This is a genomic window from Duganella paludis, from assembly GCF_054461335.1.
Genome location: NZ_CM136922.1, coordinates 5,221,123 through 5,277,735, shown reverse-complemented (window position 1 = coordinate 5,277,735; position 56,613 = coordinate 5,221,123). Strand labels below are relative to the sequence as shown.

51 protein-coding genes (2 of these 51 cut by a window edge) are annotated in these 56,613 nt (G+C 64.8%); 22 read left to right on the top strand and 29 right to left on the bottom strand.

The features are described from left to right. Positions 1-914, top strand: the 3' portion of a protein-coding gene (locus ACXZ1M_RS23360) for an MBL fold metallo-hydrolase (RefSeq protein ID WP_459049994.1). 148 nt of this gene lie to the left of the window's left edge; only the last 914 of its 1,062 coding nucleotides appear in the window; the start codon falls outside the window, past its left edge; it ends in the stop codon at positions 912-914. A 77-nt stretch (positions 915-991) separates the two neighbouring features. Here the strand turns inward: ACXZ1M_RS23360 and ACXZ1M_RS23355 are convergent, their stop codons facing one another. The 4 genes from ACXZ1M_RS23355 to hemC are packed head-to-tail and all read right to left on the bottom strand — an operon-like array spanning position 992 to position 5,172. After that, entirely contained in the window at positions 992-2,188 is a 1,197-nt protein-coding gene (locus tag ACXZ1M_RS23355) for a heme biosynthesis HemY N-terminal domain-containing protein (RefSeq protein WP_459049993.1), read from the bottom strand. A gap of 2 nt (positions 2,189-2,190) precedes the next feature. Beyond that, positions 2,191-3,363, bottom strand: coding sequence for a uroporphyrinogen-III C-methyltransferase (locus ACXZ1M_RS23350; protein ID WP_459049992.1), 1,173 nt, complete (start codon positions 3,361-3,363; stop codon positions 2,191-2,193). After that, on the bottom strand, positions 3,360-4,151 hold the full coding sequence (locus ACXZ1M_RS23345) for a uroporphyrinogen-III synthase (RefSeq protein ID WP_459049991.1): 792 nt from the start codon (positions 4,149-4,151) through the stop codon (positions 3,360-3,362). Before ACXZ1M_RS23345 ends, ACXZ1M_RS23350 begins: the two co-directional genes overlap by 4 nt. A gap of 7 nt (positions 4,152-4,158) precedes the next feature. Continuing rightward, on the bottom strand, positions 4,159-5,172 hold the full coding sequence (gene hemC / locus ACXZ1M_RS23340; RefSeq protein ID WP_459054068.1) for a hydroxymethylbilane synthase: 1,014 nt from the start codon (positions 5,170-5,172) through the stop codon (positions 4,159-4,161). Between the two features lie 162 nt (positions 5,173-5,334). Between hemC and ppc the strand changes: the two genes are divergently transcribed. After that, complete coding sequence (ppc, locus tag ACXZ1M_RS23335) at positions 5,335-8,166, top strand: phosphoenolpyruvate carboxylase (RefSeq protein ID WP_459049990.1); 2,832 nt, start codon at positions 5,335-5,337, stop codon at positions 8,164-8,166. 121 nt (positions 8,167-8,287) lie between these two features. Continuing rightward, positions 8,288-9,325 (top strand): sensor histidine kinase, encoded by a 1,038-nt coding sequence (locus ACXZ1M_RS23330; RefSeq protein ID WP_459049989.1) that lies wholly within the window; start codon positions 8,288-8,290, stop codon positions 9,323-9,325. Positions 9,326-9,330: 5 nt separating this feature from the next. Here ACXZ1M_RS23330 and ACXZ1M_RS23325 read toward each other — a convergent pair whose 3' ends face one another. After that, positions 9,331-9,711, bottom strand: a complete 381-nt coding sequence (locus ACXZ1M_RS23325; RefSeq protein WP_459049988.1) for a GFA family protein — start codon at positions 9,709-9,711, stop codon at positions 9,331-9,333. A 114-nt stretch (positions 9,712-9,825) separates the two neighbouring features. On the opposite strand from ACXZ1M_RS23325, the gene ACXZ1M_RS23320 reads away from it, so the two are divergent. Beyond that, complete coding sequence (locus tag ACXZ1M_RS23320; RefSeq protein WP_459049987.1) at positions 9,826-10,515, top strand: DUF899 family protein; 690 nt, start codon at positions 9,826-9,828, stop codon at positions 10,513-10,515. Positions 10,516-10,575: 60 nt separating this feature from the next. Here the strand turns inward: ACXZ1M_RS23320 and rpoD are convergent, their stop codons facing one another. Continuing rightward, entirely contained in the window at positions 10,576-13,041 is a 2,466-nt protein-coding gene (gene rpoD, locus ACXZ1M_RS23315) for an RNA polymerase sigma factor RpoD (protein ID WP_459049986.1), read from the bottom strand. A gap of 415 nt (positions 13,042-13,456) precedes the next feature. Between rpoD and ACXZ1M_RS23310 the strand changes: the two genes are divergently transcribed. The 4 genes from ACXZ1M_RS23310 to ACXZ1M_RS23295 all read left to right on the top strand — a co-directional run bounded on the left by ACXZ1M_RS23310 (position 13,457) and on the right by ACXZ1M_RS23295 (position 16,641). Further along, positions 13,457-13,927, top strand: coding sequence for a ProQ/FINO family protein (locus tag ACXZ1M_RS23310; protein WP_459049985.1), 471 nt, complete (start codon positions 13,457-13,459; stop codon positions 13,925-13,927). A 79-nt stretch (positions 13,928-14,006) separates the two neighbouring features. Then, positions 14,007-14,591, top strand: a complete 585-nt coding sequence (locus ACXZ1M_RS23305; protein ID WP_459054067.1) for a 3'-5' exonuclease — start codon at positions 14,007-14,009, stop codon at positions 14,589-14,591. Positions 14,592-14,629: 38 nt separating this feature from the next. Next, the gene (locus ACXZ1M_RS23300) at positions 14,630-15,367 is read left to right on the top strand and encodes a c-type cytochrome (RefSeq protein ID WP_459049984.1); all 738 of its coding nucleotides are present in this window, start codon (positions 14,630-14,632) and stop codon (positions 15,365-15,367) included. Beyond that, complete coding sequence (locus tag ACXZ1M_RS23295) at positions 15,364-16,641, top strand: cytochrome c (RefSeq protein WP_459049983.1); 1,278 nt, start codon at positions 15,364-15,366, stop codon at positions 16,639-16,641. The genes ACXZ1M_RS23300 and ACXZ1M_RS23295 overlap by 4 nt, the downstream gene beginning before the upstream one ends. A gap of 1 nt (position 16,642) precedes the next feature. On the opposite strand, the gene ACXZ1M_RS23290 is transcribed toward ACXZ1M_RS23295, so the two are convergent. Beyond that, a complete protein-coding gene (locus ACXZ1M_RS23290; RefSeq protein ID WP_459049982.1) occupies positions 16,643-17,761 on the bottom strand; it encodes a type IV pilus twitching motility protein PilT in 1,119 nt (372 codons plus the stop codon). 65 nt (positions 17,762-17,826) lie between these two features. Further along, complete coding sequence (locus ACXZ1M_RS23285) at positions 17,827-18,471, bottom strand: SAM-dependent methyltransferase (RefSeq protein WP_459049981.1); 645 nt, start codon at positions 18,469-18,471, stop codon at positions 17,827-17,829. Between the two features lie 139 nt (positions 18,472-18,610). Here ACXZ1M_RS23285 and ACXZ1M_RS23280 point away from each other — a divergent pair, with 139 nt between their 5' ends. Then, the gene (locus ACXZ1M_RS23280; protein WP_459049980.1) at positions 18,611-19,384 is read left to right on the top strand and encodes a head GIN domain-containing protein; all 774 of its coding nucleotides are present in this window, start codon (positions 18,611-18,613) and stop codon (positions 19,382-19,384) included. A gap of 96 nt (positions 19,385-19,480) precedes the next feature. Then, positions 19,481-20,926, top strand: coding sequence for an NAD-dependent succinate-semialdehyde dehydrogenase (locus ACXZ1M_RS23275; RefSeq protein WP_459049979.1), 1,446 nt, complete (start codon positions 19,481-19,483; stop codon positions 20,924-20,926). A gap of 7 nt (positions 20,927-20,933) precedes the next feature. On the opposite strand, the gene ACXZ1M_RS23270 is transcribed toward ACXZ1M_RS23275, so the two are convergent. After that, positions 20,934-21,224, bottom strand: a complete 291-nt coding sequence (locus tag ACXZ1M_RS23270) for a hypothetical protein (protein ID WP_459049978.1) — start codon at positions 21,222-21,224, stop codon at positions 20,934-20,936. Next, on the bottom strand, positions 21,179-21,916 hold the full coding sequence (locus ACXZ1M_RS23265) for an Rpn family recombination-promoting nuclease/putative transposase (protein WP_459049977.1): 738 nt from the start codon (positions 21,914-21,916) through the stop codon (positions 21,179-21,181). Before ACXZ1M_RS23265 ends, ACXZ1M_RS23270 begins: the two co-directional genes overlap by 46 nt. A 98-nt stretch (positions 21,917-22,014) precedes the next feature. On the opposite strand from ACXZ1M_RS23265, the gene ACXZ1M_RS23260 reads away from it, so the two are divergent. Beyond that, a complete protein-coding gene (locus tag ACXZ1M_RS23260; protein ID WP_459049976.1) occupies positions 22,015-23,304 on the top strand; it encodes a Xaa-Pro dipeptidase in 1,290 nt (429 codons plus the stop codon). A gap of 33 nt (positions 23,305-23,337) precedes the next feature. Here ACXZ1M_RS23260 and ACXZ1M_RS23255 read toward each other — a convergent pair whose 3' ends face one another. Beyond that, entirely contained in the window at positions 23,338-23,880 is a 543-nt protein-coding gene (locus ACXZ1M_RS23255) for a YaeQ family protein (protein ID WP_459049975.1), read from the bottom strand. Between the two features lie 17 nt (positions 23,881-23,897). Next, positions 23,898-24,767 carry a formyltetrahydrofolate deformylase gene (gene purU / locus ACXZ1M_RS23250; protein ID WP_459049974.1) on the bottom strand — a complete coding sequence of 290 codons (870 nt, stop codon included), beginning with the start codon at positions 24,765-24,767 and terminating at the stop codon, positions 23,898-23,900. A 121-nt stretch (positions 24,768-24,888) separates the two neighbouring features. On the opposite strand from purU, the gene ACXZ1M_RS23245 reads away from it, so the two are divergent. The 3 genes from ACXZ1M_RS23245 to ACXZ1M_RS23235 all read left to right on the top strand — a co-directional run bounded on the left by ACXZ1M_RS23245 (position 24,889) and on the right by ACXZ1M_RS23235 (position 26,864). Continuing rightward, complete coding sequence (locus tag ACXZ1M_RS23245; protein ID WP_459049973.1) at positions 24,889-25,908, top strand: NADP-dependent oxidoreductase; 1,020 nt, start codon at positions 24,889-24,891, stop codon at positions 25,906-25,908. A gap of 67 nt (positions 25,909-25,975) precedes the next feature. Then, a complete protein-coding gene (locus ACXZ1M_RS23240) occupies positions 25,976-26,425 on the top strand; it encodes a phasin family protein (protein WP_459049972.1) in 450 nt (149 codons plus the stop codon). Positions 26,426-26,522: 97 nt separating this feature from the next. Next, a complete protein-coding gene (locus ACXZ1M_RS23235) occupies positions 26,523-26,864 on the top strand; it encodes a KGG domain-containing protein (RefSeq protein WP_459049971.1) in 342 nt (113 codons plus the stop codon). A 13-nt stretch (positions 26,865-26,877) separates the two neighbouring features. On the opposite strand, the gene ACXZ1M_RS23230 is transcribed toward ACXZ1M_RS23235, so the two are convergent. The 4 genes from ACXZ1M_RS23230 to modA are packed head-to-tail and all read right to left on the bottom strand — an operon-like array spanning position 26,878 to position 29,791. Further along, positions 26,878-27,669 carry a TOBE domain-containing protein gene (locus tag ACXZ1M_RS23230; RefSeq protein ID WP_459054066.1) on the bottom strand — a complete coding sequence of 264 codons (792 nt, stop codon included), beginning with the start codon at positions 27,667-27,669 and terminating at the stop codon, positions 26,878-26,880. Positions 27,670-27,671: 2 nt separating this feature from the next. Beyond that, the gene (locus ACXZ1M_RS23225; protein WP_459049970.1) at positions 27,672-28,355 is read right to left on the bottom strand and encodes a sulfate/molybdate ABC transporter ATP-binding protein; all 684 of its coding nucleotides are present in this window, start codon (positions 28,353-28,355) and stop codon (positions 27,672-27,674) included. A gap of 2 nt (positions 28,356-28,357) precedes the next feature. Beyond that, positions 28,358-29,044, bottom strand: coding sequence for a molybdate ABC transporter permease subunit (gene modB, locus ACXZ1M_RS23220; protein ID WP_459049969.1), 687 nt, complete (start codon positions 29,042-29,044; stop codon positions 28,358-28,360). A 3-nt stretch (positions 29,045-29,047) separates the two neighbouring features. Continuing rightward, positions 29,048-29,791, bottom strand: coding sequence for a molybdate ABC transporter substrate-binding protein (modA, locus tag ACXZ1M_RS23215; protein WP_459049968.1), 744 nt, complete (start codon positions 29,789-29,791; stop codon positions 29,048-29,050). 110 nt (positions 29,792-29,901) lie between these two features. On the opposite strand from modA, the gene ACXZ1M_RS23210 reads away from it, so the two are divergent. Then, complete coding sequence (locus ACXZ1M_RS23210; RefSeq protein WP_459049967.1) at positions 29,902-30,411, top strand: YgjP-like metallopeptidase domain-containing protein; 510 nt, start codon at positions 29,902-29,904, stop codon at positions 30,409-30,411. Position 30,412: 1 nt separating this feature from the next. Here the strand turns inward: ACXZ1M_RS23210 and ACXZ1M_RS23205 are convergent, their stop codons facing one another. Next, on the bottom strand, positions 30,413-31,015 hold the full coding sequence (locus ACXZ1M_RS23205) for an FxDxF family PEP-CTERM protein (RefSeq protein ID WP_459049966.1): 603 nt from the start codon (positions 31,013-31,015) through the stop codon (positions 30,413-30,415). Between the two features lie 358 nt (positions 31,016-31,373). Between ACXZ1M_RS23205 and ACXZ1M_RS23200 the strand changes: the two genes are divergently transcribed. The 6 genes from ACXZ1M_RS23200 to ACXZ1M_RS23175 are packed head-to-tail and all read left to right on the top strand — an operon-like array spanning position 31,374 to position 38,425. After that, positions 31,374-32,495 (top strand): SIS domain-containing protein, encoded by a 1,122-nt coding sequence (locus ACXZ1M_RS23200; protein WP_459049965.1) that lies wholly within the window; start codon positions 31,374-31,376, stop codon positions 32,493-32,495. Continuing rightward, on the top strand, positions 32,482-33,483 hold the full coding sequence (locus ACXZ1M_RS23195; RefSeq protein ID WP_459049964.1) for an ROK family protein: 1,002 nt from the start codon (positions 32,482-32,484) through the stop codon (positions 33,481-33,483). The genes ACXZ1M_RS23200 and ACXZ1M_RS23195 overlap by 14 nt, the downstream gene beginning before the upstream one ends. Then, positions 33,480-34,778 carry a D-tagatose-bisphosphate aldolase, class II, non-catalytic subunit gene (locus ACXZ1M_RS23190; RefSeq protein ID WP_459049963.1) on the top strand — a complete coding sequence of 433 codons (1,299 nt, stop codon included), beginning with the start codon at positions 33,480-33,482 and terminating at the stop codon, positions 34,776-34,778. The genes ACXZ1M_RS23195 and ACXZ1M_RS23190 overlap by 4 nt, the downstream gene beginning before the upstream one ends. After that, on the top strand, positions 34,772-35,572 hold the full coding sequence (gene agaR / locus ACXZ1M_RS23185) for a transcriptional repressor AgaR (RefSeq protein WP_459049962.1): 801 nt from the start codon (positions 34,772-34,774) through the stop codon (positions 35,570-35,572). Before ACXZ1M_RS23190 ends, agaR begins: the two co-directional genes overlap by 7 nt. After that, positions 35,569-36,702, top strand: a complete 1,134-nt coding sequence (nagA, locus tag ACXZ1M_RS23180; protein ID WP_459049961.1) for an N-acetylglucosamine-6-phosphate deacetylase — start codon at positions 35,569-35,571, stop codon at positions 36,700-36,702. Before agaR ends, nagA begins: the two co-directional genes overlap by 4 nt. Then, on the top strand, positions 36,683-38,425 hold the full coding sequence (locus ACXZ1M_RS23175; protein WP_459049960.1) for an MFS transporter: 1,743 nt from the start codon (positions 36,683-36,685) through the stop codon (positions 38,423-38,425). Before nagA ends, ACXZ1M_RS23175 begins: the two co-directional genes overlap by 20 nt. Here the strand turns inward: ACXZ1M_RS23175 and ACXZ1M_RS23170 are convergent. The 5 genes from ACXZ1M_RS23170 to ACXZ1M_RS23150 all read right to left on the bottom strand — a co-directional run bounded on the left by ACXZ1M_RS23170 (position 38,416) and on the right by ACXZ1M_RS23150 (position 48,025). Continuing rightward, positions 38,416-39,624 (bottom strand): MFS transporter, encoded by a 1,209-nt coding sequence (locus ACXZ1M_RS23170; protein WP_459049959.1) that lies wholly within the window; start codon positions 39,622-39,624, stop codon positions 38,416-38,418. The genes ACXZ1M_RS23175 and ACXZ1M_RS23170 overlap by 10 nt on opposite strands. A 64-nt stretch (positions 39,625-39,688) precedes the next feature. Continuing rightward, positions 39,689-42,097, bottom strand: coding sequence for a TonB-dependent receptor (locus tag ACXZ1M_RS23165; RefSeq protein ID WP_459049958.1), 2,409 nt, complete (start codon positions 42,095-42,097; stop codon positions 39,689-39,691). Positions 42,098-42,352: 255 nt separating this feature from the next. Continuing rightward, a complete protein-coding gene (locus ACXZ1M_RS23160) occupies positions 42,353-43,408 on the bottom strand; it encodes a LacI family DNA-binding transcriptional regulator (protein ID WP_459049957.1) in 1,056 nt (351 codons plus the stop codon). 39 nt (positions 43,409-43,447) lie between these two features. Beyond that, positions 43,448-45,868 (bottom strand): polysaccharide lyase 8 family protein, encoded by a 2,421-nt coding sequence (locus ACXZ1M_RS23155; RefSeq protein ID WP_459049956.1) that lies wholly within the window; start codon positions 45,866-45,868, stop codon positions 43,448-43,450. Positions 45,869-45,880: 12 nt separating this feature from the next. After that, positions 45,881-48,025, bottom strand: coding sequence for a glycoside hydrolase family 88 protein (locus tag ACXZ1M_RS23150; RefSeq protein ID WP_459049955.1), 2,145 nt, complete (start codon positions 48,023-48,025; stop codon positions 45,881-45,883). 160 nt (positions 48,026-48,185) lie between these two features. On the opposite strand from ACXZ1M_RS23150, the gene ACXZ1M_RS23145 reads away from it, so the two are divergent. Further along, positions 48,186-49,328, top strand: coding sequence for a glycoside hydrolase family 88 protein (locus ACXZ1M_RS23145; protein WP_459049954.1), 1,143 nt, complete (start codon positions 48,186-48,188; stop codon positions 49,326-49,328). Here ACXZ1M_RS23145 and ACXZ1M_RS23140 read toward each other — a convergent pair whose 3' ends face one another. The 7 genes from ACXZ1M_RS23140 to ACXZ1M_RS23110 all read right to left on the bottom strand — a co-directional run. Continuing rightward, positions 49,329-49,880, bottom strand: coding sequence for an LOG family protein (locus ACXZ1M_RS23140; protein WP_459049953.1), 552 nt, complete (start codon positions 49,878-49,880; stop codon positions 49,329-49,331). Beyond that, the gene (locus tag ACXZ1M_RS23135) at positions 49,861-50,661 is read right to left on the bottom strand and encodes a hypothetical protein (RefSeq protein ID WP_459049952.1); all 801 of its coding nucleotides are present in this window, start codon (positions 50,659-50,661) and stop codon (positions 49,861-49,863) included. The genes ACXZ1M_RS23140 and ACXZ1M_RS23135 overlap by 20 nt, the downstream gene beginning before the upstream one ends. A 12-nt stretch (positions 50,662-50,673) precedes the next feature. Then, positions 50,674-51,339, bottom strand: a complete 666-nt coding sequence (locus ACXZ1M_RS23130) for a TetR/AcrR family transcriptional regulator (protein ID WP_373991390.1) — start codon at positions 51,337-51,339, stop codon at positions 50,674-50,676. Between the two features lie 109 nt (positions 51,340-51,448). Further along, a complete protein-coding gene (locus ACXZ1M_RS23125; protein ID WP_459049951.1) occupies positions 51,449-51,790 on the bottom strand; it encodes a phasin family protein in 342 nt (113 codons plus the stop codon). Positions 51,791-51,853: 63 nt separating this feature from the next. After that, positions 51,854-52,615 carry a substrate-binding periplasmic protein gene (locus ACXZ1M_RS23120; protein WP_459049950.1) on the bottom strand — a complete coding sequence of 254 codons (762 nt, stop codon included), beginning with the start codon at positions 52,613-52,615 and terminating at the stop codon, positions 51,854-51,856. Positions 52,616-52,650: 35 nt separating this feature from the next. Continuing rightward, the gene (locus ACXZ1M_RS23115; protein ID WP_459049949.1) at positions 52,651-56,301 is read right to left on the bottom strand and encodes an EAL domain-containing protein; all 3,651 of its coding nucleotides are present in this window, start codon (positions 56,299-56,301) and stop codon (positions 52,651-52,653) included. 1 nt (position 56,302) lies between these two features. Continuing rightward, positions 56,303-56,613, bottom strand: the 3' end of a protein-coding gene (locus ACXZ1M_RS23110) for a PAS domain-containing sensor histidine kinase (RefSeq protein WP_459049948.1). It continues 1,210 nt past the right edge of the window; 311 of the gene's 1,521 nt are visible here — the last part of the coding sequence; its start codon lies off the right edge, out of view; the stop codon is at positions 56,303-56,305.

Genomic DNA, 56,613 nt, shown 5'->3' with positions numbered 1-56,613 from the left:
CCACGCTCGACACCCATGTGCACGCGGACCATGTGACAGGCGCCTGGCGTTTGCACCAGCGTTGCGGCAGCGCCATCGCGCTGTCGGCAGTGGCCGGCGCCAGCGGCGTCGACACGCCCTTGCATCACGGCGACCGGGTGCGCTTCGGCGCGCGCCACCTGGACGTGCGCGCCACGCCGGGCCACACCAGCGGCTGCCTGACCTATGTGCTGGACGACGAAAGCATGGCTTTCACTGGCGACAGCCTGCTGATTCGCGGCTGCGGCCGCACCGACTTCCAGCAAGGCAGTCCGCAGCAGTTGTTCGCCTCAGTGCACGAGCAGATCCTCAGCTTGCCGCCGGCCTGCCTGCTCTACCCTGCGCACGACTATCGCGGCATCACGGTCACCAGCGTGGCCGAAGAGCGGCGCTACAACCCGCGCCTGGGCGGCGACGTCGATGTGGGTGACTTTACGGGCCACATGAACAACCTCAACCTGCCGCATCCGAAACTGATCGCCTTGGCGGTGCCGGCCAACCTGCGCTGCGGCCAGCCGGAAGGCGACGCTCCGACCGACGCACCGGGCTGGGCGCCGCTGACGCTGCGTTTCAGTGGTGTGTGGGAGATCGAGCCGATGGCCTTGCTGGAGCATTTGGCCAAGGTGCAGGTGGTGGACGTGAGGGAAGCGCCGGAATTCATCGACCGTCTCGGCCACGTACATGGCGCCACGCTGGTGCCGCTGTCGCAGCTGACCGAGCGCATGGGCGAGTTCGACCGCGAGCAACCGATCGTGGCCGTCTGCCGATCCGGCGTGCGCTCGGCGCAGGCCAGCGTGCTGCTGACCAAGGCCGGCTTCACCAAAGTCGCCAATCTGGCCGGCGGCATGCTGCGCTGGAAAATCGAAGGTTTCCCGGCCGACTCCGATCCGGCATAACCCAGCGTCACTCCTGCGCAGGCGGGAGTCCATAGCCCGTTAGCTCAGCATGGATTCCCGCATGCGCGGGAAAGACGTTAGAGGATGGTGGCCAGTGCACACTGGCGGTAGTGGTTGGCGGCTTCCGCTTCCTGGCCCAGCGCTTCGTGCATTTGCGCCAGTTTCAAGTGGGATTCGCGCACCATGCGCGGGTCGGAGGCGTCCGACAGCGCCTGCTCCAGGTAGCGCTGGGCTTTGCCCCACAGTTTTTGCTTCAGGCACAGCGAACCGAGCGTCAGCGCCAGCTCGGCGTCGGTCGGGCGCGCGTGCGCCCAATTTTCGCAGTGTTCGATTTGCAGCAGCAAGGCGGCCGATCCGGCCGGCGCCGCCGCTTCGCGGTAGGTGCGCACCACGCGCTCGTCCCAGTCGGCCGTCAGCGATTCTTCCGCCACCAGGCGCGCTTCGTCGTGCAGGCCGCGCGCGTTGAGCGCGGTCGCGGCGCGGCACGCCACGTAGGGCTTGATGCGGTCGGCGGTCGGCACCGTCGACCACACGCGCAGCAGCGATTCGGCGTCGTGGCTCTGGTCGGACAGCAGGTCGTCGTAAGCCAGCTCGCGCAGGCGCGACGACAGCGCCGGGTGCAGCGCACGGTGCTTGTCCAGCGAACGCACCAGGCGCAGGACTTCCGGCCAGTTCTTGGCCTGCTGCTGCGCTTTCAGCGACATCTGCAAGGCGTGGATGTGACGGGTGCCGCTGGCGTTCAGCTCGCGCACGGCTTCCAGCGCCTGCTCCGGCTGGTGGTCGTCGACCAGCAGTTCGGTCATGGTCATCAGGCGCGCGGTTTTCATGCCGTTGTCGCCGGCCAGCTTGCCCAGCCATTGGTCGCGCCGCTGCGCCTGACGCATGCGGTGCGCCGCGCGGGCGCCGATCAGCGCCGCCACGCCGGCGTTTTCCGGCAGCTCGGAGGCGCGCAGCGCGGCCTTCTCGGCATGGCCGAAACGGCCTTCGAACAGGGCTTTCAACGCTTCGCGCAGGCCCTTGTTGCCATCGCGCTCGCGCTTGTGCTGGCGGTAGGCCGCCACTTTGCCCGGCATTTTGATGGTGGCGCGGAAGGCGCGGATCAGCACGTACAGGAAGGCGAACAACGCCACTTCCAGCACGATGAAGAAATTCAGCGACAGGTCGATGCGGTGCGGCGGATAGAACAGCACCACGTTGCCCGGATTGAAGCGCGCCGTCACGGCAATGCCGATGGCGGCTGCCATCATGGCGACTAACCAGAGAAATAAACGCATGACTATGGCTTCGCTTTGTAGTTGCGCACAGCGTTCAGGCTGTCGGACAGGGTCGGCATCTCGATGGCGAGATTGCTGCTCTGCACCTGGCGCAGCAGCGCCTGCACGGTCTGGGTGGAGCGGGCGCGCGTGTCGAAGTACTTGACCAGCGCTTCCTGCGCCGCGATCAGGTCGGCGCGGAACGCCGTTTCATTGCGCGACAACAAGGCCATGCGCGCGTTCAGCAGACGCAGCTTGAGGTTTTCGCGCAGGAAGTAGGACTGCGTCGGCGACAGCATCAGCGCGTCGGGCGTGTCGACATTGCGCACGCGGATCAGCTGGCGCACGTCGGTCCACATTTCGCTGCTCCAGCCGTTCCAGCCGTCTTGCAGCGCCAGCAGCCATGGGCTGGTGGTCTCCTCGACCTTGACCGGCTTGCCATCCTTGCCGTGCACGACCTTGGCCGGCTTGGCTTTCTTTTCCGGCGGCGCCGGCAGGGTCGGCTTTTCGTCGGCCAGCATCGGCAGCGTGTCGATTTGCGCGATGGCGTTGTCCAGGCGCAGCGCCACGCCGACCGAGTCCACGCTCGGCAGCGCTTTCAGCTTGTCGGTGTCGCGCGCGATGGCGCGGCGGATGGTGATGAATTGCGGCTTGTCCGAACGCGACAGGCTGCGGTCGGCGTTTTGCAGCGCGATCAGCGCGCCCGGCACGTTGCCGGCCAGCTGCAGTTGCTGCGACGCGGTCGACAGCACTTGCTCGATTTCGGTCAGCGCCCATTCGTCGCGATTCTTCGACAGGTCCTGGTACAGCTGCTCTAGCGCCAGTTGCTGGCTCTGCGCTTCCTGCTGTTTGCTTTCCAGCAGGGCGACCTTGCCTTGCAGCTCCTTGGTGCTTTCCTGCACGGTGCGCACCAGGTTGCCGGTGTCGGCATTGGTGGCGTCGCCCTTTTGCAGGCGCAGCGCCATTTCCTCGCGCAGCTTGTTGACCCGCGCGTGCGACGACCAGGTTTGGCCGGCCAGCAAAATGGTCAGCACGATCACGCCCACCAGCAGCATTTGCGGCTGTTGCAGCGTTTCGAGCAGACTCGGTTCGGGCTGGGCCGGCGCGGATGGTGGCGCAGGTGGCGCAGACTGCGGACTCTCGGCGGCTTTGGCGGTCGAGACCGCAGGATCAGGTAATGTAGGCAAATCGTTCATAGGCATGATTGTAACGCGGCCAGCAGGCGTTCGTCGCCTGATCCAGTGAGCGTCAGCTTGGAAAATCCTAAATTATTTGCCGTTTCGGCAATTCGGGCATGTGGCACGATCACGTGCTGCTGTTGCATTGATACAACGCTATTGTGCTGCATCGCATCAGGATGGTGCAAGTCCAGCTGTTGCAAGAGACCCATCAAGCCGCGCAAGGCTTCGGAACTGGTGATGATCCAGTCGTTTTGCTGCGCCAGCAAGGCGCGCAGACGCGTCGCCAATAGCGGCGTCAGTTGCGGCACGGAGCGGCGGTAGGCCGGCACCACATCCACCAGGGCGCCGGCGGCGCGCAGGCCGTCGGCCATCAGTTCGCGCCCGCTTTCGCCACGGATGATGAGCACCGGCTTGCCGTTCAGGGCGGCCAGGTCCAGCGTTTGCAGCAAGTGTTCGGAATCGCTGTGGGCGGTGTCGGCCGGGCTGACGATGTGCACCGTGTCCGGCGTGACGCCATGCGCGGCCAGGGCGGCGCGGCTGCCCTCGCCCAGCACCGCCAGCGTGACGCCGTCCGGCCAGCGCGCGATGTGCGCAAAAGCGGCGTCGATGGCGTTGGGCGAGACGAAGGCCACCAGCGCGTACTCATGCAGCCGCGCCAGCGCCGCCAGCAGCGGCGCCTGGTCTTCCAGCGGCGCGATCTCCAGCAGCGGCAACACTTCCACGGCGCGGCCCAGCGCGCTCACGCGGGCGGCCAGCGCTCCGGCCTGGGCCAGTGGACGGGTAATGACGACAGCGCCGATCATCCCCGGATCAGGCGCCAGGCTTGCCGACGGCCGGCTCGGCCAGCGTGGCCGAACGGGCGTCGGCTTCGGCTTGCGCCGCATCGCTCAGGCAGGCCGACAGGATGTCCTCGGCGTCCTGCGCGCGCAGCAGCTCGGCCACTTGCGCGCCCAGCGCTTCGGCGTCGGCCGCCGCGCCGCGCACTTCGGCGCTGGCCATGCGCGTGCCGTCCGGCGTGGCGACCATGGCGCGCAGATGCATGTCGCCGCCTTCCACAGTGGCGAAGGCGGCCAGCGGCACCTGGCAGCTGCCGCCAAATACTTTCGAGACCTTGCGCTCGGCGGTGACGGCTTGCGCGGTGGCTTCATGGTTCAGCGGAGCCAGGATGGCCATCAGGTCGATGCCGTCGTCGCGCTCGGCGATTTCGATCGCCATGGCGCCCTGCCCTGCGGCAGGCAGGCTGCTGGCCGGGTCGAGCAAGGCGCGGATGCGCTGCGGCAAGCCGAGGCGCTTGAGGCCGGCGGCGGCCAGGATGATGGCGGCGTAGTCGCCACGATCCAGTTTGCCCAAGCGTGTGTCCAGATTACCACGCAGTGGTTTGATCACCAGGTGCGGGTAACGCGCCGCGATCAGCGACTGGCGGCGCAGGCTGCTGGTGCCGACCACGGCGCCGGCCGGCAGCACGTCGAGCGAATCATAGTCGTTGGAAACGAAGGCGTCGCGCGGATCTTCGCGCTCCAGTACAGCCGCCAGCGCAAAACCTTCCGGCAATTCCATCGGTACATCCTTGAGCGAATGCACGGCCAGATCGGCGCGGCCTTCGGCCATGGCCACTTCCAATTCCTTCACAAACAGGCCCTTGCCGCCGACTTTGGACAAGGTGCGATCCAGAATTTGATCGCCGCGCGTCGTCATTCCGACAATTTTGACATCGCAGTGCGGATATAATATTGTCAAGCGTTCGCGCACATGTTCCGCCTGCCACATGGCTAGGCGGCTTTCACGTGAGGCGATCACCAATCTGGATGGGGGACTTTGTACCATTTCCGATGTTTTCAAAACCAGTTCTTTCGCTGTAGCTGACGTCAACCGGCGCAAGCCAGTACCACGCGCGTGTTTAAGATCACAAATTTTAGCATGCTCACCTTCTCGCAGAACCGGGCCACAAGCCCTTGCACCGACATTTATCTCTTTGTGGCTTAACACATGGCAAACCAATCTAGTGCAACGCATCTTACTGCTGAACAACCGGGCGTAGACAAGGACGCACCACTCAAAGAAGACATTCGCTTACTCGGCCGCCTGCTCGGCGACGTATTGCGCGACCAGGAGGGCGAAGAAGTCTACGCCGTGGTCGAAACCATCCGGCAAACCGCCGTGCGCTTCCGCCGCGAGGCCGATGCCGGCGCCGCCAAGGAACTGGATGGCATGCTGAAAATCCTCACCAAGGAACAGACGATTTCCGTGGTGCGCGCGTTTTCCTATTTCTCGCACCTGGCCAATATCGCCGAAGACCAGCACCACATTCGCCGCCGCCGCGCCCACCTGCTGGCCGGCTCGAACCCGCAGCAAGGCAGCGTCAACTTCGCGCTGTGCAAGCTGAAGGAAGCCGGCGTCAGCCAGGAAACCGTGTCGACCTTCTTCAAGGACGCGCTGATTTCGCCGGTGCTGACCGCCCACCCGACCGAGGTGCAGCGCAAATCCATCCTCGATGCCGAGCACGATATCGCGCGCCTGCTGGCCGAACGCGACCTGCCGATCACGCCGAAGGAACGCGCCGCCAACCTGCACCTGCTGCGCGCGCGCATCGCCACGCTGTGGCAGACCCGCATGCTGCGCTACTCCAAGCTGACCGTGGCCGACGAGATTGAAAACGCCCTGTCCTACTACCGCATCACCTTCCTGCGCGAACTGCCGGGGTTGTACGACGACATCGAGCAGGACATCGCCCACCACTACGGCGACGAAGACCAGCCGCAACTGATCAACGCGCCTTACGTGCAGATGGGCAGTTGGATCGGCGGCGACCGCGACGGCAATCCGAATGTCAACGGCAACACCATGTCGCACGCGCTGACGCGCCAGGCCACCACCATCCTCGACTTTTACCTGGAAGAAGCGCACACGCTGGGCGCCGAACTGTCGATCTCGACCCTGATGATCGCCTGCTCGGCCGAACTGCAGGCGCTGGCCGACCAGTCGCCGGACACCTCCGACCACCGCGCCGACGAACCGTATCGCCGCGCCCTGATCGGCATCTACGCGCGCCTGGCCTCGACCGCGCGCGCGCTGGGCGCCACCAACATCCTGCGCAAGGAAGTGGGCCACGCCGAACCGTACGCCGCCGCCGCCGCCTTCTCGGCCGACCTGCAAGTGCTGATCGACTCGCTCAACGCCAACCACGGCGCGGTGCTGGTGCAGCCGCGCCTGTCCACCCTGAAGCGCGCGGCCGATATCTTCGGCTTCCACCTGGCGTCGCTGGACATGCGCCAGTCGTCCGACATCCACGAGCGCGTGCTGGCCGAGCTGTTCGCCAAATCGGGCGTGCTGGCCGAATACTCCGCGCTGGACGAGGACGCCAAGGTCAAGCTGCTGCTCGACGAACTGTCGCAGCCGCGCCTGCTCAATTCGCCGTACATCAGCTACTCGGCCGAGACCGTCTCCGAGCTGGGCGTGTTGCGCGCCGCGCGCGAGATCCGTTCCCGCTACGGCGTGCGCGCGATCCGCAACTACATCATCTCGCACACCGAAACCGTGTCCGACCTGCTGGAAGTGCTGCTGCTGCAAAAGGAAATGGGCCTGCTGCGCCTCGCCGCGGGTGAAGCCAAACCCGAGCTGGACCTGATGGTGATCCCGCTGTTCGAAACCATTCCCGACCTGCAGCGCGCGGCCGACATCATGGAAGCCGTGATGGCCATCCCGCTGGTGAAGGAATTGATCGCCAAGCAGGGCCAGATCCAGGAAGTCATGCTGGGCTATTCGGACTCCAACAAGGACGGTGGCTTCCTCACCTCCAACTGGGAGCTGTACAAGGCCGAAACCCACCTGGTCACCGTGTTTGAAAAAGCCGGCGTCAAGCTGCGCCTGTTCCACGGCCGTGGCGGCACGGTCGGTCGCGGCGGCGGTCCGTCGTACGAGGCCATCCTGGCGCAGCCGCACGGCACCGTCAACGGCCAGATTCGCCTGACCGAACAGGGCGAGATCATCGCCTCCAAGTTCTCCAACAAGGACATCGGCCGCCGCAACCTGGAACTGCTGGTCGCGGCCACCCTGGAAGCGAGCCTGATGCCGCAGCCGGAAGACGCCGAGCACAGCAAACAGCTGCGCGGCTTCGAGGCAGTGATGGCCGAGATTTCGGACCGCGCCTACAAGGCCTACCGCAACCTGGTCTATGAAACCCCGGGCTTCACCGACTACTTCTTTGCCGCCACGCCGATCGCCGAGATCGCCGAGCTGAACCTCGGTTCGCGCCCGGCCTCGCGCAAGTCGACCAAGCGCATCGAAGACCTGCGCGCGATTCCATGGGGCTTCTCGTGGGGCCAGTGCCGCCTGCTGCTGCCGGGCTGGTACGGTTTCGCCAGCGCCATCGGCGGCTGGATCGCGGACGGAGACAAAGCCGAGCGCCTGGCCCAGCTGCAAGCCATGTTCCAGCAGTGGCCGCTGTTCGCCACCCTGCTGTCCAATATGGACATGGTGCTGGCCAAGACCGACCTGGCGATCGCCTCGCGTTACGCCGAACTGGTGCAGGACAAGGAACTGCGCGACCGCATCTTCAAGCGCATCACCGAAGAGCATGCCAGTACGCTGGAGATCCTGCAAAGCATCACCGGCGCCACCGAGCGTCTGGCCGGCAACCCGCTGCTGGCGCGTTCGATCCAGAACCGCTTCGCCTACCTCGACCCGCTCAACCACTTGCAGGTTGAACTGATCAAGCGCCACCGCGCGCTGTCGAGCGAAAGCAAGGCGGACGAACGCGTGCACCGTGGCATCCACCTGTCGATCAACGGCGTCGCGGCCGGCTTGCGCAACACCGGCTAAGCCAGCTATTCCATCAAAGCCCCGGCCTCCTCACGGACGCCGGGGCTTTTTTGTTTTACAAATTGCAACAAGTATCAAAATTGCATTACAATTACCTCACAGCCACTCGCCAAAAAACTACATGCGCCAACTGTCCGGTGTTCCACCGTATTCCGAGCTCCACCAGATGATGGGCCCGGATGAGCTTATCAAGCTCATGCCGCACCCGCTGTTCGTCAAGGACAGCCAATCGCGCATCGTCATGATGAATCCCGCTTGCGAGGCCCTGTGGGGCGTGCGCCTTGAGCAGATCGTCGGCACCGACGGCACCGATGCCCTGCCCGAGGCCAACGTACGGGCAATTCGCGAGCAGGACCGCAAAACCTTCGCCAGCGGCAAAACCTGCATCGACGAAACTTATATATGGAACGCCGCTCATCAGGGCATGCGCTGGATGCTGACCTACAAGCATCCAACCTACGACAGCGAAGGTCGCCCCCACGTGCTGATCGCCAGCTGTATCGACATCACGGAACGCAAGGACAAGGAAGCAGCGGCGGCAAGCGCCTTGCAGCAAACCCGTCAAAACGCCGGCCTGCAACAAGACACCATGGAATCCCGGCACCGCGTCCTGGCGCGCAGCACGCAAGACAACCTGGCGCAGAACCTGATGGCGCTCAAGCTGGACATCACCATGCTGCAGGCGCGCACCGGCGGCCAGCAACCGCTGCTGCACAAGCGCGCGACGCAGGCGCTGGAGACGATCAACCAAAGCATCCAGAACGTGCGCGACATTATCAATGAACTGCATCCCGCGACGCTGGAACTGGGCCTGACGGCGGCCATCGAATGGCAGTTGCAGCAGATGGAAAAACTCCACGGTCTGCAATATCGGCTACTGGTGCAGGACGACACCGCGGTGCTGACCCAGCAGCAGACCTCGGCCTTGTTTCACCTGGTGCAGGATGGGCTAGGCTACCTGCGCACCGACGCCAGCAAGGTGTTGGTCGAACTCAACCTGCACCGCGAGCACATCGCCATCACCATCAGCAGCGACGCCGGTGCCGGCCCGGACGCGTCGAACGCGCTGAACGCCATTCACGAACGGCTTGCCACGCTGGGCGGTACGCTGCGAACAACGCCCAACGCCCTGCATATCGCGCTGCCGGGCGCAGCCTGAGCGACTCAGGCGCGCGGCGTCCAGGCCGGTTTATTTTCCGGATAGAGTTCGCGCTCCACCGCCCCCGCGTACGGCGGCTCCAGCGTACCGAGCGTGATGGCGATGCGCTCAGGCGTTTCCGTGCTGCGCCAGAACAAGGTGGAGCCGCACACGCGGCAGAAATCGCGCCGTCCGTCGGCCGACGACGCGTATTCAGCGATCAGCTCCCTGCCCTGTTCGATCACCAGGCCGGCCATGCCGACGTTCGCGTATGATCCGGCCGCCGCGCCGTGCTGCTTCTGGCACATGGTGCAATAGCAGTGGCTGGCGTGAAACACCGGCAACGCCGCGCGATAGCGCACGCCGCCGCACAAGCAGCTACCGTGTAAATCCGTGCTGTCACCCATCGTGATTTCCTCCTTTGGCTTGCCAGTGTAATTCATCTTCTTTGTACGCTGGCGCATGGACGCGGCGTTGGGCGCGCGTTGTAATCGTAAGCTCATCCCAACCGCGAGGACATCATGACCACGCTCACGCCGGCGGCCGAACTGGCCGCCCAAAGCACGCCCTATCCCAACGACAGCACCGAGTACCGCTTGGCGCGCGCCGCGCTGCTGGTCGAGGAAATCGAACTGCGCCGCCATATCGAACGCGTGGCCGCGCAGCGCCGCGCCCTGCCGCCCGGCGGCGCCGCGCCGGACTACGACTTCATCGACGAAAACGGCAAAACGGTGAAGCTGGCCGATATGTTCGGCAAGCACGACACGCTGATCACCTACTTCTGGATGTACGGCCCGCAACGCGAGCGGCCCTGTCCCATGTGCACATCCTTCCTCGGCGCCTTCGATGGGCCGGCGGGCGACCTGACGCAGCGCGTCGGCGTGGCCGTCATCGGCCGCTCGCCGGTATCGCGCCAACTGGCCTTCGCCCGCGAGCGCGGCTGGCGCAACCTGCGCTTCTACCAATGCGTGGGCGACGACTTCCCGCGCGACTATCGCGGCCTGGCGCCGGACGGCAGCGAGTGGCCGGCGCTGGATGTGTGGACCAACAAGGACGGCACGGTGCGCCACTTCTGGGCCAGCGAAATGGGCGGCACCCAAGACCCCGGCCAAGACCCGCGCGGCGCCCCCGACCCAACCGCGCTGTGGAACTTCCTCGACCTGACGCCGGCCGGACGCGGCACCGACTGGTATCCGAAACTATCGTACTGACGAAAAAAAAGGAGGCACATGGCCTCCTTTCTTGTTTGCTTCATTGAACTTAGCTCTGCCTTAGTTCTGGGTCAGGAAAGTTTTCAGCTTGTCCGAGCGCGATGGCTGGCGCAGCTTGCTCATGGCCTTGGCTTCGATTTGACGGATACGCTCGCGGGTCACGTCGAACTGCTTGCCCACTTCTTCCAGCGTGTGGTCGTTCGACATTTCCACGCCGTAGCGCATGCGCAGCACTTTCGCTTCGCGCGGCGTCAGCGAGTCCAGCACTTCCTTGATGACGTTGCGCATCGAGGCGTGCAACGCGGCATCCAACGGCGCCAGCGTGGTGTTGTCTTCGATGAAGTCGCCCAGCTGCGAATCGCCATCCTCGCCCATCGGCGTTTCCATGGAGATCGGCTCTTTGGCGATCTTCATGATTTCGCGGACTTTGTTTTCCGGCATTTCCATCTTCAGCGCCAAGGTCGCCAGGTCCGGCTCGCTGCCGGTTTCCTGCATGATCTGACGCGAAATGCGGTTCATCTTGTTGATGGTCTCGATCATGTGCACCGGCACGCGGATGGTGCGCGCCATGTCGGCGATCGAACGCGTGATGGCCTGACGAATCCACCAGGTGGCATAGGTCGAGAACTTGTAGCCGCGACGGTATTCAAACTTGTCCACCGCCTTCAACAGACCGATATTGCCTTCCTGGATCAGATCCAGGAACTGCAGGCCACGGTTGATGTACTTCTTGGCGATCGAAATTACCAGACGCAAGTTGGCGACCGTCATTTCACGCTTGGCTTGGCGCGCACGCTTCTCGCCGGCGGCCATCTGCTTGTTGATCTTGCGCAGGTCGGCCAGCGGCAGCGCCACGCGCGATTGCAGGTCGATCATCTTGCGCTGCAGTTCTTTCACGGCCGGCACGTTACGACCCAGTACGGTGCTGTATGGATAGCCGGCATCGACTTCGCCGTCGACCCAGTCCAGGTCCGTTTCATTGCCTGGGAAGACCTTGATGAAGTGGGCGCGCGGCATGCCGCAACGGTTCACGCACAGTTCCAGCACGGCGCGTTCGATGTGGCGCACTTCTTCCATCTGGCCACGCAGCGTGTCGCACAGCTTTTCCACCACTTTCGCGGTGAAGCGGATGCCCAGCAGCTCGGTCGAAATCGCTTCCTGCGCGGCGACGTAGGCCTTGGAGCCATAGCCCCCCGAAGCCTTGCGCATTTTTTCGAACTGCGCCGAGATGAAAGCGAACTTGTCCAGCGCGGCGATCTTCAGCTGCGCCAGTTGCTCAGTCGAGTAGCCGGCCGCGCCGCCACCAACGTCGCCGTCTTCTTCTTCGCCGTCGTCTTCTTCATCTTCGTCGTCCGCTGCCGAATGCGGAGCGGCCGGGGCCGGTGCGCTTTCGTTCGGATCGACAAAGCCGTCGACCACGTCGTCGACCTTCATTTCGTCGGCTTCGATCTTGCCGGCCAGCGAAATGATTTCGGCGATGGTGGTCGGGCAGGCGGAGATCGCCTGGATCATGTCCTTCAGGCCTTCTTCGATGCGCTTGGCGATTTCGATCTCGCCTTCCCGGGTCAGCAGCGCCACGGCGCCCATTTCACGCATATACATGCGGACCGGGTCGGTGGTGCGGCCGAAATCGGAATCGACGGTCGACAGCGCGGTGGCGGCGGCCGCTTCCACTTCATCGTCCGAGGCCACGGTGGCGACGTTGTCGCTCAGCAGCAGCGCTTCCGCGTCCGGGGCGCGCTCGTAGATGGCGATGCCCATGTCGTTGAAGGTCGCGATGATGCCTTCGATCGCTTCCGGATCGATGATGTTTTCCGGCAGCTGGTCGTTGATCTCCGCATAGGTCAGGAAACCGCGTTCCTTGCCCATGTTGATCAGGTTCTTGATCTGCGTGCGGCGTTTTTCCAGTTCCTCGGCCGAGGCTTTAGGATCCAGGCCCAGCAGGTCCGCACCGCCCTTGGCTTTGCGTTCGCGGGCTTTGGACACGGCTTTCAGTTCGGCGCGCTCGACCGCGTTCAGCGCGGCGATTTCGTCGTTCTCAGGCGTGAACTCGGACGGCTTGCGGCCACGGCGGCCAGGCACTTTCACGCCCGGCAGCTGGTAGCCGGAAGTGTCGATCGACGCCAGGGTGGCGGCGTCGGTGACCTGGTTGACGGCCGGCGCGTTGGCGCTGCTGGTGGCGACCACCGGTGCGACGTCCAGCTTGGCCTTGACCAGCTTGGACTTCGCCGCAGCCTTGACCACCACGGCCGGGGCCTCGCCCTCGATCGCGGCGGCGGCGCTCTTGCGCGCCACTTTGACGGCCTTGACGGTCTCGTCCGCCACGTCCGCTGCCGACTCCTCGGCCAGTACGGCCGCCTCGGCAGCCGCGCTCAGACGGGTTTTCTTTTTGACGACCGTTACTTTGCTCGCTGCCTCTTCATTATCAATCACATAAGACAGAGTCGTCTTCGGCACCACCAGTGGCGCGGCGCTCGCGCGGGTAGGCTTCTTGACGGACAACGTTAAAGTTTTCGGTTTTGTCATTAAAAATCTCTCAATGCGTACTCGCCAGAAATTACAAAAAAGCTGACCCCGCGCCGACCGCGAACGGTGCGCATGGGTGGAAATGTTGTAATTTAGCTGACGATTATCTGCGGAATAAAAAAAGCCCGCTTCCAGCCACGGGCTTGTTTCTCTTGTCAGGGAAGAATGAGAAGGGCAAATGAGAAGGGCTAGCGCCCTCTTTCAGACCATCCGAATCGCATCCTGTTCCAAACTGAATCACACCGTATTGCGTTAGTGCGTCGAACATTATACACATTTCGGGCCGGGAGCGCACGTCTTACCGTGGTCCTAAGTCCTTCCTAAGCATGAGCAATCGAACACAGTGACTCAAAATGCACTGCATTCCTCTGGAGCGCATGATATGCTGACGGCTGTTGCTTAACCTTTGAAGTCGATGAACACTAGTCTTACCAACCAGCCTCCGGTCGCAGAGCCAGCTACCCCTGCCTCCACCCCGGCGACTGCCGCCCAGTCCCCGCGCAGCTTGCTGAAACAGTTGCAAACCCAATTCCCGGCCTTCCGCGATTTTCTGCCCTTGTCGATCGGTATCGACAAGCAGTTGCTGGCCGTGATGCCCGACCTCGACCGCAAAACCATGCGGACCGCGCTCGGCATCCACACCGGCTCCCTGCGCTACCTGAAAGTCATGGAAAAAGCCAAAGTGCGCCATGACCTCGACGGCACCCCAGGCGCCGAAGTCACCGACACCCACCGCGCCCACGCCACCCAAGTGCTGCAAGAGCGTTTCAAGAAAGAAGCGGAGCGCAAGAAAGCCGAACGCGACGCCAAGGCCGCCGAAGAAGCAGCGCGCCTGCGCGCCGACAAGCTGACGCAGCTGGCCGCGAAGTTCTCGAAAAAGGGCTGAGTTGGATAGCCAGGCCGTAGTGGCGCCGGCGGAAGACGAGCTGCCGCCCTACACCGGCATCCGCATTGCCGACGTTCATATGGTCGTTACCCCGGAACAGGCCATCGCCGCGCGCGATGCCCTGCTGGTGTGTGACGCCATCGGCTTCGATACCGAATCGAAGCCGACCTTCACGCGCGGCGAGACCTCCACCGGTCCGCACCTGATCCAGTTTTCCACCGACCACAAGGCGTATCTGTTCCAGATCGGCGCCAGCACCGAGCCGCACATCCGGGCGGCGCTGATCGCCATCCTGGAACGGCCTTTGCCGTTGAAGATAGGCTTCGGCCTGTCGGACGACGTCAAGCGGCTGCACGCCAAGCTCGATATCCGCGCGGGCGGCATCGTCGACATGTCGGTGGCGCTGCGCGCACCCGGCCAGCGCAACGACCTCGGCGCCAAGACGGCGGTGGCCAAGTTCTTCGGACTCAAGCTGCAAAAGTCCAAGAAGATCTCCACCACCAACTGGGCCCTGCCGCGCCTGAACGAAAAGCAGATCCTGTACGCGGCCGACGACGCACAAGTGGCGCTGCGCGTCTACCGCCGTTGGATAGAGCTCGGCAACAAGTTACCCCCAATAAAGCCCGTCAAGCTGCCGAAGCCGGCCAAAACCGGTATAGTCTGACGCAGCGGCCGCCGTGCGCCGCCTGAATAAGGACCGGTATGCCGACGTTTGCCGCTTTCAGTATCGCCGCCGCCCTGGCGGCTGCACCAGCCCGCACTCCAACCGCCGCACCTGCAGCCGTCCTGATCGCGCCCGACACGCTGGAACAACGTGTCGCCGCCTGCCTGGCCTGCCACAGCGTGAAGGAACGCGGCGACGCCTACTTCCCACGCATCGCCGGCAAGCCGGCCGGCTACCTCTACAACCAGCTGCGCAATTTCCGCGATGGCCGCCGTCACTATCCGATGATGACCTATATGGTGGCCCAGCTGCCGGACGACTACCTGCGCGAGATCGCCGACTATTTCGCCGCCCAGCATCCACCGTACGCAGCGGCGGCGGCCGGCAGCGGCGCCAACGCCACCAGCGCCCAGCTGGCACGCGGTCAAACGTTGGTGCGGCAAGGCGATGCGGCGCGCAAGATCCCGGCCTGCGTGTCCTGCCACGGCACAGCGCTGACCGGCGTTGAGCCGGCCATCCCCGGCCTGCTCGGCCTGCCCAGTGACTACATCAACGCCCAGTTCGGCAACTGGAAGAACCACAGCCGCCGCGCCGCCGCGCCCGACTGCATGGCCGACATCGCCGCCCGCCTGAGCGACGCCGACGTGGCCGCCGTCTCGGCCTGGCTGGGCAAACAACCGCCCGACGCCGACGCCCGCCCGGCCGCCGGCCTGCCGGCGCCCCTGCCCATGGCCTGCGGCAGCGCGCCCGCCGCCGCAACGGGAGGTACGAAATGAAGAAAATCGTTTATACCGTTATCGCCATCGTGCTCGTGGCTGGCGTAGCGATTGCTGTCTTGCTGGCGCAGCAGTTCCGCAGCGAAGACCTCGGCCCGCCCGCCTCGGCCACGATGGCCAACGTGACGCCTGCGGCCGAACTGGTGGCGCGCGGCGCCTACCTGGCCAAGGCCGGCGACTGCATGGCCTGCCACACGGTGCGCGGCGGCCAGCCCTACGCCGGCGGCCGCGCGCTGCAGACGCCGTTCGGCAGCGTGATCTCGCCCAACATCACCGCCGACCGCACCACCGGCATCGGCACCTGGAGCGCCGACGACTTCTGGCGTGCCCTGCATCACGGCAAATCCAAAGACGGCCGCCTGCTCTACCCGGCCTTCCCCTACACCAGCTACACCCACGTCACGCGTGAAGACGCCGATGCGCTGCACGCCTACCTGCGCACCGTGCCGGCCGTCAGCCAGCCCAACCAGCCGCACCAGTTGCGCTTCCCCTACAACCTGCAAGTGTCGCTGGCCGCATGGCGCGCGCTGTACTTCAAGCCGGCGGCGTTCGCGCCCGAGCTGGGCCAGTCGGTGGAATGGAATCGCGGCGCCTACCTGGTGCAAGGACTGGGCCATTGCAGCGCCTGCCACAGCGCGCGCAATCCGCTGGGCGCGGAAGGCGGCGAACTGTCCGGCGGCATGCTGGCGGCGCAAGGCTGGTACGCGCCGCCGCTCAACGCCAGGGGAGACTGGCGGCAGGAACATCTGGCGGCGCTGCTGAAAACCGGCACGTCGCCGCGCGCCACCGTGTTCGGGCCGATGGCCGAAGTGGTCAGGGAAAGCCTGCAATATCTGAACGACGGCGACATCAAGGCGATGGCGGTCTACCTACAGTCGCTGCCGCCCGAACCCAAACCGCCGGCCTACGAACGCGACAGCGGCGCCCAGGCCGTGGCCTATCTGGCGGAAGGCGCCAAGCTGTACGATAAGCATTGTGTGGACTGCCACGGCGCCAACGGACAGGGCAAGCCGCCCGCCTATCCGCCACTGGCCGGCAACCAGGCGCTGACCATGGACAACGCGGTCAATCCTATCCGCATCGTGCTGAACGGCGGCTTCGCACCGGCCACGGCAGGCAATCCGCGTCCGTACAGCATGCCGCCGTTCGGCCACGCGCTGAGCGACACGGAAACCGCGCAGGTGGTGTCCTACCTGCGCAGCGCCTGGGGCAATAACGCGCCGCCGCTCAACAGCACCGACGTCAACCGCTACCGCGCCATTCCGTTGGACTAGATCAGGGCTCGACGAAGCCGATGCGGTCGGTGGTGGCGTTGCGCGCATCCTGCACCGCGATCTTGCCTTCGGACAGCAGCGCGCGCAGCGAGGTGTTCATGGTGTGACAGCCCTCGCCCGGCTTGTCTTCCATCCAGATGCGCAAGTTGGAAATCTGGCCTTCGGCGATCATCTCGGTGACTTCGGGATTGTTGGTCAGGCATTCGGTGGCGAGATAGTAGCGCTCGCCCTTCACCGCCGGCAGCAGCGCCTGGCACAGCACGCCGCGCAGCGCGTGCGCCAAAGCTTGCGCCTGCGGCTCGGTGTTGCCGAGCAGGCGCAGCATCTTCTGCAAACCCAGCTCGGTCGAACGCGCATGCAACGAGGCCAGCACCAGCGGGCCGGCTTCGGCCAGGGCCAGCGCTTCCTGCGCTGTTTGCGCATCGCGGATTTCGCCGATGCAGATCACGTCCGGACGCTCACGCAGCGCGTCCAGCGCGCCCAGGTAGAAGCTCTCCACGTCGCCGTCGAAACCGACTTCGCGCTGGGTGATGACGCACTGGCGCTGCGGGATCAGCGTTTCCACCGGGTCTTCAATGGTGATGATGTGGCCGGAGCGGTGCTTGTTGATCTCGTCCAGCATGGAAGCGATGGTGGTCGACTTACCCTGGCAGGTGTCGCCGATGATCAACACCAGGCCGCTGGTCAGACGCGCGAAGTTTTGTTCGTGCAGGCCCAGGCCCAGCTTGGACAGCGGCACAGGCTCCTTCGGAAAGCGGCGGATCACGCAACCGAGACGCTTACGGCCCTGGAAACTGAAACAGTTGGCGCGGATGCGCGCGGTGTGCAGATCAACCGCACGGTCGAAGGCGCGGTCCTGGATGCGTTCGGCCCAGTTGGGCTCGACCACTTCAAAGAATTCCTGCAGTTCCTCGCGCGTGATCGGCGAGTCGGTGACCGCCACCAGCCCTTTCGGCTGGCGCAGCATCAACGGACTGTTCTGGTGGATCAGGATGTCGCTGAAAATCAGCTTGGAATTGAGCAGGTGCAGGATCTGCTCGACGAGGGTGCCGAAGACCGGATGGTCTTCGTTCTCGATGTAGCTCAGGGTGCGGATTTGCGACGACTGGTAGTGTTCCATCTCTGTTCAGATCTCCGGTGGGTCCCGGAAGATTATAAGAGAAAAACTTGCAGAGTCGAAACTTTTTAGCTGCGGACTTTGGGGTATTTGAAGCCGGTGCGCAAATCCATGCTGAAGCGTGTGCCTTTTTCGGTCACCAGCACGTGGTCGGGTGGTTCTTCGCCGGCCAGCGGACGGTAAAACACCGGCAAGCCTTCGGATTTGCGGATCAGTTCGTCGCAGCGCTCGAACACGTTCGGGCAACCGGTATCGGCCAGCAGGGCTTGCACGATGGGCACTTTCCAGGCGTCGACGCCGGCCGCCTGGAACTGGCAGATCAGGTAGCCGCTGGTGCCGCCCCAACTGTCGACCAGCAGGCCGGGCAAGCCGTCCTGGTCGCCGCGAATGACGGGCACCAAGTCGGTCGGCGCGGCGGCGCGCACGGCGGCGGCGCGCTTGGCGATGGCGGCGCGCACGCGGCGCTTCATCATGGCGTGGTCGACCGGTTCGTCTTCCTTGTAGCTCCAGATGCGGGCCCGGACTTCGGAATTCGGGTTCCAGGCGGCGCGCGCCAGGAACTGGCGTGAGGCGGTTTGCACGATGGCGGTGGCGCCGGGCTTGTTTTTTTCTTGCGGGCGACCGTCGACGCGCTCGATGGCGGTGGCGTAGATCAGGATGTCGCCGGCCAGCAGGCGCTTTTCCTTGCCCTGTTTGATGGTTATAGTAAGCATAGCCGAATTTTACCTCATGCGCCGGTTCAGTCCCGGCGCAGCGCATTCTGCCCCGCGCAGAGTGCAATCCGTCGCAGCACGGTTTCGGGCCGGAATCCAATTCCGTAGGATGCATCCCAAGATAACCAAGGAGAGCATCATGACCACACGCCGCATCGTTTCCACCCTGTTCCTGTCGGCCGGCCTGCTGGCCGCCACCGCTCCAATGCTGGCCGAGGCCGGCCCGCTCAGCTGGCTGAGCGGCGGCGAGCGCGTGCAAGGCAGCGGCAAGATCGTCAAGCAAAACCGCGAGATCGGCCATTTCAATGCACTGACGGTCGGCGTGGGCGGCGACGTCGAAATCCGCCTCGGCAATACCGAAAGCATTACCGTGGAAACCGATGACAACATCCAGCCGCTGATCACCACGGTGGTGGAAAACGGCACCCTGCGCATCCGCACGGCCAAGAACAATCTGCGGCTCGAGACCCGCACCATGAAAATCATCGTGCAGGCGCGCACGCTCGACAAGCTGTCCATCGGCGGCTCGGGCAACGTCACCGCCGACAAGTTGCGCGGCGAGAACCTGACCATTGATGTTGGCGGCTCGGGCTCGATCAGCGTCGGCCAGATGGAAGCCGAATCGGTGGCCATCGCCCTGGGTGGCAGCGGCAGCCTGAAGGCGGCCGGCAACACCGAACGCCTGCAGGTGTCGATCGGCGGCTCGGGCCGGGTGCAGACGGGCCAATTGCAGGCGCGCGACGCCACCGTGAGTATCGGCGGCTCCGGCCAAGCCACCGTCTGGGCCAAGAAAACGCTGAACCTGAGCGTGGCCGGCTCGGGCGACATCCACTACTACGGCGATCCGCAGATCAGCAAGAGCATCATGGGTTCGGGCACCATCAAGCGCCTGGGCGACGCGCCGCAAAACTGAGCGTCGCCGCACGTCATGGGCGAATTTCTGGCAAAGTAGCGTTTGTTAGCGCGACCAAACAGCGCCACCGCATACTTAATGACCGGAGATTTTCCCATGACCAACACCAGCTATCCAGACACCCGCCTCCTGATCGCCAACGAGTGGAGCGACGCCACCGGCGGCAAAACCATTCCGGTGCTGAATCCTGCCACCGGCAAATCCATCGGCACCGTGGCGCACGCCACCATCGCCGATCTCGACCGCGCCCTGGCCGCCGCGCAGAGCGGCTTCGACGCCTGGCGCAAGGTCTCGGCCCACGAGCGCGCCGCCATCATGCGCCGCGCCGCCGCCCTGCTGCGCGAGCGCGCCGACGAGATCGGCCGCCTGCTGACCCAGGAACAGGGCAAGCCGCTGGTGCAGGCACGCGGCGAAGCGCTGGCCGGCGCCGACATCATCGACTGGTTCGCGGCCGAAGGCTTGCGCGTGTATGGCCGCATCGTGCCGTCGCGCAATCCGGCGGCGCAGCAGCTGGTGCTGAAGGAACCGGTCGGTCCGGTGGCCGCATTTACGCCATGGAATTTCCCGATCAACCAGGTGGTGCGCAAGCTGGCCGCCGCGCTGGCGACCGGCTGCTCCTTCCTGTGCAAGGCGCCTGAAGAGACGCCTGCATCGCCGGCCGCGCTGTTCCAGTGCTTCGTCGACGCCGGCGTGCCGCCAGGCGTGGTGGGCCTGGTGTTCGGCGATCCGGCCGAGATTTCCAACTACCTGATTCCGCATCCGGTGATCCGCAAGGTCACCTTCACCGGTTCGACCCCGGTGGGCAAACAGCTGGCCGCGCTGGCCGGCGCGCACATGAAGCGCGTGACCATGGAGCTGGGCGGCCATGCGCCGGTGATCATCGCCGAGGACGCCGATGTCGCGTTGGCGGTGGAAGCGACCGGCGGCGCCAAGTTCCGCAATGCCGGCCAGGTGTGCATCTCGCCGACCCGCTTCCTGGTCCACAACAGCATCAAGGATGAATTCACCCGCGCGCTGGTGGCGCATGCCGAGCGCCTGCAACTGGGCAATGGTCTGGTAGAAGGTACGACGCTGGGCCCGCTGGCCAATGAGCGCCGCGTTGCGGCCATGAGCAGCGTGGTGGCCGATGCGCGCGCCAAGGGCGCCAAGGTGGCGACTGGCGGCGAACGCGTTGGCACCGAGGGCAATTTCTTCGCGCCGACCATCCTGGCCGACGTGCCGCTGAACGCCAGCGTGTTCAACGACGAGCCGTTCGGCCCGATCGCGGCGATCCGTGGTTTCGATGCTTTGGAAGAGGCGATTGCGGAAGCCAACCGCCTGCCGTTCGGCCTGGCAGGTTACGCCTTCACGCGTTCGATCAAGAATGCGCATCAGCTGATGAACAATATGGAAGTGGGCATGCTGTGGCTGAACCAGCCGGCCACGCCGAGCGCCGAAATGCCGTTCGGCGGCGTCAAGGATTCGGGCTATGGTTCGGAGGGTGGTCCGGAGGCGCTGGAAGCCTACCTCAACACCAAGTCGGTTTCGCTGCTGGGCGTGTAAGTTCCTCTCAGCCCTCGGCAAACACCTGCCGGGGGCTGGCGCCGCCAATCAACGATTTGATCCAGGCGCGCAATTGCGTGCTGTCGGCGCCTTCAATTTTCGGCGCCGCCTCATCGCGCGCACCGTCATCCTCCAGCAAATCATTCAATACCGCGCGCAATGCGCGCAATTCGCCCTGCTGCATTCCCTGCTGCATTCCCTGCTGTATTCCTTCCTGCAAGGCCTCCTCGCGCGGCTGCAGAAGCTCCCTGATTAATTCTTCCGTGATGAAACTGTTGTGCCTGGTGTCAGTGCGCATAGTCGTATTCTCCTCCAGTTCAATGTTAGGATCCCCCCCTCCTCACGCAAGGTGAGCAGCAGCCAACGGTCGATGCTCGCGCGTGCGGGCGCCAGATCCGGCTGCCCTAGCCGCATCGAAAGGGCCATCCAGGCTATCTTTTTTTCCGCATCGGTCGTTGCCTGCCGCAAGCGAAACAGAAGTCCTACGAGGTTGCCGCGCACGCAGTCGTGATGCTGGTCGATCAACATGTAGCGCTGGCCTGCCTGGAAGTGCTCCAGCCCTTCGGGTGGCGGCAGCAGCAACTCGCGCAACTCGGTGGCAGCGCTCCACGGCCGCCGGCCGTGATACAGCACGATCGGCACCACCGGCGGCAGCCTGCCATGCTTGCTCAGCTTGTGCTGGGCCACCAGGTCCTGATACAGCAAACCAATATACACCTGCATCCGCAGCGCCATCCACTTGTCGGAGCGCGACTGAAACTCCAGCAGGATGTAGACGTACACCCATTCGCCGCCAATGCGTGCCCGCCACACTACATCCTCATGGCGCACCTTGCCCTGCTCGCTCGCGTAGCTGGCGTTGACGCGTTCGAACGCGTCGACCGCCAACGCCGGCGCCCAGTCGGCCGATAAAAAGCCAGCCAGCAGGTCGCGCACGATTTCAGGGTGCGAGAAGAGCTGTTTGTAAACGATGTCGATACTGTTGTTCATGAAAGAATATTCTAGCGTTCAGCAACATTGCCGAGTACGCTAGGCGGCGAGCTTGGTTTGGCTCTCCTCAACAAGATACCAACTAAAGGGAGAAATACTTGAACGTTATCGCCTCATCCTTACGCTGTGCTCGCGCGCTACCCGCGCTGCTGCTGGCCTGCGCCGCCACTTCCACCTTCGCTGCAGAAACCACCGTCGCCGTCAAAGCCGCCCACATGGTCGATGTGCGCACCGGCGCGCTGATCGACAACGCCGTCGTGCTCATCACCGGCGACCGCATCACCGCCGCCGGCAGCAAGCTGGCCATTCCCGCCGACGCCAAGGTCATCGACCTCGGCAACAAGACCCTGCTGCCCGGCCTGATTGACGCCCACACCCACATCACCGGCAGCCCGGAAGACGCCGGCTATGGCATCATCGCCAAGTCCATCCCGCGCATCACGCTGCAAGGTGCCAAGAACGCCCTGGTCACGCTGCGCGCCGGCTTCACCACCATCCGCGACGTCGGCTCCGACGGCTACGCCGACATCGGCCTGCGCGACGCCATCAACGACGGCGACGTGCCCGGCCCGCGCATCCTCGCCTCCGGCCCGCCGCTCGGCATCACCGGCGGCCACTGCGACGACACCATGCACGCGCCGGAATACAAGTCCAGCGCCCTGGGCGTGGCCGACGGCGCCGACGAAGCCATGAAGGTCACCCGCCGCAACATCAAGTATGGCGCCGACGTCATCAAGATCTGCGCCACCGGCGGTGTGCTGTCCTTCGGCGACGATCCGCGCACCTCGCAATACACGTTGGAGGAATTGAAAGCCATCATCGGCGACGCCCACCGCCTCGGCCGCAAGACCGCCGCCCACGCGCATGGCGGCGACGGCATCAAGCTGTCGGTGCTGGCTGGTGTCGATTCGATCGAACACGGTTCCTACATCGACGAGGAAGGCATCAGGCTGATGAAAGAGCATAAGACCTACCTGGTGCCGACCCTGTACCTGGGCGACTGGCTGATCGACAACGCCGAAGCCATCAAGCTGCCCAAGCCGCTGCTGGAAAAAGCCAAGGTGGTGCTGCCGCTGGCGCGCGTCAACATCGCCAAGGCCATCAAGGCCGGCGTGCCGATCGCCTTCGGCACCGACGCCGCCGTCTATCCGCACGGCCTGAACGCGCGCGAATTCGCGGTACTGGTGAAACTGGGCATGACCCCGGCGCAAGCCATCCGCACCGCCACCGTGAATGCGGCCGATCTGCTGGGCTGGAGCGACAAGGTGGGCAGTATCGAGGCCGGCAAGTACGCCGACCTGATCGCCGTCGACGGCGATCCGCTGAAGGATGTGAAGACACTGGAGCAAGTCCAGTGGGTCATGAAAGGCGGCGCGGTGGTGCAGTAAACACCGGCCGCGCAACCTGGCCGGGCGCCTGGATCAGCGCTCGGCCTTGAGCACTTCGCGCGCCACCTCGACGGTGCTGACGCCGTCGGTCAGCCAGATCTGGCCGTCCTGGATGGTGCATTGCAGTTGCATATTGCGCTGGGCCATCTTGCCCAGCTGCTCGGTGGCGTCCGCGTCCAGATCGACCACGGTCAGGTTCTTGCAGCGCTCGACCTTGTTGGCCAGTGCCTTCCACCAGATGTGGCTGGTGGCCGCGTAGCTGTAGACGTAGACGTGCTCCGAACGGCCGCAGGCCTTCAGGATCACCTTCTCATCCGGCTGGCCGACCTCGATCGACAGCTCGATGGCACCGGTCAAGTCCTTGTGCCACAGATCCGGCTCTTCGACATCGAACAAGCCCTTGGTAAAGGTCAGCGCCTCGTTGGCGTGGATCGCGAAGGCGATCAGGCGCACCATCATGCGCTCGTCGGTCTCCGATGGGTGACGCGCCATCGTCAGCTGATGCGTCTCGTAATAATTGCGGTCCATGTCGGCAATCGACAGTTCGGCTTTGTAAATTGTTGCTTTGAGGGCCATCTGTTTCTCTATTTCTCTTACTTGAATACGACGGTTTTATCGCCGTTTTGCAAAATGCGGTGTTCGACAAACCATTTCACTGCACGCGCCAGCACCACGCACTCGACATCGCGGCCGATGGCCGACAAGGTGTCGGCATCCATCGAGTGATCGACGCGCTCGACGTCCTGCTCGATGATCGGGCCTTCGTCCAGATCGCCGGTGACGAAGTGGGCGGTGGCGCCGATCAGCTTGACGCCGCGGTGGTGTGCCTGGGCATACGGCTTGGCGCCCTTGAAGCTCGGCAGGAAGGAATGGTGAATATTGATCGCCTTGCCCTTGAGCGCCGTGCACAGGCCCGGCGACAGAATCTGCATGTAGCGCGCCAGCACCACCAGATCGATCTGGTGCGTGTTCATCAGCTCGATGATGCGCGCTTCCTGCGCCAGCTTGGCTTCCACCGGCGCACCGGTCGCCAGCGGCAGGTGGTGGAACGGAATATTGTAGCTGGCCGCCAGCTGGTAGAAGTCCATGTGGTTCGACACGATGGCCGGAATCTCGACCGGCAGCAGGCCGCTCTTGTAGCGGAACAGCAGGTCGTTCAGGCAATGGCCGATCTTCGACACCATCAGCATCACGCGCGGCTTGTAGTGGGCGTCACGCAGCTCCCAATCGAGCTTCATATCGGCCGCCAGCAGGCCGAAGTCGGCGCGCAGCAGCTCGTCGCCGACGTTGCGGTCTTCCAGCGCGAAATGCACGCGCATGAAGAACAGGTGCGACTCGCCGTCGCCGAACTGGGCCGAGTCGATGATGTTGCAGCCGTGGTCGGCAAGGAAGCCCGATACGCGATGAACGATTCCGCGCTGATCCAGGCAAGACAGTGTCAAAATGTATTCGGGATTGCTCATAAAACCGATGGAGGTTGGACAAAAAGATATCTATTGTCGCACGCCTTGCCGACGACGACAAAAATAGCACGATCGTGCAATTTGAGATATAGTCATTCACACTCAAACAAGGAGATACCCGATGGAGACAAATCTGCAATTCCGCCTGGCCGCGCGCCCGGTCGGCATGGTCAAGGACAGCGACTGGCAGCAGGCCGAGGAGCCGCTGCGTCCGCTGGCCGACGGCGAAATCCGCGTCAAGGTGCTGTACCTGTCGCTCGATCCGGCCATGCGCGGCTGGATGAACGAAGGCAAATCCTACATCCGTCCGGTGGCCATCGGCGAGGTCATGCGCGCCGGCGGTGTCGGCGTGGTGATCGAATCGCAGTCGCCGAAGTTCGCGGTCGGCGATCACGTCTCCGGCGGCACCGGCGTGCAGCGCTACTGGACCGGCCCGGCCGACGACAAGAGCGGCGCCTTCTTCAAGGTCGATCCGAAACTGGCGCCGCTGACCACCTACCTCAACACGCTGGGCATGCCGGGCATGACCGCCTACTTCGGCCTGCTCGAATCGGGCCAGCCCAAGGCCGGCGAAACGGTGGTGGTGTCCGGCGCGGCCGGCGCGGTCGGCCAGACCGTGGGCCAGGTCGCCAAGCAGCTGGGCTGCCGCGTGGTCGGCATCGCCGGCGGCAAGGAAAAATGCGATTTCGTGGTCAACGAGCTCGGCTTCGACGCCTGCATCGACTACAAGAACGACTCGGTCAAGGATGGCCTCAAGCAGCACTGCCCGCAGGGCGTGGACGTCTACTTCGACAACGTCGGCGGCGAGATCCTCGACACCGTGCTCACCCGCATCAACCTGAAGGCGCGCATCGTCATCTGCGGCGCCATCTCGCAGTACAACAACACCACGCCGGTCAAGGGGCCATCGAACTACCTGGCGCTGCTGGTCAACCGCGCCCGCATGGAAGGCATCGTGGTGTTCGACTACGCCGACCGCTACCACGTCGGCGTGACCGCGCTGGCCGGCTGGCTCAAGGCCGGCAAGATCAAGAGCAAGGAAGACATCGTGCAGGGCATCGAGAACTTCCCGCAGGCCTTGAACATGCTGTTCGAAGGTAAAAACTTCGGCAAGCTGGTGTTGCAGGTGGCGACGCCGTAAAAAATCCGGGAACCATCTGTCTTCCTCGGCGTCTATGCAAATACCGCCACCACGCCGAGGACCCACCATGTTCCCATCATTGCCTTCCCCTTCCCCCGCCGTCCGCTCACACCTCGACACCCTGCTGGGCTACTACGTCGATGTCAGCCAACGCGTCATCGAAACCCTGCAGAACCTGAGCGCGCTCAATCTGCAACTGGGGCGCGACCTGCTCGCCGAAAGCGGCGCCAACATGCAGCGCCTGATGGCCAGTAAGGATGCCGCGCAACTCGGCTCGGCCTTCGCCGCGCAACTGATGCCCGGCATGCAATCGCTGCAAACCTACCAGCGCCAGCTGAACGAGCTCATGAACCGTCACCAGGCCGCCATTGCCCAAGCCGCCGCCGACTACATGCCGGCCGTGCGCCGCAACGTCACCGCACTGGCCGAAGACATGGTGCAGGAAGCGGCCAGCCGCACCAAGCAAGCCACCGAACAGATGGCGCGCATGCACCCGGGCAGCCAGCTGCACCATTAACCGCCATCTGTGGAACTTCCATCAACCTTGCACCTCTAACCACACAGAGCAGCAGGAAACCCTGCTGCTTTCTTTCCATTCCACGAAGGAGGTTGATATGGCCAGTAATTCAGCAAGCGAAAAACCCAAGGGCACGGCCAAGCGCGGCTTTGCCGCCATGGACGAAGCCACCCAGCGCGCCATTGCCAGCAAAGGCGGGCAAGCGGCCCATCAAAAAGGCACGGCGCATGAATTCGATTCGGAAGAAGCTCGGCGTGCCGGGCAGAAAGGTGGCGAGGCGGTCAGCCGCGACCGCGAGCACATGGCCGCTATCGGCCGCAAGGGCGGCGAGAGCCGCCAGTCCGCCGCGCGCGCGGCCGCCGAAAAGAACGGCGGGCGCAGCAGCAACAGCAGCAGCGCCGGGTCGGAACAATCGGCCAGGGGCGGCAACAAGCAGTAGCCGCAGTGGCGACTCAGGCCGGCGTGCCGATGATCACGCTCGATGCCTTGAAAATGGCGCTGGCTTCCACTCCGACTTCCAGCGCCAGCGCCTCGCTGCTGTCGCGCGTGACAATGGCGGCGATGGCGCCGCCACCGGGCAGCGCGATGCTGAGCTCGGTGTTCACCGCACCTTCCGTTACCCGGCTTACGGTGCCGGTGAGGCGGTTGCGTGCCGACAGTTTGACGTCGCCCAGCTCGGTGGCCACGATCACCGACGACGCCTTGATCAGGGCGAACGCCTCCACGCCTACGGCCAGCCCCAGGCTGTCGCTGCTGTCGCGCGTGATGGTGGCGACAATCTGCTGGCCGCCGGCGATTTCCAGCACTACTTCATCGTTGACGGCGCCGCGCTGCAAGGCGGCCACTTTGCCGCTGAACTGGTTGCGTGCGCTGGTTTTCATCTTCATCCTTTGAATGAGTAAAAAATCGTCGGCCAGCGCGTGCGACTGGCTGCTCAGGTGGGCGACAAATTCGCGGTGGGCCGCATCGACCTTGCGGAAATTCTCCACCAGCTGTGCCCCGCGCGAGGTCAGCCGCGTGCCGCCGCCGCCCTTGCCGCCGGCCGCGCGCTCGACCAGCGCTTCGCCGGCCAGGTTGTTCATCGCCTCGATGGCGTCCCAGGCACCCTTGTAACTCATGCCGACCGCCTTGGCCGCCGCCGTGATCGAGCCCTGCTCCGCCACCGCCGCCAACAAGGCCACGCGATCCTGCCCGCCCAGCTTCTGGCCGTCGATGGTCAGCCATACATTGCCTTGCAGTTCCATGCTCATGCCTTGCCCTCCTCTACCGCGACAATGCGGCCATTTTCCATGCGCAGCACGTGCTCGCCAAAAACGCGAACGTCTTCCGGGTCGTGGGTGATCATCAGCATCGGAATCGCCAGCCGGCGCTGCAAGGAGTCCAGCTCGGCGCGCATGCGCTCGCGCAGGCCGGCGTCGAGCGCGGCAAACGGTTCATCGAGCAGCAGCGCCGCCGGCTGCGGCGCCAGCGCGCGCGCCAGCGCCACGCGTTGCCGCTGGCCGCCCGACAATTGATGCGGGAACTGCTGCGCGACATGCTCCAGCTCGAACGCGTGCAACCAATAGCGTACCGCCTCCTGGTCTTCGCCGGCGCGCGGATTGCGCCAGCCGCGCTGCAGGCCGAAGGCGATGTTCTGCCGCACGTTCAGGTGCTGGAACAAGGCATAGTCCTGGAACAAGTACGCCACATTGCGCTCGCGCGCCGGCACGTTGACGCCGGCGGCGGCATCGAACAGGCAGCGTCCGGCCAGCGTAATGCGGCCACGGTCCGGCGTCGTCAGGCCGGCCAGCGCCTTCATCATCTGGCTTTTGCCGGCGCCGGACGGGCCATACACCACCACCCGTTGCGCGTCGGCGGCAAAGTTCAGGTCCAGCTGGAATTGCCGTCCCGGGGAACGCAGGGTCTTGCTAATGTCGAGGGAAATTTGCATGTTCAGGCCAGCGGGTTGCGGTTGGGCGTCAGCTTGTTGGCCGTCACAAGGACCACGATGCAGACCACGGAGGTGATGATGACCAGCAAGTTGGCATGATCGTCCTGCCCGGCCTGCACCGCCTCATACACGGCGATCGACAGCGTCTGCGTCTTGCCGGGTATGCTGCCGGCCACCATCAGGGTGGCGCCGAACTCGCCCATCGAGCGGGCAAAGGCCAGCAAGGTGCCACCCAACACGCCGCGCCACGCCAGCGGCAAGGTCACGCGCAGGAAGACGCCGAACCAGGACAAGCCCAGCACCTGCGCCGCCTGCTCCAGTTGCGTGTCGATGCTTTCAAACGCGGCGCGCGCGCCCTTCAGCACCAGCGGGAACGCCACCACCGCCGCCGCGATCACCGCCGCCTGCCAGGTGAAGATCAGGTTGATGCCGAAATGCTGCTGCAGCCACGCGCCGACCACGCCATTGCGGCCGATCACCACCAACAGGTAGTAGCCCAGCACGGTGGGCGGCATCACCATCGGCAAGGTCAGCAGCGCGTCAAGCAGCTCGCGGCCGGGGAAGCGCTTGCGCGCCAACAGATAACCGAGCGCCACGCCGAGCACCAGATCGATCAGCGTGGCCCAGCAGGCGACCTTCAGCGACAGCCGCAGCGCCACCCATGCCGGTTCGGCGAAGAACTGCTCCATCGCTTACGGGCGACCGAAACCGTATTTGGCGAGAATGGTCTGGCCGGCCGATGACTGCACGTAATCGGCGAACTGGCGGCCCGAGGCCGCCTGCGGACCGGCGGCGATCACCGCGATCGGATACGTCACCGGCGTTTCGGTCGGCACCGTGGCCACCACGGTCACCTTGTCCTTGATGAGGGCGGCATCGGTGGCATACACGAAGCCGGCGTCCACTTCACCGCGCGCCACGTAGTCCAGGCACTGCCGCACCGAGGTGCCGAGGATCAGCTTGGGCTCCACCGCCGCCCACAGTTTGGCCTGCTCCAGCGCGGCCTTGGTGTAGCGGCCCACCGGCACGCTGGCCGGATTGCCGATGGCGATGCGCGCCACGCCGGGCTGCGCCAGGTCGGCCACGCTCTTCAGCGGCGCCTTGCCGCCCTGCGGCGCGATCAGCACCAGGCTGTTGCTGGCGAAATTCTTGCGCGTGCCGGCGGCCAGCAGCTTCAGGCTTTCGGCCTTGTCCATGGCCTCCTGGTCGGCCGAGGCGAACACGTCCACCGGTGCGCCCTTGGCGATCTGTTGCACCAGCGGGTCGGACGCGGCAAAGTTGAACAACACCTTGTCGCCCGCGTGTTCCTTCTCGTACGCCGCACCGATTTCCTTGAACGCATTGGTCAGGCTGGCCGCCGCCGACACGGTAATTTCGGCCGCGCCGGCCATGCCGCCGAGCGCCGCCAAGACAATCGCCACACTGGTTTTCAACATACACTCTCCTCGTTGGTAGGACCGCAATATACTTGATTATATAGCGCAACGCTCATTTCCGCCCGCGACGCTGTGTTACAGTCGCGGTTCGCTATTTTTCTACCGCCGTCATGTCCCACCTGAAGTACCTCAGCGCCTACAACGAGCAAACGCTGCAACAAGTCTCGCAACTGATCGCCCAGAACAAGCTGGGCGAGATCCTGCTCAAACGCTACAGCAAACCGCACGAGCTGCGCACCGACCGCGCGCTGTACCAGTACGTGCAGGATTTAAAGACCGAGTTTCTGCGCAATGCCGAACCGATCAACAAAGTCGAGTACGACAGCAAGATCCACGTGATCAATCACGCGCTGGGGCTGCACACGGCCATCTCGCGCGTACAGGGCGGCAAGCTCAAGGCCAAGCATGAGATCCGGGTGGCGACGATGTTCAAGGAAGTGCCGCTGGAATTCCTGCGCATGATTGCGGTGCACGAGCTGGCGCACATCAAGGAAAAGCAGCACGATAAGGCGTTCTACAAGTTGTGCACCTACATGGAGCCCAACTACCATCAATATGAATTCGACCTTCGTCTCTACCTGACCCAGCTAGAGACCGAAGGCCGAAAGTTGTGGAGCTGAGTTACGCTTGCTTGCGGCGGCGCGCTGCCAGGCCAACCAGGCCCAGGCCGGCCAGCATCATCGCGTAGGTTTCAGGTTCCGGCACGGCGGTCACGTTCAGGTTGTCGACCACATAGATGCTGGTCTGCGTCCATTTCAGCGACGACAGATTGACGAAGTCCGTGCCGAAGGTCAGCGTGCCCCAATTATTGTTGGTGAACTTGAACTTCTGCGTCACCGTGGTCGTCAAATCGGCCTTGGTGCCGATAAAGGTCACGGTGGTGTTGAAGAACAGAGGGAAACGCAGCAGGTTCAACGAGGTGATGTTGAACAGGCCGGTGTTCGAGGTCAGCGTCGTGGTGCCGAACAGGGTTTCACCCAGCGAGTAAGAACCGTTGTTGAAGGTCAGGGCGGAAGCCAACACGGCGTCCGGACCGGGGCCGGTGCTGGTGAACGTGAAACCGTCTTCCACATAGGTGGTGCCTACATAAGAGGCGAGCAGGTTCGAGAACGGCAGTTGGCCGGTGACAGTGGCAGCGTCAAAGTCGAGCGTCGTCGCTTGCGCGGACGCTGCGCACAACAGGGCTGCCGCAATGGATGCTTTCAACATTTTTGAGGTTTTCAAGACCAAATCTCCAATGACAGTTTTTTTTGTAAAGCCGCGAACTGGCGGCTCATCCCCACGTTACGGCCAACCAACGGCGTCGACCTCATGAATTGCAATTAAATCACGAAACATGCCGAATTGACATAAAAGTTTTCCATTTGGCATTACTTTACTGCAACTCAATTCAATGAGGAAACAGTTGTGGGGCACGGCACATCGATACAGCCTTTTCTTGCCTCACGACAACGTAGCACCAGCGCTACATCACCTTTGCTTTCATTTCACCAGTCATGGTGAAAAATCGAAAAAGGGGCTGGCGAAGTGGATAGGTTAACGTTACCATTCATTTCGATTGAAACTTTCCGGTGGAGATACCATGACCCAGCTTCATCATTTGCCCGCCATGCTGTGGGCCGAGCGCGGCGGCGCCCATACCGCCCGTGAAATTGCCCAGCAACCGGCCATATGGCGTCAGTTGCCGGCCTGTCTCGACGCCTTGCCCGCCAGCGCCCGCAACATGCTGCACAGCTTGCTGGCCGACCCGCGCGCCCTGGTGCTGCTGACCGGCGCCGGCACCTCGGCCTATGCCGGCGAGCTGGCGGCCGACCATCTGGACGCGGCCTGGCCGGCCCAGGTACGGGCACTGGCCACCACCACCTTGCTCAGCCATCCGGCCTTGTATCTGCCGGCGCAACGCCCGGTGCTTCTGGTATCGTTCGCACGCAGCGGCAACAGCCCGGAAAGCCAGGCCGCCGTCGAGCTGGTGCGGGCCCAGTCGCCCGGTGCGCGCTTCCTCAACATCACCTGCAATGCGGACGGCAAGCTGGCGCGCGACGGCGCCGGCCAACCGGACACCATCAACCTGGTGCTGCCGCCCGCCTGCTGCGACCAGGGCTTCGCCATGACCAGCAGCTTCAGCACCATGGTGCTGGCGGCGCTGTCCATGCTGAGTCCCGATCCGCTGCCGGTGCTGGCGCAGCGCGTCGAGCAGTTGGCGGCGCTGGCCGAGCACACACTGTCCACGCAAGCCGCCGATTGGCACGCGCTGGGCCAGCGCGATTTTCAGCGCATCATCTACCTTGGCGGCGGATCGCTGGAAGCGCTGGCGCGCGAGGCGGCGCTGAAAGTATTGGAGCTGTCCGGCGGCCGCACGCTGGCGCTGGCGAATACGCCGCTGGGCTTCCGCCACGGCCCCAAGTCGGTGCTGAACCGGGACAGCCTGGTGGTGCTGTTCCACAGCCAGGACGCCCATGCGCGGCGCTACGACCAGGATCTGCTGGACGAACTACGGCGCGACAACGTGGCCGGCGCGGTGATCGCCATCGACGGTGCGGCGCCCGGATTGCCGGATCCATGGCTGGCCATGTGCCACGTGCTGTTCGCGCAGGTGCTGGCCCTGCACCAGTCGCTGCGATTAGGACTGACGCCGGACAATCCGTTCCCGGACGGTACGGTCAACCGCGTGGTGCAAGGCGTGATCGTTCATGCATACGCCTGATTACTTCTACGGCATTGACCTGGGCGGCACCAAGATCGAACTGGTGGCGTGCGACGCCAGCCTGCAGGTCCGCTACCGCCAGCGCGTGCCCACGCCGACGCAGGATTACGACGCGCTGGTGCGCGCGCTGGCCGGCGTGATACAAGGCGCCGACGCTGCCTTGCACCCGCAGGGCAGTGGCGATGGTGACAGCAGCAGCGGCGGCGACGCTTGGCGGGCGCGCATACCGCCTGCGCCGGTCGGCATCGGCGTGCCCGGCATCATCGACGCCGCGACCGGCGCCCACCTGTGCGCCAACATCCCCTGCCTCACCGGCCGCGAGCTGCTGCCGGTCCTGCGCGCGCAACTGAACCGCCCCATCACGCTCGGCAACGACTGCCAGTGCTTCGCCCTGTCCGAAGCCCACGGCGGCGCGGCCGATGGCGCGCAAAGCATGTTTGGCCTCATCCTCGGCACCGGCGCCGGCGCCGGCTACGTGGTCGATCAGCGCCTGGTGCGCGGCCTGCACGGCGCGGCCGGAGAATGGGGCCACTGGCCACTCGATCCCAGCCTGCTGCAACGCTACGAACTGCCGCTGCTGCCCTGCCCTTGCGGACGGCACGCCTGCCTTGAAAGCTACGTCTCCGGCACCGGCCTGCGTCGCCTGCACACCCACTTCAACGGCGAAGAAAACATCAACGCCGAACAACTGGCAGCCCGCTACAACGCCGGCGGCGTGCAGGCCGCACGCGTATTCGGCGTCCACCTCGACCTGCTCGGCGCAGCGCTGGCGCGCATCGTGCTGGCCTACGACCCGCACGTCATCGTGCTTGGCGGCGGCCTGTCGCAACTGCCGCACCTGTACACCGAACTGCCCGCCGCCATCCGTCCGCACCTGATCCCCGGCCTCGATGTGCCGCCCATCCTGCCGCCCGCATTCGGCGACGCCGGCGGCGCGCGCGGCGCGGCGCTGCTGGCGCGACAAACAAGCAATCAACAGGAGTCATGATGTCCCCGATCCAAACCCTGATCCGTCAACACCACGCCGGCCATGCCGTCGGCCTGCCCAGCGTCTGCTGCGCCAACCCGCAAGTGCTGCAAGCGGCCATGGAAGTCGCGCTGGCGCACGGCACGCCGCTGCTGGTCGAAGCCACTTCCAACCAGGTCGACCAGTTCGGCGGCTACACCGGCATGACGCCGGCCGACTACATCGCCTATGTGCGCGACCTGGCGCGCAGCGTCGGCCTGCCGCAGGAACGGCTGATCCTGGGCGGCGACCACCTCGGCCCCAACACCTGGCAGCACCTGGCGCCGGAGCCGGCGATGGCCAACGCCCGTGCCTTGATCGACGCCTACGTGCGCGCCGGCTTCCATAAAATCCATCTCGATTGCAGCATGGCCTGCGCCGGCGATCCACTGCCGCTGCCGGACGCGATCGTGGCCGAGCGTTCGGCCGACCTGGCGCAGGTGGCGGAGCAAGCGGCCATGGCTGCCGACCTGCCGCCGCCGGTGTACGTGATCGGCACCGAAGTCCCGATTCCCGGCGGCGAAGCTTCGCTGGCCGGCGGCCTGCAGGTAACGCGTCCGGACGCCGCGGAAGCCACGCTGGCAGCACACGCCATCGCCTTCGCCGCGCGCGGCCTGCACGACGCCTGGCAGCGCGTGGTTGCGCTGGTGGTGCAGCCGGGCGTGGACTTCGATCACAGCACCGTTCACCACTACGCGGCAGCGGAAGCCGCGCCGCTGTCGGCCTTCATCGCCGAACATCCGGGGCTGGTGTTCGAAGCCCACTCCACCGACTACCAAAGCGAACGCGCCTTGCACGCGCTGGTGCGTGACCACTTTGCGATACTCAAGGTCGGCCCGGCCGCCACCAACGCACTTCGCGAAGCCAGCTTCGCGCTGGCCGCGATTGAAGATACGCTGGTGCCGGTGGAACAGCGCTCGCACCTGGCCGAAGTGCTAGAGCGCTGCATGCTCGAACAGCCGCGCCACTGGCAGAAGCACTACGCCGGCACGCCGGACCAGCTGCGCATGCTGCGCAAGTACGCGCTGTCGGACCGCAGCCGCTACTACTGGGGCGAGCCGGCGGTGGCGCAGGCGCTGCAACGCCTGAACGACAATCTCGAAGGCCGCGACCTGCCGCTGCCGCTGATCAGCCAATACCTGCCGGAGCAAGTGGAATCGGTCCTCGACGGCACGCTGCCTGCGCGCGCCGCCGACCTGGCGCGCCACAAGGTGGGACTGGTGCTGGCTCGCTATGTACGCGCCTGTCACGCCAACGCAGCGGAGGCGGTGTGCTGAACAGCGGCGTGCGCCGCGAGCAGATCCTGCAAGCGCTGGAGATGCAGGACAAGGTGCGCGTCAATCGCCTGGCGCAGCGCTTCGGCGTTTCGACCGTCACCATACGCGGCGACCTGCGTTTGCTGGCGGAGGCCGGTCTGGTACAACGCCAGCACGGCGGCGCCTGTACCGCAAGGCGCGCGCCACCGGAGCTGCCTCTGGAAGAGAAGCGCGCCCAGCACCGCGAGCGCAAGCACAGCATCGCATCCCGCGCATTGACGCTGGTGCAGCCCGGCGACAAACTGATACTGGACGCCGGCAGCACCACGCTGCAGCTGGCCCGCAAACTGGCGCGCGCCGTGGCGCAGCCCGATGCCGTAGCGATCGCGCCCCTCAGCATCTTCACCAACAGCCTGCCGATCGCCAATGAACTCGGATCGGTGCAGGACATCGAACTGCTGCTCTCCGGCGGCACGCTGCGCAAGGCGTCGCAGTCGCTGCAAGGCCCGCAGGCCGAGGCAAGCCTGGACGGCTACGTCTTCGACAAGCTGTTCCTGGGCGTGGATGGCTGCGATCCCGAATTCGGCCTCTCCACCCACGACGAAGCGGAAGCACGCCTCAACGCCCGCATGACCGCGCAGGCCCGCCAGGTCATCGTGCTGGCCGACGGCTCCAAGTTCGGCCGCATCTGCCTGCACCGCATCAGCGACCTGGAACGTATCGACATCGTGGTGAGCGACGCGAGCATGCCACCCACCATGCGCAACGCGCTGACGCAGCGCGGCGTACAAGTCCTGATCGCAGAGGAGGAATGATGAACATCAGCGGACGCATACTCACGCCCAACGGCTGGATACAAGGCCACCTGCGCCTCGACGGTGCGCACATCGCCAGCATCGCAGCCGATCCGACAGCGCCGGCCGATCAACTGATCCTGCCCGGCTTCATCGACCTGCACGTGCACGGCGCGGGCGGCACCGACATCATGGAAGGCGGCGACGCAGCACAGCGCGTGGCCCGCCTGCACGCGCGCCACGGCACCACCAGTATGCTGGGCACCACCATGACCGCGCCGCCCGCACACATCGAGCGCGCTCTGCTCGGCCTGGGCCGCGCCATCGCCATGTCCGCGACGGACAGCGCGCAGATACTGGGCGTGCACTTGGAAGGCCCATTCCTGAATTGCCAGCGCCTCGGCGCACAGCCGCCATTGGTCAGCACCGGCACACTGGAGCAGGTGCGCCGCTGGAACGCCATCGCCCCCATCAAAGTCCTGACGCTGGCGCCGGAAATTCCCGGTCACCTGCAACTGATCGCAAAACTATCCGCGATGGGCATCCGCGTACAGGCCGGTCACAGCGCGGGCAGCTATGACGACGGGGTGGCCGCCATCGAAGCCGGCCTGGCCGGCTTCACGCACCTGTTCAACGGCATGTCGGGCTTCAGCCACCGCGCACCGGGCATGGTCGGCGCAGCGCTGGCGCATGCCGAGTTTGCGGAAGTCATCCCCGACCTGCAGCACGTGCAGCCTGGCGCGCTGCGCGCCGCCATGCGCGCCATCCCGCGCCTGTACGCCGTCACCGACGCCACCGCCGCCACCGGCATGCCGGACGGCGAATACATGCTGGGCAGCCAGCGCGTCATGAAATGCATGGGCTGCGTGCGGCTGGTGCTCGGCGACTCGCTGGCCGGCAGCGCGCTGACCATGGACCAGGCCCTGCGCAACCTGGTCGACCTGGGACTGACGCTGGAAGACGCCTCGGCGCGCGTATCGCGCTACCCGGCCGAATATCTGGGACTACAGGACCGGGGCCGTCTGGCCGCCGGCCTGCGCGCCGACCTCGTGGTGCTCAGCCCCGACCTGCAACTCCGCCACGTCATCGCCGGCGGCCACCACATCAACCTTGCCCACGGAGTCAATCAAGATGCGCCTGTCCTCGCCTGAAGCACAAACACGTTACCTGCTGCTGGTGGCAGGCCTCGGCGGCCTGCTGTACGGGATCGACGTCGGCATCATCGCCGGCGCCCTGCCCTATCTGGAAGCCAGCGCGGTACAGCTGTGGAAACTGTCGTCGCAGCAGCTGGGCTTCGTGGTGGCGGCGGTGTTGCTCGGTTCCGTGCTGTCGTCGCTGACGGCGGGCGCCATGGCCGAAGCGTGTGGCCGCAAGCGCGTGATGCTGCTGGCCGGCCTGCTATTCAGCTTGAGCATCCCCATCATCGCGCTGGCGGACGGCTACATGCCGCTGCTGCTGGGCCGCCTGCTGCAAGGCGTCAGCGGCGGCTTGATCGGCGTGGTGGTGCCGCTGTACCTGGCCGAATGCCTGCCGGCCGCCGTGCGCGGACGCGGCACCGCCATCTTCCAGTTGCTGCTGACGATAGGCCTGGTACTGGCAGCCGCCATCGGCCTGCTAGTGGCGCACCAGGTGGAGCAAGCCGCGCGCGAAACACCGGCCGCGCTGCAAGCGGTACAGGACGCCGCATGGCGCCGCATCTTCTGGCTCAGCCTCGCACCGGGCCTGCTGTTCTCCGCCGGCGTGCTGTGGTTGGCCGAATCGCCACGCTGGCTGCTGGCGCGCGGACGCGCCGCCGAAGCGCTGCTCGCGCTGCGCCGCACCCGCCACGAAGCGGAAGCCCAGGCCGAACTCGCGGCCATAGCCGGAACGGACGACAGCAATAGTGGCAGCACGCGCGCCGCCGACAGCGGCAGCCTGCTGCAGCGCCGCTACGTGCTGCCCTTCCTGCTGGCCTGCCTGATCCTGGCCTGCAACCAGGCCACCGGCATCAACTCGGTGCTGGCGTACGCCGTCACCATCCTCGACCAGGGCGGGCTGTCCGGCAGCATGAGCAATGTCGGCGACTTCGCGCTCAAGCTGCTCAACGCCTTGATGACGGTGCTGGCGGTGGTACTGGTGGACCACAAAGGCCGCAAGTTCCTGCTGATGCTCGGTTCCGGCGGCATCGTGGTGTCGCTGCTGGCCGCCGCCCTGCTGTTCCACCGCGCCGAATCGGGACAGGCCGACGCCGGCGCCGCGATGACGCAGCATATCAACGCCAATGCACTGGAACTGAACGCGCCCGCACTGCGCGCCCTGGCCGGCGGCGACGACTACCAACTCGACATCGCTTACAGCTACGGCCCACTGACGCAAGTGCGCAGCCTGCGTCCCGGCGACACGCTACGCATCGCGCCACCGGACCGGGTCGAAGGCGACAGCGTCATCGGCGCCGCCTTCCGCCGCCTGCACCTCAATCCCTTTCCGGACATGAACGCCGCGCTGCAAGCCCCGCTGACCATCGACCGCGCCCACATCGGCCCGCGTCCGCCAGAGCTGCATGGTTGGCTGGTGCTGGGCTGCCTGCTGGCCTTCATCGCCAGCTTCGCAGTGGGACCGGGCGTCTGCGTGTGGCTGGCGCTATCGGAGCTGATGCCGACCCGCATACGTTCCAACGGCATGAGCGTGGCGCTGCTGGTCAACCAGTTCGTGTCCACCGTGCTGGCGGCGGTGTTCCTGCCGGTGGTCAGCCTGCATGGCTACGCGCCGATGTTCTTCTTCTGGGCCGGCTGCACCGTGATCTACTTCCTGGCCGCGACCTTCCTCCTGCCGGAAACGCGCGGCAAAACGCTGGAAGACATCAACCGCCACTTCGCACGTCCCGCCTATAAATAACGCTTGAGCAGGCTGCGCCAGAGAAGCACGCCGCAGCCTGCCGCCAACGCGCCCGCCGGATACAGCAGGCGGTAATCGCGCCCGTTCGCATCGAGCAGCGCGCCCAATCCCACCGTCGACACCACCACCAGCAACGCCGTCAGCGAAGCCGACACCGCCGCCAGTTGCGAGAAGCGCTCGCGCGGCAACAGGGCAGGCAGCAGCGACACGGTCCCGGTCAGGAAGCAGCCGGCCAGCACGCCGTGCACGATCAACGCCAGCAGGAAGCCGGTGCGTTCGTCGACCAGGCGCCACGCCGCCAGCATGCACACGGCGTAGGCCGACAACACCACCGCGCCCACCCGCAAAGGATGATAGCGGTCGGCCAGCCAGCCCACCGGCCACGCCAGCACAATCGAAATCGCATACGTCAGCGCGATGGCGGCGCCGAAATCGTCGGTGTCGACGCCGAACTGCGCGCACGCATTGAGCGCATTGATATTGATCGGCAGGACCGCCACCGCACCCACCGCCACCGCCGCGAACAAGCGTCCCCACTGCCCATCGCCCGGCTGCACCAAACGCCAGCGGGCACGCGGCGGCGGCGGGCCATACAGCGGCTCACGCACGCGCCAGCACACCAACAGCATGCAGCCCAGATAAACGGCGGTAATGGTCAGCAGCAGCGGTTGAAACACCGTCACCAGCTCATTGCGGAAGAACAGCGCGAAGAAGCCGGCGCCCGTCGCCAGACTGACGATGCGGAACAGGCCGAAGAAGCGCCCCAGTATCGGGCGCGGCACGGTGTCGTTGATCAGCGCGAGGAAGAGAGGATTGCCGACGATGGTGGCCATCTCGAACACGGTCCAGCTGATTGCCAACCCTGCCAGGCTGCTGCTGAAGGCCATGCCCAGCATGCCGAGTGTGGACACCACGGCGGTGCCGAATATGAAGGGAATGCGGCGACCATAGCGCGTGCGGGCACGATCGCTCCATGCGCCGATCGCGGGACCGAGGGTCAGCGCGATCAGTGCCGGCATGGCGCCGATCAGGATGTTGAGCAGCGTGGCGTCCTGGCTGAAGCGCATCAGATGCACTTTGAACAACTCCTGCACCGAACGCTCGCGCAGCGACCAACCCAGATCACCAATCAACAACAGGGCGCACAGGACCAGCAGTCCTGTGCGCCCTGTACGGACGATTGCGCTTTCATCCCGCACCCCTGGTCTCCCCTTTTTTCTGTGCCTCTACTATAAAGGAATCCCAGGGTGCGTTGTGGCCAACTTAGAAGGTCATATCGGCGCGTACTGCGAAGTAGCGCTGGTAATCGCGCGCCGGCGTCCACTGCGTGGTGTTGACCACAACGACCGGATTAGGCGCACGCGAACTCCAGGTGCCGTTGGCCCAGTTGTTGGCCAAGCCGGTGGCGTAAGACTTGTCGAACAGGTTATTCACCAGGAAGGTGACTTTGAACTTGTCCTGCTTGTCCTTGATGCCGAGGCCCAGATTGAAGATGCCATAAGCGCCCTGCATCGTCATCGGATCCTGGTTCAGATTGAACTGCGTGCGGCTCTGGAAGCGGTAGGCGCCGGTGACGAAGCCGTTGTACGAGTACGGCGTCGGAATGTCGTACTGGCCGCCCAGGTTGAACTTGAACTTCGGCGCGTTCGGCAGCGTTGCGCCTTTCAGGTTGGCCACGCTGGTGTTGTTGTACTTGGCGCTCACCGCGCAGTTGCCGCCCGGCGTGGTGCCCGTGCCGGCCGCATTCAACACACTGTAGCAAGGACCGTTTTCAAAGTCCGTCACGATGGCGCGGGTGTAGGCAAAGGCGCCGTTCAGCTGCAGGCGGCTGTCCACGCGCCAGCCCAGGTCCGCCTCGAAGCCGCTGGTGCGCAAGCCGCCGATCGAATGCAGCGTGGTGCGGAACACACCGTCGCTGTCGTAGAAGCCAGCCGATTGCTGGAAGCCCGTGAAGTTGGTGCGGAACGCCGCCAGGTCCAGCGACATGCGGCCATTCAGCAGCCCCAGTTTCAGGCCCGCCTCGATGCTGTGCGCCGATTCGCCCGGCACCGGTTGGCTCTTGGCGATGGTGCCATTGAAGCTGGAGGTCAGGTCGTACGCCACGCCTTTGTGGCCGGTGGAGTAAGTCGCATAACCCATGGCGTTTGGATTGAAGCGATGCTCCACGCCGAGACGGCCGGTCTTGTCGTTGTTGCTGTCGTCGCCCTTCAGGTATTCGCTCACCACGCGCGAGGTGGCCGGCGGCGGATTGTAGCGGGTGAAGGTGTAACCGGTATCTTCCTTGTTCACGCGCAGGCCGGCGATCAGGCTGGTGGCGCTGGTCAGGTCATAGCTGGCCTGGCCGAAGGCCGCATAGCTGGTGTTGTAGGCGCTGGCCGCATAGTCGGTCACGTAGGTCGACACCGGAGCGCGGGTCAGTTCGCGCGCCAGCTTGTTATCGCCGTACCACAGGCCGGCCACGTATTTCAGCGGGCCCTGGTCCGGCGAGGTCAAACGCAGTTCCAGCGTGCGCGCGGTGACGTCGAACAAACCGTATTGATACAGGCCGCCATGCAGGCCGCTCACCGCACCGTTCACCGGCAGGTAGGCCAGGATATCGCTGTCGGTGGCGTCGCCGTCCTGGTAATCGTCCATATGGTAGTTGGACCACGAGGTGATGGCGCTCAGGTTGTAGCCGGCCAGCGGACCTTTTTCATCGAAGGCGTAGTTCACCTTCAGGCCCGCGCCCTTGTCCTTGGCCTTGCCGCCTGCGCCGTAGTCGTTGCGCACGCTGACGTTGCCCGGACCGGGATTGATCCCGGCCAGCAGGGTCGATGCCGGCAGTTGCGCCACGTTCTGGTAACGGCCGCCCGGCGTCATGCTGGAAAACGGCTGCACGCAGCAGGCCACGGTCGATTCGCTGGCGCGCGGGCTGAAGGTCAGGTTCCACTGGTCGTCCGGACGCCATTCCAGTTTGCCGACGAAGTTGGTGCTGCGCGAGCCGTTCAGGTGATCGCCGTTGGTGAGGTTCTTCACCACGCCGTCGAACGAGGACTTGTTGATCGCCGCACGCATGCGCACCGTATCGCTCAGCGCACCGGAGATCGAACCCATGGCACGCCACTCACCGTCGCTGGACAGATAGGTGGTGAGCTTCTGCTTCCACTCGCCGTCGATAGGCTTGGTGGTGATGTTGATCGCGCCGGCGATGGAGCTCTTGCCGAGCAGCGTGCTTTGCGGGCCTTTCAGCACCTCGACGCGGAACACGTCGGCCAGGTCCTTGAAGGCGTTGGCCTGCATGGCGAACGGGATATCGTCGATCACGACCGCCACGTCCGACTCCACGCCGATGCCGAGCGAGTAGGTGCCGATGCCGCGCATGTTGATGCTGAAGTTGCCCGGCTGCGTGGAGTACGTCACCGTCAGCGCCGGCGACAGGTTGGGCAGGTCGTTGATGTCGCGTACGTTGTTGCGCTGCAGAGTGGCGTCACTCAGCACCGTAATGGCGGCCGGCACGTCTTGCAGATTCTGGGCGCGCTTGTTGGCGGTCACCACTACTTGCTCAACCTTGAGATCGTCGGGTTTGGTTTCCTGTGCCGCAACGCCGTGGGACAAACTGGCCAAGGCCAGGGCGACGGATGCTGCCAGGGGGCGAACTGCCAGGCTGGCTTGATGCTGATTGCTCTTGCTCACTGCTGATCCTCCTCGATGGAATGTACACCTTCTATGCCTGTGTTACCACTCGGGCCGGATAAACATGTGAACGTTATCACACATGCTTAAAAAAATATCGCGCCAGCCCCGTCCGCCGCCAGAACCCGCTGTGACAGCGGGCTGGCGTGTATTTCATGCAGATGAGTTAACGTTATCAGTCGAACTTTTCATTTACAAGTCTTTTTACACGCTTTTTGTTGATGTGGACGAAAAAGCGACAGATCCCTACTAAGCTTATGCCTTGCGTGAGCGACGCTTGGTTGCTGTGCCGGCGACCGGCGCGGTCGATTCACGCACCACCATCTCGGCCGGGAACTCGACGCGCTGGCGCGTGCCAGGTTGGCCGAGTATGCGGCGCATCAGTTCCTGCACGGATGCTTGCGCCATCAGCGACAACGGGTGGCGCATGGTGGTCAATTGCGGCCGCACGATGCTGGCAGCGGAGACATCATCGAAGCCGATCAGCGACAGCTGTTCCGGCACCTGCACGTTGAGCGCGCGCGCGGCGTTCATGCAGCCGATCGCCATTTCATCGTTGGCGCAAAAGATGGCGGAAGGGCGCGCATCGGCCGCCAGCGCCAGCAAACGCTCGCAGGCTTCCTGGCCCGATTTTTCGCTGAAGGTGCCCTGCTCGATCCACGCCGCATCCATCGGCAGGCCGGCATCGGCCATGGCCTGGCGGTAGCCGCGTTCACGTTCGGCGCTCTGGCCGGTCCAATGGGTACCCTTGATGAAGGCGATGCGCTGATGGCCTTGTGCGATAAGGCCTGCCACGGCGTCGCGCGCGGCGTTGAAGTTGTCGCCCTGGACCACCGGCAGCGTGGTCTCGCGACGGCAGAAGTTGACCAGCACGATGGGACTCTCGCTCTTTTCCAGCGCGTCCAGGTATTCGTCGGTCATGCGCGGCAGGACGTAGATCAAGCCATCCCACAGGCCGTGCAGCAGCTGGCTGTGACGGCGCTGGGTTTGCTCATCGAGCTGGCCGATGGAGTTGTAGATGAAGAGGTCCATCTCGTACTTGCGCACCTCTTCGGTCAGCGCGGAGACGAAGGCGTTCACCACCACCGAACTGAGGTCGTTGACCACCACACCGATCACATTGGTGCGGCCGCCCTTCATCACACGCGCCAGCGCGTTGGCCGCGTAGCCGAGGCTCTTGGCGGCGGCTTGGACTTTGGCCTTGGTCTCTTCCGATACATAGCCTTCGCCCGACATGGCGCGCGAAGCCGTCATTACCGATACCCCTGCCTTGGCCGCCACCTGCACCAACGTCACCGACTGTTTCTTCATGCTGTTATCCCATATTTGGCTATGGTGATAACGATACCTTCACTTGCTCCCCGAGACAAGGGGCAATGCAAACGTGGCCGCGTAGCCGCTGCCCGCCGCGCGCGCGGTGGCGATGCGCAAACGCAGCTGCGGCGCGGTCTGCAGCACCGTCACGCCCGGCGCGGCGGTCAGCATGGCGGACACCGGCCGCGCCACCGTCAGCTCAATCGCCTGCTGCTGTTGCGTGGGATCGGATACGGACAGGCGCAGTTGGCCACCATCCTCCGCCAGCACCACGGCCGCCGGGCCGGATGCGCTGACATAGGCGCGGCCATCGCGCGGCGCGCTGCCGGCCTGCCACAAATTGGCCGCATACACATTGGCGCGCGTGTCGAATACGGCAGCGACGCGGCCGTCGTTGGCCTCGATGCGCAAGCCCGGATCAAGCGCGGCTTGCGCGGTGGCTGCCTCGCTAGCCGCAGGGAGCAGCAGATATGCGTAGCTGCTGGTGCTGCTGATATTGCCGCCTGCGGCGCCGTGGGGAATCGACAGCGTCTGAAACGGCGCCCGCACCTGCTTGTCGCTCTGCTGATCGTTCAGCGCGCGCCAGCTGCCGCTGCGCTCCGCCTGCTCGGCAACGATGTCGGCGCCGTGCGGGAACACGTAGCCGATGCTGCTACCCGCATGTTCATCGCTCAGGTGCGCCCAGCGCGCAGCGGCCTTGCGGCCATTCGGCAACGACACGCCGTCGACCACGAAGCGCGCTTGCAGGCTGCTTAGCTTGCGGTTCTCCACCACCGTCTCCACCGGCCCGGCGCCATCGCTGATGTCCGCGCCCAGCGCAAGGATGCGGTCACCCAGCATGAACCACGACTTCTTGCCTTGCAGCGGAGAGCCGGTGACGCCGCGCATGCTGAAGGCCATGCCCAGCGCCGCGTGGCTGCCTTGCGTCACGCCGCCCACCCAGTGTTCGATGTTGGGATACATCTTCCACTCTACCGGCCGCCCGCCGCTGCTGCGGTCCGTGGTGGTACCAGGCAGGCGGCGACTATCCACGGTCGCCCAGAAATCGCCGCCGAACTGCGTCTGGTCGGCGGTGTACAGCGACAGCACGCCCATGCCGGTCCACCAGGCTTGCAGGTTTTCGCCGTTGCCGGACTCGAAGGAAGAGATGCGCGGCGAGGCCATGCTCAGCACCGCTGCATAACCGCCTGCGCGCATGATGGCGCGGTCCATGGCAGCATACAGCCGCACGCCGTGCGGCTCCGGTGCGGCAGCGATGGCGGGATCGCCGGCGATCTTCTTCAGCAAGCCCAGTTCAAACAGCGACAGGCCGGAGGTGCCGACGCCACCCGGCGCAGCCAGATAGCTGGCGCCGAAACTACGGTCGCGCGCCATCCAGCCTTTGATCGCGGAACGCAGCGCGGCCGCATCTGCGGGTGGCGCGGATTCCGCCAGCACCGACAGGTAGGCGATCATGCTGCGGCCGACGGAGTGTTCGGTTTGCGTTGGCGTGGCGATTTTGCGGCCGCGCACCGCATCCGGCATGGCGCCGTCGATGAACCATGGCGCATAGCTGTCGCGCGCCCACAGGAAAATATTCGATGCGCGTGGATCGGTGATCGGCCAGGCGGAATGCGACAGCAGCTGCACCAAGCGCGAAAAGTCGGCCAGCGCCACCGCACCGTAACTGCCGGTGTAAGGCACAAACGTATGCTGCACGAAGGAGCCGTCGCCGTAAAAGCCGTCGCCCTGCTCCACCAGTTCCAGCGCCGGGCTGATGGCGTCACGGCCCAGCGCCACTCGCTGCTCATCGCGCCCCAGCATGCCGCTGAGGATGGCGACCAGCGCCTTGTCCAGCAGGTTGGCGCCGGTCTCAATGTCCTTCACGCGCGTGGCGCCGTCGCTGCGCGTGCGATAGCGCGGATCGGGAACGTACCAATTCACCGCCGCCAGCGTGCGTTCGCGCACTCCGGCCGGCGGGTCCATCAAACTGAGGACGTCCAGCAGATACAAGGGCGTGCCGATCTGCCAATCCCACCAGTTGCCAATGGCGGGATTGCCGGCGCGGTAGTGATGCGTCACCAGCCAATCCAGCCCGGCCAGCGTCGCCTTGCCCAAGGCCGCGTCCCGGTGCAGCGACGAACCTGGCGTGGCGTAGGCCAGCGCCATCTGGCGCAGGCGCAAGGCATTGGCCGTCACGGCGGCGGAAGCCAGCAGGCCTTTAGGATCGTTGAAGGCGGCCGTGTCATCCCACAGATACTGCGCATCCGGCGTCGTGTTCATACGCGCCAGCAAGCCCTCCACCGCACGTGAACGCGCTTGCAACTGCGCCTTCACATCGGGATCGCTGCGATCCAGCGAGGCGGCTCCCAGCAACTGCTCCTGCCAGCGGCCGCGCAGTGCGTCGAAGCGATCCTCTGCGTGCGCGGCGCCACACACAATTGCCGCCGCCAGGGCAAGGCGATGAATTAGACGCATGCTGTTCTCCGATCAGTATGTAACCTGCACCGGCGTAGCCAAACGTGCCGCCGTATTCTTGACATAAGCCTCCCATGCCTGCGCATTCGAGAAGTCGCCGCCCTTGCTCCACGCGGCACCGAGATAATAAACGAAGGGACGGCCCGGCGTGGCCGCAGCCATCGCCACATAATTGCCATCAATGCCGACATAGCCGCTCGCTCCGGGCACGATGACGGCACAGGCATTGCTGCCATGCGCGCCCTGCTCCGGCTCCCAGTAACTCATCCATCCGGCTCGGTCGTCAATGTAGCGGCCCTGTCCCTCGCGCTGCGAGATGCCCACGCCCACCGTCAGCGGCGCGGTGGAAGCACTGCTGAACACCGTCTCCACGCGGCTGAAATTACTGCCCGCATCGAGCGACACGCGGCGCGTCTCGGCGACCTTGCGGCCGGCCGCATCCCAAGCGTCGTAGCGCAGTTCGAACTCGGTGCGGATCGGACCATCGGCCAGGATCTTCCAGCCGGCGAAATTCTTCGAGGTGACCAGCGCCTTGCCGTCCACGATGCCAAGGCCACCGCAACCGCGCCCTTTGCCGACGTGGTAGAAGTCATGGCCTTCGCCTTTCTCCGTATGATAATCGCCGCCCTTGTACCAGGCATCCTGCACCAGCTTGCGCGTGGACTTGGACCATACATCGATGCCGCTGGAAACCAGCATCTCACGCGGGTCGGTCATGATCGCCGGGCCGTAGGTACGGTGCGCGATGCGGTCGTTCTCCCACGCGAAATCGTCCATCCGCTCCGGCACGAAGCGCGCGTGTGCGCGCGACACCACCGGCGGCGTCACCGGCAGCGCCTTGCGCGGGAACAGCAGGAAGCGGCGCTTCTCACCCGGCGCCAGATCGGCCTGGAACAGCACACCTTTCGTCACCGCCTGCGAAGGCAGCACGCGCGACGTCAGCGCATCCATCACCGCCACATCGCCTTCCGATGCCACCTCCACCGATCCTTCAAGCCGGTAAGCCTGGCCTGCATTGACCACGGTGGCGACGCGCGGCGCGTTGGTCTCCTCCAGTCCCATGCGGTACATCTCGCTGCCCGCCATCAGGAAAGCGCCCACTGCGAAAATGTCGGTCGACTCGGGATCGAAGTGCTTGGGATCGGCGCCGATGGGCTGCACGTGCGTCAGCTTGCCGTCCGCATTCACACTCGACGCCAGCGCCAGCCAGGCGCGCTTCACGGCCGGGCCGTAGCGATCCTTGGGCAGCAGGCCCTGGTTCACGCCCCATGCCAGGCCGTAGGCATACAGGCCGGTGCCGCTGGTGTCCTTGGATGGATAGCTGGCCGGATCCAGCAGGCTGGCGCGCCAAAGGCCGTCGGCCTGCTGCAGGCCAAGCAGCCGTTCCGACATCTCGCGGTACTGCTGCACGAAGCGCGGATACGATGGATGGTTGGCCGGCACATACTGCAGCATGCGCGCCAGGCCGCCCAGCACCCAGCCGTTGCCGCGTCCCCAGAACACCTTCTTACCATTGGCTTCGCGCTGCTTGAAGTAGCGGCTGTCGCGGAAGTACAGGTGCTCCTGCTTGTCGTACAGGTAGTCCGACGTCTTCCACCAGCGCTCGATTGCAAATTCAAGATAGCGCGGATCGCCGGTCACCGACGATAAACGCGCCCACGTCGGTGGGCCCATGAACAGCGAATCGCACCACGACCAGCGCATCAACACGCCCGGCACCAGGAAGTCCAGCGTGCCATCGCGCGGCTCTTCGATGATGGCGTCGAACTGCGCGCGCATCGGCGCGATCATGGCCGGGTCGCGCAACTGCTGATACAACTCGGCGTAGGTCTGGCCGACGGCTTGATCGTCTGCGTGGTACAGGCTCGGACCCAGGCGCCAGCGGTTTTTGCGGCCCATCTGGAGCATGGCGTCGCGGTAGGCTGGATTGCCGGAGATGCCGACCAAGGCCATGAAGCCGGCATCGCCCACCGCTTCGGTCCAGTCGTCCTCCGGATAGCCGGTCGGATGCGCCAGCTGCCAGTTGGCCGTCTTCTCCATCGCAGCCAGCACGGCGGCCGGCGTCGGCGTGGACGCTCCCTGCGGCGCCGCCACGGCCGGCATCAGCATGAACCAGCCCGCGCACAGGCCGGCCAGGATTGGCACGGAATTTTTCAAAACCATTCTCCCTCAAGAATTGATAGGTTAACGATACCACACGATTTTTCAGATTGTGAAGCGATTTTTGACGGAAATAAGCGCCAGCCACCAGTGCACGCCTTGAAATCCGTAAAACAACATGGTAACGTTAACTATCACCAACAAGATTTTGCCGCTCATGACTGCCCGCGCCCTGAATTTGGCCCTGCGCCAGCTGGAACACACCCTCGACACGCTGGGCCCGGATGCCTTCCCCGGCGACACCAGCATCGATCAGCACTACCAGCCACGCCGCCTGCAAGACACCGCACCCGGCGCCAACGTCGGCTGGACCACCGGCTTCTGGACCGGCCAGCTATGGCTGGCGCACGCCCTCACCGGCAACGCCAACTTGCGCCGGGCAGCGGAACGGCAGACCGCCAGCTTCATCGCGCGCCTGGAACAGGGATTCGACCTGGAACACCACGATCTCGGTTTCCTCTACATGCTCAGCTGCGGCAGCGCGCACCACCTGGCCGCTCAGCCGGGTGCGCACGCCGCCACGCTCGGTGCGGCGCAGCGATTGCTATCGCGCTTCCTGCCGGGAGCGGGCGTGATCCAGTCGTGGGGCAGCATGGACGATGTGGAACAGCGCGGCCGCGTCATCATCGACGGCATCATGAACCTGCCGCTGCTGCACTGGGCCGCGCGCGCCAGCGGTGACGCGGCCTACACCGAGGCGGCGCGCAGCCATCTGCAGCGCACCCGCGCGCACCTGGTGCGGCCGGGCGGCAGCACCTATCACACCTTCCATTTCAACGCTGACAACGGCGCGCCGCTGCGGCCCTCCACGCACCAGGGACTGGCCGACGATTCATGCTGGGCGCGCGGCCAGGCCTGGGGCGTGTATGGTTTCGCGCTCAACCACCGCCACCTGCCGGAGATGAATTTGCTGGCCGACGCCATGCAGTTGGCCGATTACTTCCTGGCGCAACTGCCGCCGGACCGCATCGCCTTGTGGGATCTGAGCCTGCCGCACGACAGTGCCGAGCCGCGCGATAGCTCGGCCTGCGCCATCGCCACCTGCGGCCTGCTGGAGATTGCCGCGCAACTGCCGGAAGGCGCGCAGCGCCAGCGCTATCACAACGCCGCGCTCGACCTGCTGGAAGCGCTGACGCAGCATTGCGCCGGCCAGCTTCCCGCCAGCGGCGGCCTGCTGCGCCATGGGGTCTACCACCGCGCCGCCAACTTGGGGGTGGATGAAGCCACGCTATGGGGGGACTACTACTATCTGGAAGCGCTGGCGCGCGTGGCGGGCCACTGGACGCCAGCGGAACTTTGATCAGCTGATGAAACGGCGCAGCAGCGCCTCGGCGTCGTTTTCCACCATCATCAGCGCGGCGTGCTGCGGACGCACCAGCTGCTGTTCGGTGGCGTGGCGCACGAAAGTGATCAGACCGTCGTAATAACCGTCCACATTGAGCAGGCCGATCGGCTTGGCATGGATGCCCAGCTGCGCCCACGTCAGCATCTCGAACAACTCCTCCAACGTACCAAGGCCGCCCGGCATGGCGATGAAGCCACCAGCCAGTTGCGCCATCATGGCTTTGCGCTCGTGCATATCCTTGACGATGAACTGGCGCGTCAGGCCCATGTGGCCGACTTCGCGCTCAACCAGCGCGGTGGGAATCACACCGGTGACTTCACCGCCCAGGCGCAGCACCTCGTCCGCGATCACGCCCATCAGGCCGACCTTGCCGCCGCCGTAGACCAGCGACAGGTTGCGCTCCACCAGCGCCCGCGCCAGCACACGCGCCTCTTCGGCAAAACGCGGGGACGCGCCGGCATTGGCGCCGCAATACACACACACCGATTTATTTGATAACTGCGCCACTCAGCTTTTCCTCTTCCAGTTCTTTTTGCGCCGCTTCCTGATCCAGCCGCTCGGTTGCGTCGCGCACGTTACAGCAGGCGGCCTGCTCGTACAAGGTCATGGCCTGCGCCACTTTCTTTTTACCGTCCAACATCAGCAACGCGCGCGCATACTGGATGCGGGCGATGGCCGAATCGGGATTCAGCTGCAAGGCCTGCTCGAACTGGCGATAGGCCTCTTCCTTCTTGACGCCGTAGGTCAGGCCGGCCAGCACCGCGCCCACCTTGTCGAGGATCTCGGTGTGGTAGACGCCCAGCGCCACATGCGCATCGGCGCGCTGCGGCGCCAGCTTGATGGCCATGTCCAGACTGCGCTTGACCTTCGCGCCCAGGCCCTGCGCCAACGCCTTCATCACCGAAATACCCTGCGAATACTGGCCCAGCGCATACGCGTGCCAGTAATAGCCGGCCGCGTTGCCCGGCTGCTCCAGCTGCTGCCGCTCGCAACGCTCGGCCACGCATTCGAAGGTGGCCAGGCGCTTCTTCAGGTTCGGCTCCAGGTAATTGGTCTGCATGCAGATAGCCTTGTGCGCGACCGCGTAGCCGTTGACGCCCGCGTCCAACCCCAGCCGCGCGGCCCGTTCGAACTCACCCGAGTGAAACGCGATCCACGCCTGCAGCAGCGCCGGATGCGTGGGAAAGGCCTCGCGGTCGCCGCCATGCAGCTGCGGCCACGCCGCCTCCAGGCTCTCCGGCGTGTAGCGGTAAGCTGGATCGGGATACGGGAAAGGGGTCCACGCCATGAAGCCTCCGGTCTACTTCAACTTCTTCAGATATTCTTCGGACAGTTTCTGGAACAGCAAGCTGGTTTCATTGCGCAGGTACGGTCCGATCTGCGACAGCACCTGGTAGCAGCCGCGCGCCAGCGCATCGGCCATCGACTGCTGCTCGCTGTACTTGCGCGGGTTGCGCACGTACTCGTAGGACAGCCAGTAGGTCGCCACCACTACCATATTGGTGGCCATGGCCTCGATCGCGGTGTCCGACGCCTCCAGCGATTTCTCGCTGCGCAGGTCTTCGCACAGCTGCTTGGCGACTTTGATCTTGTGCGCCAGGATCTGCTTGAAATGCAGCTCCAGCTTGCGGTTGCGCGACAGCAGGTCGTTCAGGTCGCGGTAGAAGAAACGGTAGCGCCAGATCAGTTCGAACATCAGGTGCAGGTACAGCCACACGTCCTCGATGTTGGAGCGGCGGCCGTTGGGCACGGTCAGGATGCGCTCGATCTCGGTTTCAAACTGGACGAAGATCGAGTTGACGATATCGTCCTTGTTACGAAAATGGTAGTACAGATTCCCCGGCGAGATATTCATCTCTTCAGCGATCACCGTGGTGGTGATATTCGGTTCGCCGAACTCGTTGAACAAGCGCAGCGACAGCTCTAATATGCGTTCGCGGGTGCGGCGTGGGGCTTTTTGTAGCATGGAAGGAGACCTCTGTTTATTCTAGCGCAAGCATAACACCGATGCGCACCACGGAGGAACACCCGCACGCGCTTTTAGGCGCACTTAGCGGCCTGATGCCGAAAGTTAGTTATTTGGCTTTTTTGACGGCCGGCTTTTTGACCACCGGCTTTTTGACGGCGGCCTTCTTGACCGCTGCCTTTTTCACCGGCGGCTTGGCTGACAGCGCGGCGACCTGATTGGTTAGCTCATCGATACGCTGGTTGAGGGCGTCGATTTCCTTGCGGTCCGGCACGCCGATCGAGCTCAAGGCGCGCAGCACGCGTTCCTCGAACAACTGCATCGAGAAAAACTTGCCCTCGTCCTCCTGCGCCTTGGCGAAGGCGGCCAGTCCGGCCTGCCAGATCTCTTGCGACGACATGCGCACCGCATCCAGTTGCTGGTCGTCGTTCTTCTTCAACTTCTTAGCCATTTCCATCCCGTGAATGCTGTTGCCGATACCGCATTCTAGCCGAGCCGGTCTAGAGAATGGTTACTAATGCTGCAACGCGACATCGGCCGGCATCTGGTGCGGCGCCAGCCACTTGCGGTAGATTTTCAGAAAGCTGCCGTCGCGCTTCATCTCGCGCAGCGCGCGCTCCCAGTCGCGGATGAGATCGGCCGAAGTGCCATTGGAGAAGGCGAAATGCACGCCGACCAGGTCGAGCCGGAACGCCACTTCCACATCGCTGTCGCGGAAGCCGGCCAGGCGCAGCGCGTCGACATACAGCTCCTCGCCGTCGAACCACAGATCGAAACGGCCGTTCATCAGCATTTTGGCGGCGGTCTCGGAGGTGTTGGTTTCGTCGATGATTTTGTAGCCCTGCTCGCGCGGCAGGCTGACGAAGATGCTGCCGCGCCGGGCGCCGCCGCGCAGCGTGCGCAGATCGACCTGGCGCTGGCGCCACTCGGCCGCCTTGCCCTTGGCGGCAAACGCCGTCACCCGCGTGTTGAAGATGGGACCAACAAAATGCATATTGCGCGCGCGTTCGGGCGTGCGGACGATGGACAGCAGCATCACGCCCGGCGCGGCCACGGCCAGCGTATTGGCGCGCGCCCAAGGCACGATCTCGATCGCATCATGCTGGCCGAGACGCACCTGGATCGCGCGCGCCAGCTCCACGGCGAAACCGTCGGGCTGGCCGCCGCTCAAAAAGCTGATCGGCGCGCTCTCCATGCCATAGATTTTCAGCGGCGCGGCGCCGGCCACGCCGGACAGCAGCAGACACAGGGCACATACCATGCGGAAAAAGTTCATGCACAGATGATAAGACACTTTCACCGCCAAGACCATCATGCAGATTGTTGCGCGACTTCACTTGAAGATGTTATTGGCCCGCGTACCAGCGCCTGCAGGCGGAAGCCTTCGCGGATGTTCTCGCGCAACACGGCGCCCTTCCACGGCTTGGTGTAGAAGCGGTCGATGGCGCCGTGGTTGATGGCTGCGATGATGGGCGTGAGGTCGGCATAGGCCGACAGCATGATGCGGAAAGTGTCCGGGCACAGGTTCTTGACCCGCTCCATGAACTCGGTGCCGCTCATCAAGGGCATGCACTGGTCGCACAGGATCACCTGCACCCGGTGCCGCGCCAGGATGTCGAAGCCTTCGGCCGCCGTCTGCGCGGTCAGGATGCGGTAGCCGTCCTGCGACAGGAAATCGGTCAGCACGTCGAGCATGAAGGCGTCGTCGTCGACGATCAGCAAGGTCTGCTGCTCGACCACGTTCTCGTCGGCCGGGGCCTGCATGCGGCGGCCTTCGCGCAGCATGGCCTCGAAGTCGTCTGCCGGCAGCGGCCGGCTGAAGTAGTAGCCCTGCATCTCGTCGCAGCCGTGGCGGCGCAGGTAGGACAGCTGCGCCTCCTTCTCCACGCCCTCGGCGATCACGTTGAGCTTGAGGCTGTGCGCCATGTTGATGATGGCCAGCACGATGGCGGCGTCGTCCGGATTGCTGGTGACTTCGCGCACGAAGGCGATGTCGATCTTCAGCTTGTCGATCGGGAAGCGCTTGAGGTAGGCCAGCGAGGAATAGCCGGTGCCGAAGTCGTCGATCGAAATCTGGATCCCCAGCGCCTTCAGGTTCTGCAGCACGGTGATGGTTTCCTCGGCGTTCGACATCAGCGAGCTTTCGGTCAGCTCCAGCTCCAGCAGTTCGGGCGCGATGCCGTGCTCGCGGATGGCCTTCAGCACCTCCTCCTCCAGCCCGCCGACAAAGAACTGGATGCCCGACACGTTCACCGACAGGTGCACGGCGCCGGCGCCGGTCTTGTTCCAGTGGGCGATCTTGCGGCAGGCCTCGTGGATCACCCAGGTGCCGACCCGCACGATCAGCCCGGTCTCTTCGAGCAGCGGGATGAACAGCGCCGGCGACACCATGCCGTGCCCCGGCCGCTGCCAGCGGATCAGCACCTCGGCCCCGCTGACGCGGCCGCTGGCGATGTTGACCTTGGGCTGGAACTGCAGCACGAATTCCTCGTTGTCGATGGCGCGCCGCAAGGCGTTTTCCAGGTCCAGCCGTGCCAGCGACTGCGCGTTCATCTCGGCGGTGAAGAAGCGGAAGGCGTCGCGCCCGGCTTCCTTGGCGCGGTACATGGCGGTGTCGGCGTACTGGATCAGCGTGTCCGGCTCGGCGCTGTCGTCGGGGAACACGGCGATGCCGATGCTGGCCGTCACCGTCACTTCGTGGCCCTTGAGGTCGAACGGGCGGCGCAGCGCCTCGCGGATCTTGTCGACCACGGCGATGGCGTTCTGGGCGCCGTCCGGCAGCATCAGGATGGCGGCGAACTCGTCGCCGCCGAAACGGCCGATGGTGTCGCGCACGCGCAGGCAATCGACCAGCCGGCTGGAGAACTGGCGCAGTAGCTCGTCGCCGATGGTGTGGCCCAGCGTGTCGTTGATGTTCTTGAAGCGGTCGACGTCGAGGAACAGCACCGCCAGCGACCACTTGTGCTCGGCCGCCTGGCGCAGCGAGTGGCTCAGCGAATCGTAGAACTGGCTGCGGTTGGGCAAGCCGGTCAGGGTGTCGAAGTGCGCCAGCTTGAGCAGGCGCTGCTCGGCCTCCTTGCGCTCCGTGATGTCGCGCGCCACCGCCACCATGATCCAGTTGGCGCCCGAGCGCAGCGTGCGGCGCTGCACCTCCACCGCCAGCGCCGAGCCGTCCTTGCATTGCAACAGCAGCTCGGTCATGGCGCCGCTCTGTTCGCCGGCCAGCAGCTTGTCGTACAGTTCCTCCAGCTTGTGCAGGTCGCCTTCCAGCGAGCGGTTGGGACCGACCTTGAGGAAATCCTCGCGCTCGAAGCCGAGCATGCGCGAGGCCGTGGCGTTGACGTCGACAAAGCACATGCCGGCGCGGTCGACCAGGAAGATGGCGTCGGCGGTGGCGTCCATCGCCAGGCGGAAGCGGCGCAGGTCTTCGTCGAGCCGGATGCGGGCGTTCATGTCCAGTTGCAGCTGCGCGTGGTGGCGCTTGATTTCCTCGTACAGCAGCAGGTTTTCGTAGGCCACCGCCACTTGCGCCGCCACCGTGCCGGCCACGCGCTCGTCGACTTCGGAGAAGCCGTCGGCGCCCAGCTTGTCGACCAGGTAGAGCCAGCCGTGGGTGCGCTCGCGCGAGGCGATCGGCACGCCGAGGAAGGAATGCACGGGCGGATGGGTCGGCGGCAGGCCGATGCTGGCCGGGTCGCCGTTCAGGTCGTTGATGCGGCACGGCATGCGCTGGTCCAGCAGGCCGCGCAACACGCCGGCGCGCGGGGTCTGGGCGATCTGCCGCACCGGCATGCCGGCGCCGCAGCTGGCAAAGTAACTGAGCTCGGTCGCACCCGGCTCCATCACGCCGATGCAGGCGTATTTGGAGACGCAGATGTTCTGCGCCACCCGGCAGCCAATCTCCACCAGCGCGGCCGGATCGCGCTCGGCGCCCATCTCGATGCCGAGCTCGATCAGCGCGGTCAGGCGCAGGCTCACCGCCTGCAGGCTCGACAGCGAATGCGACAGCCGCTGCGTCATCCGCGACAGGTGCTCCGGCGTGGTCTCGTCGGTGTCGTTGGCCATGCGCGTGATCAGCTGGCTGCTCGATTCGAGCTCGTCCAGGTACTCGGCCACCTTGTGGTCGAGGTCGAGGAAGCGCCCTTCCAGCGGCGGCTCCGGCGCGAAGGCCGGCAGGCCATCGTCCGCCGTCACGCGCTCGGCCTGGCCCAACGCCTCGCGCACGGTTTGCAGAATCACCTCGGGATCGGACGGCTTCGGCAGCACCCAGCGCACGCCGCAGGACTGCGCCACCGACAAGGCTTCGCGCTCGCGGTAGGTGGCGGTGTAGAAAATCACCGGCACGTCGGCGGTGGCCGCGTTCTCGTGCAGGCGGGTGACGAATTCGTAGCCGTCCATATTCGGCATCAGGATGTCGGAAATGACCAGGTCGGGTTTTTCCGCCAGCACCATTTTCAAGCCCTCGGCGCCGTTCGAGGCCTCCAGCAGGCGATGGCCGCCGTAGCTCAGCAGCGTCATCAGGAATTCACGGTTGAGTACGTGATCGTCCACGATCAAAATCGTGGCCATGTCGGTTTTAACCGGGGTCGACACCGCCCCTTGCAAAAAAGGTTCGATCAGCGCCACAAAGGTATCGGGCTCGATCGGCTTGCCGATGTAGCCGTCGAAGCCGGCCTCCAGAAGTTTTTCGCGGTCGCCCACCATGGCCAGCGCGGTCACCGCCAGCGCCGGGATGTGGCGCACCAGCGGATCGGCCTTGAGCGCTGCCACCACGCCGTAGCCGTCGAGCTTGGGCAGGTGGACGTCGCAGATGATCAGGTCCGGTAGCTCCTGGCGTGCCGCCGCCACGCCGGCCTCGCCGTCGGAGGCCGACAGCGGCGTGTAGCCGAAGGCCCGCAGCAGGTAGACCATCAACTCCATGTTGGTGGCATTGTCTTCGATTATCAGGATACGTGCCGACACGTCACCCCTCCCTTTCGCTAAGTTCCAGTGGCAAGGCCAGCGTGAACACACTGCCCACGCCGTACTCGCTATCAAAATAAATCTCGCCCTGCAGCAGCGCGGCCAGCTTGCGGCTCAGATGCAGGCCCAGGCCGGAGCCTTCGAACTGGCGCAGCGCGCTGGGGTCGAGCTGGGTGAAGGCCTGGAACAAGCCGTCGCGCTGCTCGGCGCCGATGCCGATGCCGGTATCGCTGACGCTGATCGTGGCGCAGGCCCGCTGGCCCACCAGCGCCGTCGCCAGCCGCACCAGCACGGTGCCGCTGTTGGTGAACT

Excerpts from the sequence above, each read along its gene's own strand:
- ACXZ1M_RS23355 (WP_459049993.1), bottom strand. The coding sequence starts at position 2,188 with ATGCGTTTATTTCTCTGGTTAGTCGCCATGATGGCAGCCGCCATCGGC.
- ACXZ1M_RS23350 (WP_459049992.1), bottom strand. The coding sequence starts at position 3,363 with ATGAACGATTTGCCTACATTACCTGATCCTGCGGTCTCGACCGCCAAA.
- ACXZ1M_RS23345 (WP_459049991.1), bottom strand. The coding sequence starts at position 4,151 with ATGATCGGCGCTGTCGTCATTACCCGTCCACTGGCCCAGGCCGGAGCG.
- hemC (WP_459054068.1), bottom strand. The coding sequence starts at position 5,172 with ATGGTACAAAGTCCCCCATCCAGATTGGTGATCGCCTCACGTGAAAGC.
- ppc (WP_459049990.1), top strand. The coding sequence starts at position 5,335 with ATGGCAAACCAATCTAGTGCAACGCATCTTACTGCTGAACAACCGGGC.
- ACXZ1M_RS23330 (WP_459049989.1), top strand. The coding sequence starts at position 8,288 with ATGCGCCAACTGTCCGGTGTTCCACCGTATTCCGAGCTCCACCAGATG.
- ACXZ1M_RS23325 (WP_459049988.1), bottom strand. The coding sequence starts at position 9,711 with ATGGGTGACAGCACGGATTTACACGGTAGCTGCTTGTGCGGCGGCGTG.
- ACXZ1M_RS23320 (WP_459049987.1), top strand. The coding sequence starts at position 9,826 with ATGACCACGCTCACGCCGGCGGCCGAACTGGCCGCCCAAAGCACGCCC.
- rpoD (WP_459049986.1), bottom strand. The coding sequence starts at position 13,041 with ATGACAAAACCGAAAACTTTAACGTTGTCCGTCAAGAAGCCTACCCGC.
- ACXZ1M_RS23310 (WP_459049985.1), top strand. The coding sequence starts at position 13,457 with ATGAACACTAGTCTTACCAACCAGCCTCCGGTCGCAGAGCCAGCTACC.
- ACXZ1M_RS23305 (WP_459054067.1), top strand. The coding sequence starts at position 14,007 with ATGGTCGTTACCCCGGAACAGGCCATCGCCGCGCGCGATGCCCTGCTG.
- ACXZ1M_RS23300 (WP_459049984.1), top strand. The coding sequence starts at position 14,630 with ATGCCGACGTTTGCCGCTTTCAGTATCGCCGCCGCCCTGGCGGCTGCA.
- ACXZ1M_RS23295 (WP_459049983.1), top strand. The coding sequence starts at position 15,364 with ATGAAGAAAATCGTTTATACCGTTATCGCCATCGTGCTCGTGGCTGGC.
- ACXZ1M_RS23290 (WP_459049982.1), bottom strand. The coding sequence starts at position 17,761 with ATGGAACACTACCAGTCGTCGCAAATCCGCACCCTGAGCTACATCGAG.
- ACXZ1M_RS23285 (WP_459049981.1), bottom strand. The coding sequence starts at position 18,471 with ATGCTTACTATAACCATCAAACAGGGCAAGGAAAAGCGCCTGCTGGCC.
- ACXZ1M_RS23280 (WP_459049980.1), top strand. The coding sequence starts at position 18,611 with ATGACCACACGCCGCATCGTTTCCACCCTGTTCCTGTCGGCCGGCCTG.
- ACXZ1M_RS23275 (WP_459049979.1), top strand. The coding sequence starts at position 19,481 with ATGACCAACACCAGCTATCCAGACACCCGCCTCCTGATCGCCAACGAG.
- ACXZ1M_RS23270 (WP_459049978.1), bottom strand. The coding sequence starts at position 21,224 with ATGCGCACTGACACCAGGCACAACAGTTTCATCACGGAAGAATTAATC.
- ACXZ1M_RS23265 (WP_459049977.1), bottom strand. The coding sequence starts at position 21,916 with ATGAACAACAGTATCGACATCGTTTACAAACAGCTCTTCTCGCACCCT.
- ACXZ1M_RS23255 (WP_459049975.1), bottom strand. The coding sequence starts at position 23,880 with ATGGCCCTCAAAGCAACAATTTACAAAGCCGAACTGTCGATTGCCGAC.
- purU (WP_459049974.1), bottom strand. The coding sequence starts at position 24,767 with ATGAGCAATCCCGAATACATTTTGACACTGTCTTGCCTGGATCAGCGC.
- ACXZ1M_RS23245 (WP_459049973.1), top strand. The coding sequence starts at position 24,889 with ATGGAGACAAATCTGCAATTCCGCCTGGCCGCGCGCCCGGTCGGCATG.
- ACXZ1M_RS23240 (WP_459049972.1), top strand. The coding sequence starts at position 25,976 with ATGTTCCCATCATTGCCTTCCCCTTCCCCCGCCGTCCGCTCACACCTC.
- ACXZ1M_RS23235 (WP_459049971.1), top strand. The coding sequence starts at position 26,523 with ATGGCCAGTAATTCAGCAAGCGAAAAACCCAAGGGCACGGCCAAGCGC.
- ACXZ1M_RS23230 (WP_459054066.1), bottom strand. The coding sequence starts at position 27,669 with ATGGAACTGCAAGGCAATGTATGGCTGACCATCGACGGCCAGAAGCTG.
- ACXZ1M_RS23225 (WP_459049970.1), bottom strand. The coding sequence starts at position 28,355 with ATGCAAATTTCCCTCGACATTAGCAAGACCCTGCGTTCCCCGGGACGG.
- modB (WP_459049969.1), bottom strand. The coding sequence starts at position 29,044 with ATGGAGCAGTTCTTCGCCGAACCGGCATGGGTGGCGCTGCGGCTGTCG.
- modA (WP_459049968.1), bottom strand. The coding sequence starts at position 29,791 with ATGTTGAAAACCAGTGTGGCGATTGTCTTGGCGGCGCTCGGCGGCATG.
- ACXZ1M_RS23210 (WP_459049967.1), top strand. The coding sequence starts at position 29,902 with ATGTCCCACCTGAAGTACCTCAGCGCCTACAACGAGCAAACGCTGCAA.
- ACXZ1M_RS23200 (WP_459049965.1), top strand. The coding sequence starts at position 31,374 with ATGACCCAGCTTCATCATTTGCCCGCCATGCTGTGGGCCGAGCGCGGC.
- ACXZ1M_RS23195 (WP_459049964.1), top strand. The coding sequence starts at position 32,482 with ATGCATACGCCTGATTACTTCTACGGCATTGACCTGGGCGGCACCAAG.
- ACXZ1M_RS23190 (WP_459049963.1), top strand. The coding sequence starts at position 33,480 with ATGATGTCCCCGATCCAAACCCTGATCCGTCAACACCACGCCGGCCAT.
- nagA (WP_459049961.1), top strand. The coding sequence starts at position 35,569 with ATGATGAACATCAGCGGACGCATACTCACGCCCAACGGCTGGATACAA.
- ACXZ1M_RS23175 (WP_459049960.1), top strand. The coding sequence starts at position 36,683 with ATGCGCCTGTCCTCGCCTGAAGCACAAACACGTTACCTGCTGCTGGTG.
- ACXZ1M_RS23160 (WP_459049957.1), bottom strand. The coding sequence starts at position 43,408 with ATGAAGAAACAGTCGGTGACGTTGGTGCAGGTGGCGGCCAAGGCAGGG.
- ACXZ1M_RS23155 (WP_459049956.1), bottom strand. The coding sequence starts at position 45,868 with ATGCGTCTAATTCATCGCCTTGCCCTGGCGGCGGCAATTGTGTGTGGC.
- ACXZ1M_RS23145 (WP_459049954.1), top strand. The coding sequence starts at position 48,186 with ATGACTGCCCGCGCCCTGAATTTGGCCCTGCGCCAGCTGGAACACACC.
- ACXZ1M_RS23135 (WP_459049952.1), bottom strand. The coding sequence starts at position 50,661 with ATGGCGTGGACCCCTTTCCCGTATCCCGATCCAGCTTACCGCTACACG.
- ACXZ1M_RS23130 (WP_373991390.1), bottom strand. The coding sequence starts at position 51,339 with ATGCTACAAAAAGCCCCACGCCGCACCCGCGAACGCATATTAGAGCTG.
- ACXZ1M_RS23125 (WP_459049951.1), bottom strand. The coding sequence starts at position 51,790 with ATGGCTAAGAAGTTGAAGAAGAACGACGACCAGCAACTGGATGCGGTG.
- ACXZ1M_RS23120 (WP_459049950.1), bottom strand. The coding sequence starts at position 52,615 with ATGAACTTTTTCCGCATGGTATGTGCCCTGTGTCTGCTGCTGTCCGGC.